53 protein-coding genes are annotated in these 57,224 nt (G+C 64.7%); 32 read left to right on the top strand and 21 right to left on the bottom strand.

What is annotated here, in order from left to right; all coding sequences use genetic code 11:
* The first annotated feature begins 327 nt into the window (after positions 1–327).
* A complete protein-coding gene (locus MTR66_RS14585) occupies positions 328–2,379 on the top strand; it encodes a S46 family peptidase (RefSeq protein ID WP_243922313.1) in 2,052 nt (683 codons plus the stop codon).
* Between the two features lie 256 nt (positions 2,380–2,635).
* Entirely contained in the window at positions 2,636–3,070 is a 435-nt protein-coding gene (locus MTR66_RS14590; RefSeq protein WP_243922315.1) for a hypothetical protein, read from the top strand.
* Positions 3,071–3,118: 48 nt separating this feature from the next.
* Here MTR66_RS14590 and metK read toward each other — a convergent pair whose 3' ends face one another.
* The 6 genes from metK to hisS form a co-directional block, all read right to left on the bottom strand.
* A complete protein-coding gene (metK, locus tag MTR66_RS14595) occupies positions 3,119–4,333 on the bottom strand; it encodes a methionine adenosyltransferase (RefSeq protein ID WP_243922316.1) in 1,215 nt (404 codons plus the stop codon).
* A gap of 45 nt (positions 4,334–4,378) precedes the next feature.
* Positions 4,379–6,016, bottom strand: coding sequence for an apolipoprotein N-acyltransferase (lnt, locus tag MTR66_RS14600; RefSeq protein ID WP_243922318.1), 1,638 nt, complete (start codon positions 6,014–6,016; stop codon positions 4,379–4,381).
* Between the two features lie 94 nt (positions 6,017–6,110).
* Entirely contained in the window at positions 6,111–6,953 is an 843-nt protein-coding gene (locus tag MTR66_RS14605) for a DUF4167 domain-containing protein (RefSeq protein ID WP_268740513.1), read from the bottom strand.
* 233 nt (positions 6,954–7,186) lie between these two features.
* A complete protein-coding gene (gene prmC / locus MTR66_RS14610) occupies positions 7,187–8,038 on the bottom strand; it encodes a peptide chain release factor N(5)-glutamine methyltransferase (RefSeq protein ID WP_243922321.1) in 852 nt (283 codons plus the stop codon).
* Between the two features lie 15 nt (positions 8,039–8,053).
* The gene (prfA, locus tag MTR66_RS14615) at positions 8,054–9,124 is read right to left on the bottom strand and encodes a peptide chain release factor 1 (protein ID WP_243922323.1); all 1,071 of its coding nucleotides are present in this window, start codon (positions 9,122–9,124) and stop codon (positions 8,054–8,056) included.
* Positions 9,125–9,262: 138 nt separating this feature from the next.
* Positions 9,263–10,519: a histidine--tRNA ligase gene (gene hisS, locus MTR66_RS14620; protein WP_243922325.1), complete on the bottom strand. Its 1,257-nt coding sequence runs from the start codon at positions 10,517–10,519 to the stop codon at positions 9,263–9,265.
* Between the two features lie 104 nt (positions 10,520–10,623).
* On the opposite strand from hisS, the gene MTR66_RS14625 reads away from it, so the two are divergent.
* Positions 10,624–12,564, top strand: coding sequence for a M61 family metallopeptidase (locus MTR66_RS14625; RefSeq protein WP_243922327.1), 1,941 nt, complete (start codon positions 10,624–10,626; stop codon positions 12,562–12,564).
* Positions 12,565–12,815: 251 nt separating this feature from the next.
* Positions 12,816–13,355, top strand: a complete 540-nt coding sequence (ppa, locus tag MTR66_RS14630) for an inorganic diphosphatase (protein WP_243922329.1) — start codon at positions 12,816–12,818, stop codon at positions 13,353–13,355.
* Between the two features lie 312 nt (positions 13,356–13,667).
* On the opposite strand, the gene add is transcribed toward ppa, so the two are convergent.
* Positions 13,668–14,798, bottom strand: coding sequence for an adenosine deaminase (add, locus tag MTR66_RS14635; RefSeq protein WP_243922331.1), 1,131 nt, complete (start codon positions 14,796–14,798; stop codon positions 13,668–13,670).
* Between the two features lie 190 nt (positions 14,799–14,988).
* Between add and MTR66_RS14640 the strand changes: the two genes are divergently transcribed.
* Positions 14,989–15,315: a WYL domain-containing protein gene (locus tag MTR66_RS14640; protein WP_243922332.1), complete on the top strand. Its 327-nt coding sequence runs from the start codon at positions 14,989–14,991 to the stop codon at positions 15,313–15,315.
* Positions 15,316–15,441: 126 nt separating this feature from the next.
* On the opposite strand, the gene MTR66_RS14645 is transcribed toward MTR66_RS14640, so the two are convergent.
* Positions 15,442–16,893: an NAD-dependent succinate-semialdehyde dehydrogenase gene (locus MTR66_RS14645; protein ID WP_243922334.1), complete on the bottom strand. Its 1,452-nt coding sequence runs from the start codon at positions 16,891–16,893 to the stop codon at positions 15,442–15,444.
* A gap of 174 nt (positions 16,894–17,067) precedes the next feature.
* Between MTR66_RS14645 and MTR66_RS14650 the strand changes: the two genes are divergently transcribed.
* The 6 genes from MTR66_RS14650 (at position 17,068) to MTR66_RS14675 (ending at position 26,597) form a co-directional block, all read left to right on the top strand.
* Positions 17,068–18,591 (top strand): aldehyde dehydrogenase family protein, encoded by a 1,524-nt coding sequence (locus MTR66_RS14650; protein WP_243922336.1) that lies wholly within the window; start codon positions 17,068–17,070, stop codon positions 18,589–18,591.
* Between the two features lie 22 nt (positions 18,592–18,613).
* Complete coding sequence (locus tag MTR66_RS14655) at positions 18,614–19,414, top strand: SDR family NAD(P)-dependent oxidoreductase (RefSeq protein ID WP_243922338.1); 801 nt, start codon at positions 18,614–18,616, stop codon at positions 19,412–19,414.
* A 4-nt stretch (positions 19,415–19,418) separates the two neighbouring features.
* The gene (locus MTR66_RS14660; protein ID WP_243922340.1) at positions 19,419–20,738 is read left to right on the top strand and encodes a cytochrome P450; all 1,320 of its coding nucleotides are present in this window, start codon (positions 19,419–19,421) and stop codon (positions 20,736–20,738) included.
* 52 nt (positions 20,739–20,790) lie between these two features.
* Positions 20,791–21,828 carry an NADP-dependent oxidoreductase gene (locus tag MTR66_RS14665; RefSeq protein WP_243922341.1) on the top strand — a complete coding sequence of 346 codons (1,038 nt, stop codon included), beginning with the start codon at positions 20,791–20,793 and terminating at the stop codon, positions 21,826–21,828.
* Positions 21,829–21,859: 31 nt separating this feature from the next.
* Entirely contained in the window at positions 21,860–22,879 is a 1,020-nt protein-coding gene (locus MTR66_RS14670) for a DUF2889 domain-containing protein (RefSeq protein WP_243922343.1), read from the top strand.
* Between the two features lie 241 nt (positions 22,880–23,120).
* Entirely contained in the window at positions 23,121–26,597 is a 3,477-nt protein-coding gene (locus tag MTR66_RS14675) for an indolepyruvate ferredoxin oxidoreductase family protein (protein ID WP_243922345.1), read from the top strand.
* Here MTR66_RS14675 and MTR66_RS14680 read toward each other — a convergent pair.
* The gene (locus tag MTR66_RS14680; RefSeq protein WP_243922347.1) at positions 26,516–27,025 is read right to left on the bottom strand and encodes a GbsR/MarR family transcriptional regulator; all 510 of its coding nucleotides are present in this window, start codon (positions 27,023–27,025) and stop codon (positions 26,516–26,518) included. The two genes, MTR66_RS14675 and MTR66_RS14680, sit on opposite strands and share 82 nt — an antisense overlap.
* Positions 27,026–27,116: 91 nt before the next feature.
* Here MTR66_RS14680 and MTR66_RS14685 point away from each other — a divergent pair, with 91 nt between their 5' ends.
* The 3 genes from MTR66_RS14685 to MTR66_RS14695 are packed head-to-tail and all read left to right on the top strand — an operon-like array spanning position 27,117 to position 29,435.
* Positions 27,117–27,929, top strand: coding sequence for an SDR family NAD(P)-dependent oxidoreductase (locus tag MTR66_RS14685; RefSeq protein WP_243922349.1), 813 nt, complete (start codon positions 27,117–27,119; stop codon positions 27,927–27,929).
* A gap of 4 nt (positions 27,930–27,933) precedes the next feature.
* Entirely contained in the window at positions 27,934–28,437 is a 504-nt protein-coding gene (locus MTR66_RS14690; protein WP_243922351.1) for a nuclear transport factor 2 family protein, read from the top strand.
* Positions 28,434–29,435 carry an LLM class flavin-dependent oxidoreductase gene (locus MTR66_RS14695; protein ID WP_243922353.1) on the top strand — a complete coding sequence of 334 codons (1,002 nt, stop codon included), beginning with the start codon at positions 28,434–28,436 and terminating at the stop codon, positions 29,433–29,435. Before MTR66_RS14690 ends, MTR66_RS14695 begins: the two co-directional genes overlap by 4 nt.
* A gap of 112 nt (positions 29,436–29,547) precedes the next feature.
* Here MTR66_RS14695 and MTR66_RS14700 read toward each other — a convergent pair whose 3' ends face one another.
* On the bottom strand, positions 29,548–30,309 hold the full coding sequence (locus MTR66_RS14700) for an SDR family NAD(P)-dependent oxidoreductase (RefSeq protein WP_243922356.1): 762 nt from the start codon (positions 30,307–30,309) through the stop codon (positions 29,548–29,550).
* 31 nt (positions 30,310–30,340) lie between these two features.
* Positions 30,341–31,228, bottom strand: coding sequence for a LysR family transcriptional regulator (locus tag MTR66_RS14705; RefSeq protein WP_243922358.1), 888 nt, complete (start codon positions 31,226–31,228; stop codon positions 30,341–30,343).
* A gap of 132 nt (positions 31,229–31,360) precedes the next feature.
* Here MTR66_RS14705 and MTR66_RS14710 point away from each other — a divergent pair, with 132 nt between their 5' ends.
* The 4 genes from MTR66_RS14710 to MTR66_RS14725 are packed head-to-tail and all read left to right on the top strand — an operon-like array spanning position 31,361 to position 35,569.
* Complete coding sequence (locus tag MTR66_RS14710; RefSeq protein WP_243922360.1) at positions 31,361–32,962, top strand: carboxyl transferase domain-containing protein; 1,602 nt, start codon at positions 31,361–31,363, stop codon at positions 32,960–32,962.
* Positions 32,963–32,964: 2 nt separating this feature from the next.
* A complete protein-coding gene (locus tag MTR66_RS14715; RefSeq protein ID WP_243922362.1) occupies positions 32,965–33,276 on the top strand; it encodes a DUF3088 family protein in 312 nt (103 codons plus the stop codon).
* The gene (locus MTR66_RS14720) at positions 33,273–35,114 is read left to right on the top strand and encodes an acetyl/propionyl/methylcrotonyl-CoA carboxylase subunit alpha (RefSeq protein ID WP_243922365.1); all 1,842 of its coding nucleotides are present in this window, start codon (positions 33,273–33,275) and stop codon (positions 35,112–35,114) included. The genes MTR66_RS14715 and MTR66_RS14720 overlap by 4 nt, the downstream gene beginning before the upstream one ends.
* Positions 35,114–35,569 (top strand): MaoC family dehydratase, encoded by a 456-nt coding sequence (locus MTR66_RS14725; protein WP_243922367.1) that lies wholly within the window; start codon positions 35,114–35,116, stop codon positions 35,567–35,569. Before MTR66_RS14720 ends, MTR66_RS14725 begins: the two co-directional genes overlap by 1 nt.
* 209 nt (positions 35,570–35,778) lie before the next feature.
* On the opposite strand, the gene MTR66_RS14730 is transcribed toward MTR66_RS14725, so the two are convergent.
* Complete coding sequence (locus MTR66_RS14730; protein WP_243922368.1) at positions 35,779–36,564, bottom strand: IclR family transcriptional regulator; 786 nt, start codon at positions 36,562–36,564, stop codon at positions 35,779–35,781.
* A gap of 122 nt (positions 36,565–36,686) precedes the next feature.
* On the opposite strand from MTR66_RS14730, the gene MTR66_RS14735 reads away from it, so the two are divergent.
* The 5 genes from MTR66_RS14735 to MTR66_RS14755 all read left to right on the top strand — a co-directional run bounded on the left by MTR66_RS14735 (position 36,687) and on the right by MTR66_RS14755 (position 42,941).
* Complete coding sequence (locus tag MTR66_RS14735) at positions 36,687–38,264, top strand: acyl-CoA synthetase (protein ID WP_243922483.1); 1,578 nt, start codon at positions 36,687–36,689, stop codon at positions 38,262–38,264.
* 149 nt (positions 38,265–38,413) lie between these two features.
* The gene (locus MTR66_RS14740) at positions 38,414–39,538 is read left to right on the top strand and encodes an FAS1-like dehydratase domain-containing protein (RefSeq protein ID WP_243922370.1); all 1,125 of its coding nucleotides are present in this window, start codon (positions 38,414–38,416) and stop codon (positions 39,536–39,538) included.
* A 121-nt stretch (positions 39,539–39,659) separates the two neighbouring features.
* The gene (locus tag MTR66_RS14745; RefSeq protein WP_243922372.1) at positions 39,660–40,682 is read left to right on the top strand and encodes an alpha/beta hydrolase; all 1,023 of its coding nucleotides are present in this window, start codon (positions 39,660–39,662) and stop codon (positions 40,680–40,682) included.
* A complete protein-coding gene (locus tag MTR66_RS14750; protein WP_243922374.1) occupies positions 40,675–41,889 on the top strand; it encodes a CaiB/BaiF CoA transferase family protein in 1,215 nt (404 codons plus the stop codon). The genes MTR66_RS14745 and MTR66_RS14750 overlap by 8 nt, the downstream gene beginning before the upstream one ends.
* A gap of 131 nt (positions 41,890–42,020) precedes the next feature.
* Complete coding sequence (locus MTR66_RS14755; protein ID WP_243922376.1) at positions 42,021–42,941, top strand: SDR family NAD(P)-dependent oxidoreductase; 921 nt, start codon at positions 42,021–42,023, stop codon at positions 42,939–42,941.
* Between the two features lie 33 nt (positions 42,942–42,974).
* On the opposite strand, the gene MTR66_RS14760 is transcribed toward MTR66_RS14755, so the two are convergent.
* Positions 42,975–45,410: an outer membrane protein assembly factor BamB family protein gene (locus MTR66_RS14760; RefSeq protein WP_243922378.1), complete on the bottom strand. Its 2,436-nt coding sequence runs from the start codon at positions 45,408–45,410 to the stop codon at positions 42,975–42,977.
* Positions 45,411–45,621: 211 nt separating this feature from the next.
* Complete coding sequence (locus MTR66_RS14765) at positions 45,622–45,849, bottom strand: DUF2171 domain-containing protein (protein ID WP_243922380.1); 228 nt, start codon at positions 45,847–45,849, stop codon at positions 45,622–45,624.
* Positions 45,850–46,052: 203 nt separating this feature from the next.
* On the opposite strand from MTR66_RS14765, the gene MTR66_RS14770 reads away from it, so the two are divergent.
* A complete protein-coding gene (locus MTR66_RS14770; protein WP_243922382.1) occupies positions 46,053–46,457 on the top strand; it encodes a PepSY domain-containing protein in 405 nt (134 codons plus the stop codon).
* 65 nt (positions 46,458–46,522) lie between these two features.
* On the opposite strand, the gene MTR66_RS14775 is transcribed toward MTR66_RS14770, so the two are convergent.
* Positions 46,523–46,765, bottom strand: coding sequence for a DUF2171 domain-containing protein (locus MTR66_RS14775; RefSeq protein WP_243922385.1), 243 nt, complete (start codon positions 46,763–46,765; stop codon positions 46,523–46,525).
* A gap of 301 nt (positions 46,766–47,066) precedes the next feature.
* On the opposite strand from MTR66_RS14775, the gene MTR66_RS14780 reads away from it, so the two are divergent.
* The 7 genes from MTR66_RS14780 to MTR66_RS14810 all read left to right on the top strand — a co-directional run bounded on the left by MTR66_RS14780 (position 47,067) and on the right by MTR66_RS14810 (position 51,830).
* Entirely contained in the window at positions 47,067–48,122 is a 1,056-nt protein-coding gene (locus tag MTR66_RS14780; protein ID WP_243922387.1) for a ribonucleotide-diphosphate reductase subunit beta, read from the top strand.
* A 51-nt stretch (positions 48,123–48,173) separates the two neighbouring features.
* A complete protein-coding gene (locus tag MTR66_RS14785; RefSeq protein WP_243922389.1) occupies positions 48,174–49,130 on the top strand; it encodes a DNA cytosine methyltransferase in 957 nt (318 codons plus the stop codon).
* A complete protein-coding gene (locus MTR66_RS14790; protein ID WP_243922391.1) occupies positions 49,127–50,020 on the top strand; it encodes a NaeI family type II restriction endonuclease in 894 nt (297 codons plus the stop codon). Before MTR66_RS14785 ends, MTR66_RS14790 begins: the two co-directional genes overlap by 4 nt.
* A 9-nt stretch (positions 50,021–50,029) precedes the next feature.
* A complete protein-coding gene (locus MTR66_RS14795; RefSeq protein WP_243922393.1) occupies positions 50,030–50,437 on the top strand; it encodes a very short patch repair endonuclease in 408 nt (135 codons plus the stop codon).
* Between the two features lie 98 nt (positions 50,438–50,535).
* A complete protein-coding gene (locus MTR66_RS14800) occupies positions 50,536–50,844 on the top strand; it encodes a hypothetical protein (protein ID WP_243922396.1) in 309 nt (102 codons plus the stop codon).
* 226 nt (positions 50,845–51,070) lie between these two features.
* Complete coding sequence (locus MTR66_RS14805) at positions 51,071–51,280, top strand: hypothetical protein (protein ID WP_243922398.1); 210 nt, start codon at positions 51,071–51,073, stop codon at positions 51,278–51,280.
* A gap of 118 nt (positions 51,281–51,398) precedes the next feature.
* Entirely contained in the window at positions 51,399–51,830 is a 432-nt protein-coding gene (locus MTR66_RS14810; RefSeq protein WP_243922400.1) for an MAPEG family protein, read from the top strand.
* 69 nt (positions 51,831–51,899) lie between these two features.
* Here the strand turns inward: MTR66_RS14810 and MTR66_RS14815 are convergent, their stop codons facing one another.
* The 5 genes from MTR66_RS14815 to MTR66_RS14835 all read right to left on the bottom strand — a co-directional run bounded on the left by MTR66_RS14815 (position 51,900) and on the right by MTR66_RS14835 (position 55,774).
* The gene (locus tag MTR66_RS14815; RefSeq protein ID WP_243922402.1) at positions 51,900–52,172 is read right to left on the bottom strand and encodes a hypothetical protein; all 273 of its coding nucleotides are present in this window, start codon (positions 52,170–52,172) and stop codon (positions 51,900–51,902) included.
* A complete protein-coding gene (locus tag MTR66_RS14820; RefSeq protein WP_243922405.1) occupies positions 52,169–52,489 on the bottom strand; it encodes a hypothetical protein in 321 nt (106 codons plus the stop codon). The genes MTR66_RS14815 and MTR66_RS14820 overlap by 4 nt, the downstream gene beginning before the upstream one ends.
* A 574-nt stretch (positions 52,490–53,063) precedes the next feature.
* Positions 53,064–53,441 carry a DUF4870 family protein gene (locus MTR66_RS14825; RefSeq protein ID WP_243922407.1) on the bottom strand — a complete coding sequence of 126 codons (378 nt, stop codon included), beginning with the start codon at positions 53,439–53,441 and terminating at the stop codon, positions 53,064–53,066.
* A gap of 106 nt (positions 53,442–53,547) precedes the next feature.
* Positions 53,548–54,327: an SDR family NAD(P)-dependent oxidoreductase gene (locus MTR66_RS14830; protein WP_243922409.1), complete on the bottom strand. Its 780-nt coding sequence runs from the start codon at positions 54,325–54,327 to the stop codon at positions 53,548–53,550.
* A gap of 121 nt (positions 54,328–54,448) precedes the next feature.
* Complete coding sequence (locus tag MTR66_RS14835) at positions 54,449–55,774, bottom strand: NupC/NupG family nucleoside CNT transporter (protein ID WP_243922411.1); 1,326 nt, start codon at positions 55,772–55,774, stop codon at positions 54,449–54,451.
* Positions 55,775–55,879: 105 nt separating this feature from the next.
* On the opposite strand from MTR66_RS14835, the gene MTR66_RS14840 reads away from it, so the two are divergent.
* Positions 55,880–56,560 (top strand): queuosine precursor transporter, encoded by a 681-nt coding sequence (locus tag MTR66_RS14840; protein WP_243922413.1) that lies wholly within the window; start codon positions 55,880–55,882, stop codon positions 56,558–56,560.
* A gap of 151 nt (positions 56,561–56,711) precedes the next feature.
* Here MTR66_RS14840 and MTR66_RS14845 read toward each other — a convergent pair whose 3' ends face one another.
* The gene (locus MTR66_RS14845) at positions 56,712–57,161 is read right to left on the bottom strand and encodes a hypothetical protein (RefSeq protein ID WP_243922415.1); all 450 of its coding nucleotides are present in this window, start codon (positions 57,159–57,161) and stop codon (positions 56,712–56,714) included.
* Positions 57,162–57,224: the final 63 nt, after the last annotated feature.

The following is a 57,224-nucleotide window of genomic DNA, read 5'->3' on the forward strand; positions in this document are numbered from 1 at the left end:
ACCGGTCGCGGCGAGTGCGGCCAGCGGGGAAGCCAGCGGCAGGGCGGCGGCCAGGCCCAGCGTGCCGCGGCGGTCGGTTTCGAGCATGTTTTCGTATCCCTTGGCTGTCCGCCGCAAGCGGGGCGGGCGTTGCGGCAAGGCTAATGCGCGATCGCGGCGAGGCAAGCTTAAGCTTGTTGCTCGCAGAAGGAGGAAGGGGGGTGATCGATAATGCCGGTGCGGCTGTTTCGGCAAGGTTCTGACGCACGCCGGGTTTGGGCTGGACAGATGGCATTTCCAGGGGAAGATTCCGCCATCAAGGACACGCATCAACCCCAAGGACACCCCATGACCCCCCGTTCGCTTTCGCTGCTTGCCGGCACCGCCGCATCGCTGGCACTCGTTTCCGCCCCCGCCCGTGCCGATGAGGGCATGTGGACCTTTGACGGGTTCCCTCGCGCCAAAATGGAGGCGGACTATGGCTGGGCGCCGGATCAGGCCTGGCTGGACAAAGTGCGCAATGCCGCGGTGCGCCTTACCGGCGGCTGCTCGGCCAGTTTCGTTTCGGGCAATGGCCTGATCCTCACCAACCACCACTGCGTCGCCTCGTGCCTTTATGACAATTCCACCGGGGACAACGATCTGCTCGGTCACGGTTTCACCGCCGCCGCGCTGACCGACGAGAAGAAGTGCCCCGGCCAGCAGGCCGAAGTGGTGACGAAGATCACCGACGTGACTGGCGATGTGAAGAAGGCCATCGGCTCGCTCACCGGAGAGGCGCTCACCAAGGCGCGCGATGCGAAGATCGCGGAAATCGAGGCGGCGGGCTGCACCGACCGCGAAAAGACCCGCTGCCAGGTCGTCACCCTGTTCGGCGGCGGGCAGTACAAGCTCTATACCTACCGCAAGTATTCGGACGTGCGGCTGGTCTGGGCGCCCGAAGACCGCGCCGCGACGTTCGGCGGCGATCCCGACAACTTCAATTTCCCGCGCTACGATCTCGATGGTTCGTTCCTGCGCGCTTACGAGAACGGCAAGCCGGTGAAGACGCCGAACCACCTCAAGTGGAACCCCCGTGCGCCGAAGGAAGGGGAGGCGACCTTCGTGGTGGGCAATCCCGGTTCGACCTCGCGCCTTTACACCCAGAGCCAGCTCGCCTTCGAACGCGAAGTGCGCGTGCCGGTGATCGTGACGACCTATTCCGAACTGCGCGGGCGCCTGATCCGCGCGATGGAGGAAAGCCCCGAGCATCAGCGCGAAGGTCTCGATCTGCTCAATGGCGTCGAGAACAGCCTGAAAGTCTATATCGGGCGCATGAAGGCGCTGAACGATCCCGCTTTCACCGCCAAGCTGGCCGCCGCCGAGGCGGACCTCAAGGCGAAGAGCGCGGGCAAGGCCGGGATCGGCGATCCCTGGGGAGCTATGGACAAGGCAGTGCAGGCCTACCGGCAGCTCTATATGGCGTACCGTTTCATCGAGCCTTCGGGCGAACTCTACGGCTATGCCCATACGCTGGTGATGGCTGCGGCCGAGCGCGCCAAGCCCAATGCCGAGCGCCTGCCCGGGTATACCGAAAGCGCCTTGCCGCTGACGGAAAAGCGGCTGCTCGATGCCGCGCCGGTCTATCCCTGGCTGGATGAGCTGCGGCTGGAATGGAGCCTGTCCAAGGCCCGCGAATACCTTGGCGTCGACGATCCCGATACGAAGCTGCTGCTGGGCAAGGAAAGCCCCGAGGCGCTGGCCGGGCGGCTGGTATCCGGCACGAAGCTGGCCGATCCGGAATTCCGCAAGCAGCTCTGGGAAGGCGGCAAGGCCGCGATCGAGGCGTCGGACGATCCGATGATCGTCTATGCCCGCAAGCTGGAAGCGCGCCAGCGCGAACTGGAAAAGCAGGTGGACGAGGCCTATTCGGGCCCGGCCACGGCAGCCGCGGCCAAGCTCACCGATGCGCGTTTCGATGCCTATGGCGATACGCTCTATCCCGACGCGACGTTCACCTTGCGCATCAGCTACGGCAAAGTCGAAGGCTGGCCCGAACGCGGGCGGCAGGTGCCTTACGAGACGACCATCGGCGGCACGTTCGAACGGGCCACGGGCGCCCCGCCGTTCGATCTCGCCCCGGCCTTCGCCGCAAAGGAAAAGCAGATCGACAAGTCGGTGGCGTTCAACTTCGTGACCACCAACGATATCATCGGCGGCAATTCCGGTTCGCCGGTGGTGGACAAGGCGGGCACGGTGATCGGAGCCGCTTTTGATGGCAACATCCACTCGCTGGGCGGCAACTACGGCTACGATCCGGTGCTGAACCGCACGGTCGTCGTTTCGGCGGCCTCGCTGGAGGAAGCGCTGGAGAAGATCTATCCCGCACCCCGGCTGGTGAAGGAACTGGCGGCGAAGTAAGGTTTCGCCAAGCCTGTCTGCAAAAGGCCGGGCCGTTTACGGCGGTCCGGCTTTTTTCGTTAGTAATATGCGGTTTTATAGAATTACTATTTTCCAATTTTATTTATATGTCAGGATGAGAATCTGTTTATTATCATCCTTATGAAGAATTTTTAATACCATGTTTCATGGATAGCATTTGCGTAATGGGCGCCGCGCAAGCATCTTTCAGCCGCACAAGTGGACTGTTCGCGGAACGCTAGTTGGAGGCTATCGCATGCCTGAAACGACCACACTCAAATTGACCGTATACAAGCCTGAAATCATGGCCGATCCCGGTGGCCAGACCGGTTTCGAATATGATCTGACGATTGTGGCGCCCGATGGAAGAGTGTCCCTGCAAGGGGATGCCGGGAATGCCACGGCCGCGCGGTGCGACGTGGTGCCCGTCGCCGGGACGCTGTCGTTTCCCAATCCGGCGGCACCGGTGGTTTCGCCCTATACCGGGCTGATGTTCATTTATGACAATTCGCCCGCGATCGCGTTCCCGCTGTCGCTGATCGCGAACAGCACGGGCGATGCCTTGCCGTTCAGCATGAATCTCGCCTTCCCGGCATCACCGCTCTACTGGTACAGCGGAGCGATCATGTTCGGGGCGTGGCCGGGACCGCTGAGCGAAACCACAGCGAGCTTCCTGTCTCCGCAGACCTGAGGCAGCGGCCCGCCCGGCCGTTTCCGGCCGGACGGCGCATGTTCAGGTTCAGGCCAGCGCGGCTTTCAGCGCGTCGGCAAGGTCGGTGCGTTCCCAGGGGAACAGATCGCCTTCGGGCTTGCGGCCGAAGTGGCCGTAAGCGGCGGTCGTTGCGTAGATCGGCTTGTTGAGGCCGAGGCCGACGCGGATGCCGCGCGGGGTCAGGCCGCCCAGCTTTTCGCCCGCAACCTTGGTGAGAGCGGCTTCCAAGGCCTCTTCGGAGACCGTGCCGGTGCCGTGCAGATCGACATAGAGCGAAAGCGGCTCGGACACGCCGATCGCGTAGGACACCTGGATCGTGCAACGCTTGGCAAGGCCCGCCGCGACCACGTTCTTGGCGAGGTAGCGCGTGACATAGGCAGCCGAACGGTCGACCTTGGTCGGGTCCTTGCCCGAGAACGCACCGCCGCCGTGCGGGGCCGCGCCGCCGTAAGTATCGACGATGATCTTGCGGCCGGTCAGGCCGGCGTCGCCGTCCGGGCCGCCGATCACGAACGAGCCGGTCGGGTTGATGTGGAACTTGGTGTCATCGGTGACGAAGCCCTCGGGCAGGATCTCGGTCACGGCCTGCTTCACATAGGCCTTGAGCTCAGCCTCCTTTTCGCCCGCATCGTAGCCTTCCTGATGCTGGGTGGAGACGACCACGGCGGTGGCGGCCACCGGCACGCCGTTCTCGAAGCGGAGCGTCACCTGGCTCTTGGCGTCGGGCTCCAGAAAAGGGGCCGCGCCCGAGTGGCGGTCAGTGGAGAGTTTTTGCAGGATCTTGTGGCTGTAATCGAGCGTGGCCGGCATCAGGTCGGGCGTCTCGTCGCAGGCGAAACCGAACATGATGCCCTGATCGCCTGCGCCTTCGTCCTTGTTGCCCGCAGCATCGACGCCCTGCGCGATATGGGCGGACTGGCCGTGAAGGCGGTTGATGAACTCGAAGGTCTCCCAGTGGAAGCCATCCTGCGCATAGCCGATCGTCTTCACCGTGTTGCGAACGGTCTGCTCGATCTCTTCCAGCGCGCCAGGGGCCCATGCGCCATTCTCATACACGCCCTTGCAGCGGATTTCACCGGCCAGAACCACGAGCTGGGTGGTCGTCAGCGTCTCGCAGGCGACGCGCGCTTCGGGGTCCTTGGCCAGGAAAAGATCGACGATCGCGTCGGAAATCTGGTCGGAAACCTTGTCGGGATGGCCTTCCGAAACGCTCTCGGACGTGAAGACATAATCACTGCGCATTGCGTCACACCTAACATATAAAGAAATCTTTATGTGAGGGTGTATCTACCTGCGGAGGCGGCGGAACGCAACCATGGAAACAGCGCAGAGGCACAGGAATGCGGCGAGTGCGAGCGGCAGGGCATTGCCATAGCGGGCGAACAGCGTGGGTGCGTGCGGCGGCGGGATGCGCCCGTCGATGCGCCCGGCGGTGTGGAGGGGTATGGAATGGCGCACGATCCCGTCGGCGTCGATCACCGCGCTGATGCCGGTGGTGGTGGAACGCAGGATGGGAAGTCCTTCCTCGATCGCGCGCAGCCGGGCCTGTGCCAGATGCTGCGGCGGGCCCCAGCGGCCGAACCAGCCGTCGGTCGAGGGGTTGAAGATATAGTCGGGCCGGTTCAGCGGATCGGTAACTTCGCCGCTGAAGATGACCTCGTAGCAGATCAGGATGCCCGCCTTGCCCAAGCTGCCGAAGTCGTAAGTGCGCGGCCCCGGGCCCGGCCAGAAGTCCAGTGAACCGGGGACGAAGCGCGCAGCACCGAGCGGTTCCAGCAGCCAGCGCAGGGGCAGGTACTCGCCGAAAGGCACAAGATGGGCCTTGGAATAGCCCGCCAGGATGCGTCCCCGGCCGTCGATGGCGGTGACCGAGTTGCGCGCGGCAATGCCCTCCCCGTCCTTCATCACGAGATCGACCGCGCCGGTAAGCAGCAGAGCGTAAGGGCCGATCACCCGGCCAATGCGGGCGCGGGCGATTTCCGGGTCGGCGCCGTATGTGTAGAGGCGGTAGAGGTAGGGTGGATAGCCATCGCGAAGGTAATCGCCCAAGCCCGATTCGGGCCAGAACACCACGCGTTTCTCCCCCGGGTCGCGCGGCAGCGACAGGCGGGCCAGCTTCTGGAAATTGGCCTCGTACCAGCGGGGATCGTCGATGAATTCCTGCGGGAGGTTCGGCTGGACCAGCGTGAAGTGGATCGCGCCCTGCGCGCGCGGCGCCCAGGGATCGGGCAGCGTCATCAAGGTTCCCAGCGCGGCGGCTGCGGCCAGCACGGGAAGAGCCCAGAGCCAGCGTTTCGCTCCCTGCGTTCCGGAGCCGATGCGTGCGAAGATACCCGGCAGCCCGGCCAGCAGTACCAGTACGCCGGACAGCCCGTAAGTGCCGGTCCAGGGGGTCACAAGCGCCAGCCCGCGCGTCTGGAACTGGCCCAGAAGTGCGATGCCGAGCGGATTCCAGGCGAAGCCGGTAAAGAGCCAGGCCCGCATCCATTCGGTCACGATCCAGGCTGCGGCGAACGCGAAGACGAGAGCCGGGAAGGGGGCGCGGGCCCGGTCCGGGCGTGTCAGCAGCCAGGCCGCGAGCGCGGCCAGTGCCGGAAAAAGCGCGAGGTAGAGCGAAAGCAGCACGACTGCGATGCCGCCCATCCAGGCAGGCATATTGGCCTGATAGGTAAAGGCCGTCGCGATCCAGTTGTTGCCGAGCGTGAAATGGCCCACGCCGAACCACCAGCCGGTGAGGAATACCGCGCGCCGCGTGCGGGCCCGCATGATCAGTTCCAGCAGCCATGCCACGGCCAGCAGAGTGAGCGGCCAGAGCGAGAGCGGCTGGAACCCGCACGCGGCCAGGCCCCCGCTGCAGAGGGCGGAAACGGCCCCTGCAAGGCGGGGATACCGCTTCAGAGGCTTGAGGATTTGGGAAAAGGACATGGGGCGCCGGGGAGACTGCATCGGCGCCGGGTTGTAAGCTTGCCCGGCAGCGACGCAAGCAAAGTTGCGCGCGCCGGGCAAAAGGGCTGGATTATCAGCCGGTCACAGTCTCAAGCGCGCCGCCCGCATCGTCTGCCGGAGGCGTGGTCTTGCGGGTGCGACGCCGCTTGGGCTTTTCTTCCGCCACGTCTTCCTTGACGGTATCTTCCTTGGCTGCGGCGGAAGGCTTTTCGGCCTTCTTTGCGGTTGCCTTGGCGGAAATCGAAGGCGGCAAAGCGGCGGGATCGAAATTGCCTGCGCCGGTATCCTGATCCGCGTCGTCTGCGGCTTCGCCGTCGTCGTCGCGCGTTTTGCGGCGCGGCTTGCGGGGCTTGGCCGTGCGGGCCGTGCCGCGATTGTCGCGCACGAAAGGATTGTCCGCAGGCTCGTAGATCGAGCGCGGATCGGCATCGGGCTCGTCCGGGCTGGCTTCGGCTGCTTCGGAGCTCTCGGGCTGGGGCTCGGCGGGAGCCTTGCCCCGAGGTTCCCGTGGCTCGCGCTCAGCACGCGGTTCACGCTCGCCGCGTGGTGCGCGATCCTGTTCGGAATGGCTGCCGGAGCCGCCCCTTTCGCCGCCGGTGTCGCCTTCGGCCGCGAAATCCTCGCCGCCGTCCTGCTGGTGCTGCTGGCGTTCGTCACGGCGGGGCTGGCGGGCCTCTTCCTGACGCTGCTTCTGGTCGGCAAGGACGCGGAAATAGTGATCCGCGAACTGGAGGTAGTATTCCTCCTGAACCCGGTCGCCATTGAGATGGGCGTCATGGGCCAGCTTCTTGTACTTCTCCAGCAGCTGCGGAGCGTTGCCCCGGGCCCTGCTGTCGATGCGATTCATCTGCTGACCGCCTTGCTGACGGTTATTGCCGCGGCCACGCCTGCGGTTGTTACCACGATTGTTATTCAAGGATTACTTTCCTCAAAACCCCTGGCGTGTGCCCGGCACAAGGCCCGAACCGCCGTATGTCTATGATCACGGCCAACCCCCCGGCCGCCGAGACTTCCACATCTGCCTTGCCGCGGCGCCCCACACCGCGACCGCTTGCAAATAATGGAGGTGGACCGGGAATGGGAAGTTTCGTCCATTAACCGGTACCAAATAGTTCTTAGGGTCTCCGGGTGGGAATTCCAAGTGAAAACTTATGCCACGCCGCCATTATCATCAGAAAAAGCGATGATTCGAGGGCGATCGCCGAGATCGCGGTGCACTGTGGCCGCCAGTCCGCAAGCCGTGCCGATGGCGCTGACCGCTTCGGCCTGCCGGTGCCCGATTTCGACCAGGGCGAGCCCGGAAGGGGCCAGCAGAGCGGGCAATTGCGGGATCAGGACGCGATAGGCGTCGAGCCCTTCGGGCCCGGCGAACAGCGCGCCGGACGGCTCGTGATCGCGCACGGCGGCCTCCAGCGGGGCATCGTCCTCCACATAGGGCGGGTTGGCCAGGATCAGGCCGAACGGACCGCCCAAATCCTGAGCCCAGCCGGGCTGTTCCCAGTCGCGCACGTGGAATTCGCTGCGCTGGTCCAGCCCGAGCCGGGCGGCATTGCGCGCGGCGACGGCAAGGGCCTCTGCGCTGCGGTCGATCCCCGCACCACGCGCGGAGGGGAAAAGGCTCAACGCGGCGAGCAGCAGGGCGCCGGACCCAGTCCCGCAGTCCAGAATCCGTTCCGGCGGGGCATGGTGAAGGGCTTCCCGCGCCGCCTCGATCGCGGTCTCGGAGTCGGCGCGCGGGATCAGCACTGCCGGGGTCACTTCCAGTTCGAGGCCGTAGAACTCCGCAGTGCCCAGAATATAGGCCACCGGCTCGTCCCGCAGCCGCCGCGCGAGCAGGCTTTCGAAAGCTGCGGGCGCCGGATCGCGCATGTGCCGCAGCAGCAGTTGCGAGCGGCTGGCACCCAGCGCGGCGGCCATCAGCAGTTCGGCATCGAGCCGCCCGGTGGAACTTTCCGGGCCAAGCTGCTGCGTCGCTTCGCGCAGCCGTTCGGCGACTGTCACGGTCAGGAATCCCCCTCAGGCATCCATGGCGGCCAGGCGCTTGGCTTCGTCCTCGGCGATCAGCGCGTCGATCAGTTCGCCAAGGCCGGGGCCTTCGAGCACTTCAGGCAGGCGGTGCAGGGTGAGATTGATGCGGTGATCGGTCACGCGGCCTTGCGGGAAATTGTAAGTGCGGATGCGCTCGGAGCGGTCGCCCGATCCGACCATGGCCTTGCGGGCCTCGGCCTCGGCGCCCTGCGCTTCGTCGCGCATTTTCTCGTAGAGGCGCGCGCGCAGAACCTGCATCGCTTTGGCCTTGTTTTTGTGCTGGCTGCGCTCGTCTTGGCAGATCACCACGAGACCGGAGGGCAAGTGGGTGATGCGCACCGCCGAATCGGTGGTGTTGACGTGCTGCCCGCCTGCCCCGGACGCGCGGTAGATGTCGATCTTGAGATCCTTGTCCTCGATCTGCACATCGACTTCGCTGGGTTCGGGCAGCACGGCGACGGTGGCCGCCGAAGTATGAATGCGGCCGCCCGATTCGGTGACGGGTACGCGCTGCACGCGGTGGACGCCGCTTTCGAATTTCAGCTTGGCGAAGACGCCCGTGCCCGAGACATGCGCGACCACTTCCTTGAAGCCGCCGATGTCGCTGGCATTGGCGGAGATCATCTCCACCTTCCAGCCCTGCTCGGCGGCGTAGCGTTCGTACATGCGGTAGAGATCGGCGGCGAACAGCGCGGCTTCGTCTCCGCCAGTGCCCGCGCGGATTTCCAGCATGGCCGGGCGCTGATCCGCCGAATCGCGCGGGAGCATGGCGACGGCGAGCTGGCGTTCGCGCTCGGGGAGTTCGTCCTTGAGCCGCGCGATTTCCTCGGCCGCGAGGGCGCGCATGTCGGGATCGGGATCGTCGAGCGTCTGCAGTGAGGCCAGTTCGCCGCGCATATCCGCGACTTCGCGTGCAACTTTCGCGACCGGTTCCAGCTCGGCATAGTCGCGGCTGGCGGCGACGAAAGCATCGCCTTCGAGCGTGCCCGAAGCCAGCCGCGCTTCCAGTTCGGCGAAGCGGTGCGCGATCTGGGAGAGGCGTTCGTCAGAGACGGACATCGCGTCGTTCCTTCCATGCCCCATCCCTGTTCGTCATCCCCGCGAAGGCGGGGATCCCGCTCGTTTGCGTCATGCGCAAAGGAAGCGGGGCCCCCGCCTTCGCGGGGGCGGCGAGGTTTTCTTGAGAGGGTACGCCGTTCACGATTGCAGCGACTGCACGACCTGCTCGACCGCGAGGTATTCGGCGGTGGGTTCCGCCGCGCGCAGGTTGGCGGTGGGCACGCCGTCGCGCATCACGAACGAGACGAGCACTTTCGCGCCCAGCTTCACCGCCTTGTCGAAGCGTTTGCGCGGGCTGCCGGTGGCGATCATGTCGGCATCGATGCCCTGATGGCGCAGCGCAGTGATGGTCTTCTGCGCATAGCCCAGCGCGGCATCGTCCTCGACCGCGAGGATGCAGGTGAGCGCGGGTTCGCTGGAGGCACCGGCATCGGCCACCAGCATCGCCAGCCGCTCGATCCCCGCCGCCCAGCCGACTGCGGGTGTGTGCGGCCCGCCCAGCGCTTCCAGCAAGCCGTCGTAGCGGCCGCCGCCAAGCACAGTGCCCTGTGCGCCGAGCCGGTCTGTCACAAATTCGAAAGCGGTATGCCGGTAATAGTCGAGCCCGCGCACAAGGGCCGGAGTCCGGACAAAGTCCACCGAGGCCGCTTCGAGCCCTTGTGTCACCGCGCCGAAGAAGTCCTGCGCCTCGGATGAAAGGTAATCGTCGATCTTCGGCGCATCGGCGGTGAAGGGCTTGTCGCGCGGGTCCTTGGAATCGAGGATGCGCAGCGGGTTGCGTTCCAGCCGGTCCTGCGAATCCTCGCTGAGCGCGGCCTTGTGATCGCGGAAATATTCGATCAGCGCGGCGCGCCAGGCCTCGCGGCTTTCGCCGTCGCCCAGCGTGTTGAGCTGCAGCGTCACGCCGTCCGCGATGCCCAGTTCCTTGAGAAGCTGATCGGCCATGACCAGCAGCTCGACATCGACCATCGGTTCGGCCGCGCCGATGATCTCGGCGTCGATCTGGTGGAACTGGCGATAGCGGCCCTTTTGCGGGCGCTCGTAGCGGAACAGCGGGCCGTGCGTCGCCAGTTTCAGCGGCGCGTACTGCTTCCAGCCGTTGGTGAGGAAGGCGCGGGCGATCCCGGCGGTGAATTCGGGGCGCAGCGTCAGCGAATCGCCGCCCCGGTCCTCGAACGAGTACATTTCCTTGGAGACGACATCGGTGGTTTCGCCCAGCGAGCGTGAGAACACGGCGGTCTTTTCAAACACCGGCATTTCCACGCGGCGGAAGCGGTAGAGCTTGCGGACGCGTTCGAACGTCTCGACGACATGCGCGAAAGCCTCGGCATCGGCGCCGAAAATGTCCTGGGTTCCGCGAATGGCCTGAGGCGTCTGGCTTGGTGTATTGCTCATAAGGCGCGCGCTTAGCCCGAATGGGCGCGGCGATAAAGTGGTCCTGCATCCCTGCATGGATTGGATGGTTGCCAAATCGGGCAATGGACGCAAAGATGGATGTAATGAAGTATCTTTCCGCGGTCACAACGCTCTCCGCCCTCCTGTTCCTTTCGGCTTCGGCAACGGCGCAGGATTCCACACGAACCACGCCGATGGCGCCGCCGCTGCCAGCGGCGATTCCGGCTGCTCAGGACGTGCCCTATCCCGGCACTCTCGCGCTGACGATCGATGCCAGCGATACCGAACACGGTATCTACCGCGTGACCGAGCAGATCCCGGTCGCGCCCGGCACGGGCAAGCTGACCCTGCTCCAGCCCGGCTGGCTGCCCGGCAATCATTCGGAGACCGGCCCTTATGCGCTGCTCGCCGATGTGCATTTCTATGCCGATGGCAAGGAAATCCCCTGGGTGCGCGATACCGTGGCGGTCAATGCGTTCCACCTCTCGCTGCCTGCGGGCACGAAGCAGGTGACGGCGAGGTTCCTGCACACGTCTCCGGTGCGTTCCAGCGAGGGCCGCATCACCATGACGCAGGAAATGCTCAACCTGCAGTGGGAAAAGATGAGCCTCTATCCCGCCGGGCACTATGTGCGCGACATTCAGGTGAAGCCCACGGTCACGTTCCCCAAGGACTGGACCGTCTACACCGCGCTTGACGGCATGGCGAAGCAGGGCAGCACGGTGACGTGGGACGCCACCGACTATGAACGGCTGGTTGATTCGCCGATCTTCGCGGGCATCCATGCCAAGCGCTGGGATCTGGGGCACGGGGTGCATCTGGATGTTGTGGCGGACGAGCCGGAGGACATGGCGATCTCGCCCGAGCATCTCCAGACGTATCGCAACCTCGTCGATCAGGCGCTCAAGACCTTCGGTGCGCGCCACTTCGATCATTACGATTTCCTGCTGGCGCTGACCGACCGTATGGGCGGCATCGGTCTGGAGCATCACCGCTCCAGCGAAAACCAGTACGAGCCCACCGCGTGGACCGACTGGGACGGGATGGACTGGGATCACAATGTCATCCCGCACGAATTCACGCATAGCTGGAACGGCAAGTACCGCCGCCCGGCGGACTTGTGGACGCCGGATTATCAGCAGCCCATGCAGAACACGCTGCTGTGGGTCTACGAAGGCCAGACGCAGTTCTGGGGCTATGTGCTGGCGGCGCGCTCGGGCGTGCAGAAGAAGGATACGGTGCTGGGCATGTTCGCCAATGCCGTGGCCAAGTACAAGGAAGGCGAGCCCGGACGCAGCTGGCGTTCGGTGGAAGACACCACCAATGCTCCGCAGCTCGCGCGGCGGCGCCCGCTCCCCTACTATTCGCTGACCCGCGGCGAGGATTACTATGTCGAAGGCGCGCTGACCTGGCTGGAAGCCGACCAGATCATCCGCAAGGGCACGGGCGGCCGCAAGGGGCTCGACGATTTCGCCAAGGCGTTTTTCGGCGTGCGGGACGGCGACTGGGGTGAGCTGACCTATGATTTCGACGAAGTCGTGCGCACGCTGAACGGCGTCTATGCCTATGACTGGGCCGATTTCCTGCGCACCCGCCTTTACAAGACGAACCAGCCCGCGCCGGTGAATGGCATGGGCATGGCCGGATACAAGCTGGTATGGAAGGAACAGCCGAACCCTTACGAAAAGGGCCTGTCCGATGCGCGCAAGACGCTGGACCTGACTTACTCGCTGGGCTTTTCGCTGAACAAGGATGGCAATGTCACGTCGGTGCTGTGGGACGGCCCCGGTTTCAACGCAGGCATCGTCAACGGCATGAAGATCGTGGCGGTGAACGGCCGCACCTATTCCAAAACACTGATCCAGAACGCCATTACGGCGGCCAAGACCTCGGACAAGCAGCCGGTCACGCTGCTGGTGAAGCGCGGCGACCGCTATGACACTGTTTCGATCGGGTACCACGGCGGATTGCGCTGGCCTTGGCTGGAGAGCACTACGCCGGGCAAGACGAACGGGCTGGACCGCCTGCTGGCGCCCCGCAAATAGGGCGCACCGGCTTTTGCCCTGACGGCCCGCGAAGGGTGATTTGCGTGCTTCCGGTGCTCAGGTGCCGGAAGCACGCTGTGCTTTGGGGCCGCGGCCAGTCTGCGCGCCCCGCCAAGCCTTGCTTTCGCAAAAGTCTGCCTGCTTTCGCGAAAGCGAGAAGTCTGTTGCGGCGCAAAAGAGTGAAGGCTAAGCCGCGCGCAACTTGATCCCATCGGCATCTATTCAAAGGCTGCCAGTAAAGAAGGACCATCATGCGTATCGACAAGATCCCCGTAGGCGATAATCCGCCGGAAAGCCTCAACGTTGTTATCGAGGTTCCGGTCGGCGGCGAGCCGGTCAAATACGAATTCGACAAGGAATCGGGTGCTCTGTTTGTCGACCGCATCCTGCACACGCCGATGCGCTACCCGGCGAACTACGGCTTCGTGCCGCACACGCTTTCGCCCGATGGCGACCCGCTCGATGCCCTGGTCGTCGCACGCTCGCCCTTCATTCCGGGCTGCGTGATTCGCGCCCGGCCGATCGCGGTGCTGAATCTCGAAGACGAACACGGCGGCGACGAAAAGCTTGTCTGTGTTCCGGTGGACAGTACTTTCCCGTACTACACGAACGTGAACGAGAAGGACGACCTGCCCGAAATCGTCTTCAAGCAGATCGAACACTTCTTCACCCACTACAAAGACCTTGAAAAGGAAAAGTGGGTGCGTATCGGCACATGGGGCGGCGCGGACGATGCCCGCCAGATCGTTCTGGAGGCGATCGAGCGGTACAACGGCGCCAAGGCCGCCTGATTCGAGTCTTGTGAAGACGAGGTCCACTCCCCCATGTGGATCGGGGGCCGGCGGTACAAGCTGCCGGCCCCTTGTCTTTTTAAGGCGGGCGGGTGCGCGGTCATATTACACTGACGTTTCTCTCGGCCTCGTCACCCTGAACTTGTTTCAGAGGCCATCAGGCGGTTTGCTTTGCCGATTAATTCCCACGCAACGCCGTCGGCCAGCCTCTCGGAACACAAGCGAAACACATCAATCCAAACTCGGATCGTGCTGCACGATGGATGCTGAAACAAGTTCAGCATGACGCGTGAAGAGATGCGCTTCCGCCGGCTATCCTGCCGTCACACCCCATGTCTGCGCATAGGCCTTGAGGCGGGCCAGATAGCCGTCGCGCTGCTGCGCCGGAATCCAGGCCGTTTCGAAGGCATTGCGCTCTATCCGGACGAGTTCGGCAGGCGTCAGTGTGCTGTCCTTCTGCGCGCGGATCAGCACTTCGGTGATATATTCGCTGCCCATGTAGGCCGGATCGTCCGAGTTCACCGAGACCTTGAGCCCGGCGTCGAGCATTTGCCGAAGCGCATTGATGGGGCGGCCATCCTCGATGACCTGGCCGGAAAAGGTGGGGCAGACCGTGAACGGGATACCGCGGCTTCTGGCCAGTGCCATCAGTTCGGGGGACTGGACGATATTCCCGCCGTGGTCGATGCGCTCCGTCTTCAGATCGAGCAGGGCCGTGCGGATGTGCTCCAGCGTGTTTTCCTGATTGACGTCACAGTGCATCGTCACATGGAGCCCCGCCGCGCGCGCCTTGGCGAAGTGTTCGGCGAACTTTTCGGGCGGATTGCCCTTCTCGTCGGAATCGAGGCCGACGCCGATCAGTTTGTCCTTGTAGGGCAGGGCGGCATCGAGCGCCTCCATGGCCGATCCGGCGCTGAGATCGCGCATGAAGCACAGGATCAGCTGCGATTCGATCCCGAGCGACTTCGCGGCATCGCCGCGCGCGCGGGTGATGCCGCCGATCACCGCCTCGATGGCCACGCCGCGTTTCAGGTGCTCCTGCGGATCGAAGAACATCTCGGCATAGAGCACGTTCTGCGAGGCGGCCTTGCGCAGATAGCCATAGGCGAGATCGTAGAAATCCTGCTCGGTCAGCAGCACCTGCATGCCGTCGTAGTAGATTTTCAGGAAGCTCGGCAGGTCGTGGTAGACATAGCTGCGCTTCATCGCTGCCACATCGGCATAGGGCAGGGACAGGCCGTTGCGTTTGGCCAGCGCGAACTTCATGTCCGCTTCCAGCGTGCCTTCCAGATGAACATGGAATTCGGCCTTGGGCAGTCCGGCGATGAACCGGCCCATGCTGGCGGCATTTGCAGGCGGTTTGGCGGCGCGAGCCCAGGCGGGAAGCGCGCAGGCGAAAGGTGCCGCAAGCGCGGCGTGGATAAGTTGTCTTCTGTCGAACATGTGCGTTTCCCCTGTGCCGGAACGCCTGCGTCCGGCCTGAACCCGGGCACTATCCGGCCTCGGCGGGCCAGATGTCCATGGGTGAAAAGGCCACGCGCCGTTCCAGAAATTGCAGCGCTCTGGCTGGATAGCTGTGTTCCCCGTCGATTTCCGGGTTGCAGGAGACGCAGCGGCCCGGCATTATGTTGCGATGCACAATACCCCTGATACCGAAGTTTCCCCGGAGCGCACGATTATTGAGGCCATTGCCCTCAAGCGTGCGATCTGTGCGCGGTACAACGGCGGCGAGATGCTGCTGGCGCCGCACCGCATGTTCTCCCGGCATGGCGAACTGTTCGTAAGCGCTTTGAATCTGCGCAAGAACTGGCGCAGCGAGGATGAGCGCCGCCTTGGCCATTTCAAGCTCGACGGCTTGTCCGGAACGGCCATAACGGAAGACGCCTTTGAGCCGCTTCCCGCCAATGAGCATGGCCTTCCGCGTGAGACAGACGAGGAAGTCTTCTCGATCTACGCCTGATTCGCAGGTGCGCCGGGCTCGGACCCGGCTCGCAGAAGCGGCCATCGCACAGAAACGGCTATCGTATTCGCCATTGCGGCGCCCCCGGCGGATCGGGGTGCGCCATGGCGGTCGTGTCCCTGAGGATCAGGCCGGATCGATACCCATGCAGAGGTACTTCACCTCCATGTAGTCATCGAGGCCGTAGTGCGAGCCTTCGCGGCCGAGCCCCGACTGCTTGACCCCGCCGAACGGCGCCACCGTGGTCGAGATGAGGCCGGTGTTGATGCCCACCATGCCCGCCTCGATGGCTTCGGCCACGCGCCACACGCGTGAGAGATCCTTCGAGTAGAAGTAGCTGGCAAGGCCGAACTCGGTGTCGTTGGCCATGCGGATCGCCTCGGCTTCCTCGGTAAAACGGATCACGCCTGCGAGCGGGCCGAACGTCTCCTCGCGCGCCAGCTTCATGTCCGGCGTTACGTTGGCGACCACCGTGGGGCAGAAATAGGTGCCGCCCAGCTCGCTGCGCTTGCCGCCCGCCAGCAGCGTGGCGCCGCCGCTCATCGCGTCCTGCAGGTGCTCTTCCACTTTCTCGACGGCCTTCTCGTCGATCATCGCGCCCACTTGCGTGCCCTCGTCCATCGAGTAGCCCACTTTCATCGCATCGACGCGCGCGGCGAGCTTGGTGACGAACTCGTCATAGACGCCGTCCTGCACGTAGAAGCGGTTGGTGCACACGCAGGTCTGGCCGCCGTTGCGGAACTTGGAGATCATCGCGCCTTCGATCGCGGCATCGACATCGGCATCGTCGAACACCAGGAACGGCGCGTTGCCGCCCAGTTCCATCGAGCACTTCTTGATCGTCTCGGCGCATTCGCGCAGCAGGTCGCGGCCGATTTCGGTGGAGCCGGTGAAGGTGACCTTGGCGACCTTCGGGCTCTGCGTCAGCGCCCCGCCGATCTGCCCGGCGCTGCCGGTCACGACATTGACGACGCCTGCCGGAATGCCCGCCATCTCGCAAAGCTGCGCGATGGCCAGAGCCGAATAGGGCGTGGCCGAGGCCGGCTTGATCACGATGGTGCAGCCTGCCGCCAATGCCGGGCCGAGCTTGCGGGTGATCATCGCATTGGGGAAGTTCCACGGCGTGATCGCGGCGACGACGCCGACCGGCTGCTTGATCACGACGATGCGCTTGTCGCCCTGGTGGCTGGGGATCACGTCGCCATAGGCGCGCTTGGCTTCCTCGGCGAACCACTCGATGAAGCTGGCGCCATAGACGATCTCGCCCTTGCCTTCGGCGAAAGGCTTGCCCTGTTCGCGGCTCAGCAGTTCGCCGAGATCGTCCTGGTGCGCCATCATCAGGTCGAACAGCTTGCGCATCAGCGTGGCGCGTTCGCCTGCGGTCTTGGCGCGCCAGGCGGGAAGGGCGGCTTCGGCCGCGTCGATCGCGCGCGCGGTTTCGTCCGCGCCCATCTTCGGAACCGTTCCCAGCACTTTGCCCGTGCCCGGATCGGTGACGTCGAACGCCGCCCCGGAATCGGCATCGCACCATTTGCCGCCGATGTAGCACTGCTGCCTGAGGAAGTCGGTATAGGCCATTTCTTGCGGGTCCTCTTCTGATTCCTGCCGGACCATCCCTGCCGGACGGCGGTTCCGGCGCTTGGCATAGGGATCACCCCTTGCCCTGACAACTGCCCAGCGCGGTTCGCACCGGACATGGCGGCTCTGCTTTCTCCCCTGGCCGGTGAGAGGCTTGCCGATTGACGCCTTGCCGTGCCTCGGTTAGTCTCTTTTGAGAAAAATAATTCGAAATATAGAATTACCTGCGGGAGAGGCGCTCTGGATTACGCGGCCTATATCGACGGCGCCTTCGTCAAGGGCGAAGGCACGCGCTTTGCGGTTGAGAACCCTTCGGACGAATCGGTGGTGGCCGAAGTGCAAGGGGTGTCGCCCGCGCAGGCGGATGCGGCCATCGCGGCGGCGCGGCGCGCTTTCGACGATGGCGGCTGGCCGGGCCTTTCGATGAAGGAACGCGCCGCGCATATCACGCGCTATGGCGCGGCGCTGCGCAAGCGCGCGGATTTCCTGAAAGACTGTGCCATCAGGGAAGCGGGATGCCCGGTATCCTCGACCGTGATGGGCGCGCAAGTTCATGCCCCGCTGCGCATGACGGACGAGATTGCCGATCTGTTCCTTCGCCTGCCCGGACAGGAGGACAATCCGCTGCCAGTGCATGAGCGGGCGAATCCCCACTTCACGGTCCAGAGCCTCAAGCGGTGGTCTCCGCTCGGCGTGGTCTCGGCGATCAGTGCCTACAACGTGCCGTTCTACACCGCCTTCTGGAAAGTCGTGCCCGCGCTGATGGCGGGCGACACAGTGATCCTGCGGCCCAACCCGCTGACGCCAATGTCGGCGATGGTCTTTGCCGAGGCGGCGGAGGAAGCGGGCCTTCCCCCGGGCGTCCTCAACGTGATTGTCGAGCAGGCACTCGATGGGGCGCGGGCGATGACCACTGATCCGCGCGTGGATATGGTCAGCTTCACCGGATCATGCTCGGTCGGCACCCAGGTGGCCGCGCAGGCTGCGCCAACGATGAAGCGGCTGGTGCTGGAGCTGGGCGGCAAGTCGGCGCAGATCTACCTGCCCGATGCGGTGGGCCGCGCGGCCTCGGCGGCCTTCACGGTGTGCACCGCGCATGCCGGGCAGGGCTGCGTGCTGGGCACGCGCGTTTTCGTGCCCGAGGATAACAAGGCCGAAGTGCTCGATGGTATGGCCAGGATGCTTTCCGCCGTGAAGATTGGCCCGGCCAGCGATCCGGAAACGCAACTGGGCCCGGTTATCAGCGCGGCGCAGCGCGAGCGCTGCGAACACTTCACCCGGGCTGCGGTGGAGGCCGGGGGCAAGGTCGTCTGCGGCGGCAAGCGGCCGGAAGGGCTCGCCAGGGGATTCTATTGGGAACCCACCGTGCTCGATCTGCCGGACAACCGGAACCCCGCCGCGCAGGAGGAGATCTTCGGTCCGGTGGTGGGCGTGATCGGCTATCGCGATCTCGATCACGCGGTGGAGATGGCGAACGATAGCAAGTTCGGCCTGTCCGGCTGGGTGCATGGCGCGGACAAGGTGAAGGCCCTCGAAACCGGCCTGAGAATCCGCAGCGGCACTGTCAATGTGAACGGCGCGCTGATGTCGAGCTATGCCAGCAGCGGCGGGATCAAGATGAGCGGTCTTGGCCGCGAACGCGGGATCGAGGGGCTGCGCGAATTCCAAATGATGACCACGCTGAACATCGGCGGGTAGCAGCGGAACAGGGGACGGGACGATGGAAGGACTGCTTCAGGGCAAGGTGGCGCTGATTACCGGGGCGGGTTCCGGCGTGGGGCGCGCGGCCTGCCTGCTGTTCAGCGAACATGGCGCGAAAGTCGCCGCGGCTGATATCAACGGCGCCGATGCGGAGGAAACCGCCGCGATGGTGCGCGCGGCTGGCGGGGCCTGCATCGCGATCCCTTGCGACGTGACCGATCCTGCCGCTGTCGATGCCGCCGTTGGCGCGGCGGCCGAAGCGTTCGGATGTCTGGATATCATGTACAACAACGCGGGCATCACCATCAGCCCGGTCGCGGGGAAGGGGTTGCGCAGTCTGGTCGAGTGCGATCCCGGGGAGATGAAGCGCGTTGAGGACGTCAATATCAACGGCGTCGTCTACGGCTGTCAGGCGGCGATCCGCCAGTTCGGGAAGCAGGGGACCGGCGGTGCCATTGTCAGCACGGCCTCGGTGGCCGGGCTCATGGGCTATGGCGGCGTGCTCTACGGGGCTACCAAGGGCGCGGTCGTGCAGCTTACGCGCGCACTGGCGATCGAAGCCGCGGACATGGGCATCCGCGTCAACGCGGTCTGCCCGGCGGGGATGCTCACCCATTATGCGGGCATGGACCCGGACAGCGCGCACCGCGAGCGCATTCTGGAAGGCATGGGCAAGGCCCACCCGCTGGGCAAGGCGATCGACCCGCGCGACACGGCGGCGGCGGCGCTGTTCCTGTGCTCGGATCTCGCATCGAACATCACCGGCGTGAACCTGCCGGTTGACGGCGGCCTTTCGGCTGGCCGCAAGACAGGAGGCTGAAATCATGGCAAGCTGTCCGGTAACGGGGAAGAATTCCAACGCGCTCGCCTCGCTGATGAGCGACAATCCGCGTTATGCGGAAATGTTCGCGGTCGAGAAGGAAGGCGCCAATTCCGGCGTCGATCCGGCGCGCGACTATACCGAGGATATGAACCGCCTGCGCGAGGCGGGGGCGGTCCACCGGGGCACCCTGCGCGCGCTGCTGGGCGTGCCGGAGATGTCCCACATGCTCGGGCCGGAGCGGGAGAACATCACCTTCTTTTCCTACCGGGCGTGCGAGATCGGGTTTCGCGAGAACCTGCTCTATTCCTCCGAAGGCTATAACGAGAGCGCGGGCGTGCGCACGATCGGCCCCACGATCCTGTCGATGGTGGGAAAGCCGCACAAGCGCCTGCGCTCGGCCGCGCAGCCGCTGTTCAAGCGGCCCACTGTGCTGGACTGGTGGAACAAGCGCTGGATCGAGGAGACTGTCGATGCCCTGCTCGACCGGCTGCTGGACGAACAGGCGGTGGACCTCAACACCGAGCTTTGCGCACGCCTGCCGATGGCCACTGTCACCCGCGCGATCGGGCTGGAGGGTGAGGATGTCATCGAGTTCCGCTACCAGCTTACCCGCGCAACCTTCGGGGCGGCCAGGCTGCCGCCGGAGGAAGCGGCGGCATCGCGCGCCATCGTCGACAAGACGCTGCGCGATCTTATCGCCGAGAACACCCGCAACCCCGGCGACAATCTGATTGCGGGCCTGATCGCGGCCGAAATCACCGATGAGGACAGCGGGGCAAAGCGCAGCCTGACCGAGGATGAAATCTTTGGCTACTGCAAGCTCGCGATTTTCGCGGGCGGCGGCACGACGTGGCGCCAGCTCGGCATCACGATCGATGCGCTGATGAACCACTACCATTTCTGGGAAGCCTGCCGCGAGGACCGCAAGCTGCTCGATCTCGCCGTCGAGGAATCGCTGCGCTGGCGCGCTACCGACCCGGTCTTCCCGCGCCTGTGCACGGCGGATACCGAAATGGACGGCGTGCCCATTGCCGCCGGAACGCGCGTGCATTTGTGCCTGGGTGCGGCGAACCACGATCCCGCCGTGTTTGAGCGCCCGGAGGAATACGACATCTTTCGCAAGAAGGAGCATCACATGGGTTTTGGTTTCGGCCCGCACCGGTGCCTGGGTATGGATGTGGCCCGGCAGGAGATGATCGTGGCGATCAACGGGCTGATGGACCGCTTTCCGGGCATGACGCGCGATCCGGACAAGCCGAAACCGGAATTTCGCGGGCTCGACCATCGCGGGATGTCGGCGGTGCCCGTGAGGCTGAAGTGATGGCAATCCAGTGCGCCCCCGTTCTCGTCATCGCTGCGAAGGAGGAGCAAACATGGGCGGCACGATGAAGCAGGTCGTCCTGGCCGCCTATGCCAGGGGCAACCCCAAGCCTTCCGATTTCCGCATCGAGGAAGCGCCCGTTCCGGCAGCCGGCGATGGGGAAATATTGCTCCGGACGCTCTACATCGCCGTCGATCCGCTGATCCGCTTCTCGCTCGACGAAACGCTGTTATCGGGAGCGAGCCGGATGGAACTGGGCGCGGTGATGGCCGGGCCATCGGTCTGCCAAGTCGTGGCATCCAACCATCCCGGCTACGCCCCCGGCGATTTCGTGGAGGGGCGCACGCCCTGGGCGGAATATTCCGCCGTGGCGCCGGACCAGCCGGACTATCGCGGCCCGCCGCGCAAGCTCGATCCGTCGCTGGCCCCGGTTTCGGCCGCGCTGGGGGCGCTCGGTGGACCGGGACAGACGGCCTATGAAGGCGTGGTCAACGCCGCGCGGCTCAAGGCGGGCGAGACGATCGTCATTTCCGCTGCTGCGGGGGCTGTCGGATCGATGGCCGGGCAGATCGCCAAGGCACTGGGCGCCCGTGCTGTCGGCATTGCCGGGGGCGCAGCCAAGTGCCGGGCGCTGCTCGATCTCGGTTTCGATGCCGTGGCCGATTACAAGGCCACCGGCTTCGCGGATCAGCTCAAGGCGGCGCTGCCCGAAGGCGCGGATGTCTATTTCGAGAATGTCGGCGGCGATGTGACCATGGCCGTGCTGCCGCTGCTCAAGCGCGGGGCGCGGATGCCGGTGTGCGGTTTCATTGCCTATTACGGCATGGGTATGGAAGGTCCGGGCCCGGACCGCCTGCCCGGCTTCTACCGCCACATCATGGCCAAGGGGCTGGAGATCAAGGGGTTCGCCGGTATCTTTGCCGGGCAGGCGGGGCTCAACGCCATCGCCGGGTGGATGAAAGAGGGCAGGATCCGCTTTCCCGAAGCGGTTGTTGAAGGGATCGAGGCCGCACCGCAGGCCTTCTCCAGCGTGTTCACCGGGCATGACCATGTCGGCAAGCTGCTTGTGCGTGTCGCACCGGAGGCTTGATTGACACGTGTCTAGAGGCCAGCTTGGCTTGATGGATATCGAGACTCTGCCCCCGCCGCCGCGTCTGACGGCCAATCCGGCGCCGAAGCGGCCTGCCAATTCGGTGCGGCGCACCACCAGCATCGACGTGTCCTGGCCCGACGGGATCGAGGGGCAGCGCTTGTTCGCCGGTGCCGCGCGCGACGTGTTTACACCCGCGGATGGCGGGGCACCGCGCGTAGTGGCGCAGGGCAGCTACCGGGCGCGGCTCAGGGAAGACAAGACGATCACGCAGATTTCGGCGGAGCCAGAGCCGGAAGGACTGCAGAAACTGGTGGGCGCGAGGGCCGGCGGACACTTGCGCATGCTGCTGGGCGAAGTGATGCCGGACCTGATCGCGCGGACTCACCCGCTCTATCTGGTGCTGGACGATCTGTCCGGATCGGCGCTGGTTTCGGCCTTTGCGTGGTCGCAGTGGTATCCCGACTGGGCGGAGAAACTGCGCGAACGCATGGGCGAAGAAGAGCACGCGCGGATGATGACCCAGCGCGTCAACGTCTGCTGGGGCCTGCAGGAGGGGAACAGCGGCGTGCGCGGAGAAGGGCCGCCGCAGAACGTCGCCGATGCCGAGGCAGGCGATGTGCGCAATCCGGCGGACCCGCACGGCTGGCACGCGCTGTCGGATCATGAAGGCCCCGGCTTCCGCCGGGCCCGCCGCATCGACGTGGTGCGCGATGAGGCCGAGGGCGTGCTGCGCATCGATTCCGCCTTTCAGGACAGCGCGGCCAAACCCGATGGCGGGCGGATCGCCATTCACGAATACCTGCTGCGTGCGACGGCGGATATCGAGACGCTGGAACTGCTCTCGATCGAACCGGAAGCGCGCATCCTGCCGTTTTCCGAATGTCCCGGCGCGATCGCCAATACCCAGCGGCTGGTGGGCCGCAAGCTCTCGGACATCCGCAACGAAGTGTTGACGCAGCTGCGCGGGCCAGAGGGATGCACCCACCTCAACGATGCCCTGCGCGCGCTGGCCGATGTGCCGGAGCTGGCGGGGGAATTGACGGGGTAAGGTCTTTCCCCCTTTCTCCCGTTCGTGTCGAGCGAAGTCGAGACACGCCAGCGCTGATTTGGCGTGTCTCGACTTCGCTCGACACGAACGGGACCTCATGCAGATGATGCTCTGAGGGCATATCCAACCCACCAGCGGCAACCCCAATTGACCGCTGCGGCGCAACGTGCGTCCGGCGCTTGCGCGGGCGCACGCCATCTGAAAGGCCCGGCAAAGAACCACGAGATGCCGGGGGAATGCGTTGACCAAGTCGGTCGTCACGCTCGATGACAAGTACACGCAGCCGTCAGGGCAAGTCATGCTCTCGGCGCTGCAGGGCGTGGTGCGCCTTCTGCTCGATCAGGCGCGGCAGGACAAGGCGGCGGGGCTGCATACGGCGGGTTACGTCACCGGCTATCGCGGTTCGCCGATCACCACGCTTGATGCGCAGCTCTGGGCCAATGGAAAGCTGCTGAAAGCGCACGATATCCGTTTCGAGCCCGGCCTTAACGAGGAGCTGGCGGCCACTTCGGTGCGCGGCACCCAGCAGCTCGGCTGGTACGGCACGCCGCGCGTCGATGGCGTTTTCGCGCTGTGGTACGCCAAGGGCGTGGGCGTTGAGCGTGCCGGAGAGGCGATCAAGGCGGCGAACTTCGAAGGCACGCACCGCAACGGCGGCGCCCTGCTGCTGTGCGGCGACGATCATGCCGCCAAGTCTTCGCTCACCGCGCACCAGTCGGAGCACGTGCTGGTGACGGCGATGACGCCGGTGCTCTATCCGGCGACGACCGACGAGATCCTCTCCTTCGGCCAGTACGGCTGGGCACTCTCGCGCGTGAGCGGGCTCTATGTCGGCATGAAGACGGTGACGGATACGCTGGACCTGACCACCACGGTCACGCTGCCGGGCCACACGTTCCCGATCGCCCTGCCCGAATTGCCCGAAGGTGTTTCGCCCAACCTGCGGATCGCGATGTCGGCATTGCAGCAGGAACAGGCGGTTATCGAGCAGCGCCTGCCCATCGTGCCGCTGTTCACCGCGCTCAATCTCATCGACCGCGTGAGCCACGATGCGCCGGACCGCAGGCTGACGGTGGTGAGCGCGGGCAAGGCCTGGCTCGATCTGTGCCAGGCGCTGGCCGATCTCGGGCTGGACGAAGCGAAGTGCCGCGCCATGGGGCTGCGCGTGGTGAAGCTGGGGCTGGTCTGGCCGCTCGATGCCGCCTTCGTGCGGCAGGCCTGCGGGGGCAGCGGCGAAGTTCTGGTCGTCGAGGAAAAGCGCGCTTTCATCGAGGAGCAGATCGCGCGCCTGTTCTACGGCACGGCCAATGCGCCCGCGCTATCGGGCAAGCATGCGCCGGACGGGGCGAAGCTGCTGTCCGAAGTGGGCGTGCTCGATCCCGGTTCGGTGCGCCGGGCACTGGCGGCGCGGCTGGCGGCACTGGGCATGCTCACCGAGGAGGCCGCCGCGCGCGATGCGGCGCTGCGCGAGCTGGAGGGCAGCGCCAAAGCGCTCGCGATCACCGCGATCCGCCCGGCCTATTTCTGCTCGGGCTGCCCGCACAACACCTCGACCGTGGTGCCCGAGGGCTCGGCGGCAATGGGGGCGACGGGGTGCCACGGCCTCGCGCACTACATGCCCGAGCGGCATACGATGCAGACGGTCTCGATGGGGCAGGAGGGGATGCCCTGGGTCGGCGCGCAGAGCTATGTCGATACGCCGCACATGTTCCAGAATCTGGGCGACGGGACTTACACCCATTCCGGCCTGCTGACGATCCGCGCGGCGGTGGCGGCGAAGAGCAGTGTCACGTTCAAGATCCTCTACAACGATGCCGTGGCCATGACCGGCGGCCAGCCTGCCGAAGGGGCGCTGACGGTGGAGCAGATCGTCAGCGAACTGGTGACGGAAGGTGTGCATCCGGTAGTCCTGCTGAGCGAGGAGCCGGACCGCTTTCGCGCTTCGGACTTACCGAAAGGCGTGCGCGTGCTGCACCGGGATGAACTCGATGCCGTGCAGCGCGAGTTACGCGAACGGAAAGGCACGAGCGGCATCGTCTATGATCAGACTTGCGCCAACGAAAAGCGCCGCCGCCGCAAGAAGGGGCTCTATCCCGATCCGGACCAGCGGCTGTGGATCAACCCAGCGGTCTGCGAGGGCTGCGGCGATTGCTCGGTGCAGTCGAACTGCCTTTCGGTTACGCCCATAGAGACCGAATTCGGCCGCAAGCGTGCTATCGACCAATCGACCTGCAACAAGGATTTCTCCTGCATCAAGGGGTTCTGCCCCAGCTTCGTCGAAGTTTCCGGCGCGGCGCTGGCGAGGCGCAGCATGGACGATGCGGCGCTGGCGGCGATGGTTGCGAAACTACCCGTACCGCCGGTGCTGGACGTGTCGCAGGCGCCGCGCGCGATGCTGGTGACGGGGATCGGCGGCACCGGCGTGCTTACGGTCGGCGCGATTCTGGCGATGGCCGCTCATCTGGAAGGCAAGGCGGCCAAAGTGCTGGACCAGACCGGCATGGCGCAGAAGGGGGGCGCCGTCACCAGCCATATCCGCATTGGCGCGGACATGGCGGCCATTCCCTCGGCGCGGCTGGGCACCGGGCAGGCCGATGTGATCGTGGCGTGCGATCTGGTGGTCGGTTCCGCGCCCGATGTGCTCGCGCTGGCCCGGCCCGATACGCGCGTGCTGGCGAACGAGGATGTCGTCCCCACCGGCGAATTCCAGCGCAACCGCAATCTGGACCTTACCGTCACGCGGTTCCTCTCGGCGATCGGCAAGCGCGTCGATCCCGCCCATATCGCATCGCTGCGGGCGGGCGCGCTGGCGGCGCGGCTGCTCGGGGATTCGATCTTCACCAACCTGATGATGGTGGGTTTCGCCGCGCAAAAGGGACTGCTGCCGGTCGGGCTGGATTCGATCGAGCAGGCGGTGCGGCTCAATGGCGTGGCGGTAAAGGCCAATCTCGCCGCTCTGGCGCTGGGCCGTCTTGCGGCGGCGGGGGCGGACGATCTCTTCGCGCTGGCCGATACTTCCGCCGAAGGTCTGGCGGTTCCGCGCAGTTACGCCGAAATAGCGGAGAGCCGCACGCGGCACCTGACGGCATGGCAGAACGCAGCCTGTGCTGCGCAATACCGCACATTCCTCGATGCCATCGCGTCAAAACTGCTCGCGCGCGGTCTTGGGGAATGCGGGGCGCTGATGGCGGAAGTGGCGCGGGGGCTGGGCAGGCTCATGGCCTACAAGGACGAGTACGAGGTGGCCCGGCTCTATAGCGATCCCGCCTTCCGCAAGGGGCTGGCCGATACGTTCGCAGGCAACCCGAAGCTGAAAGTCCACCTCGCGCCGCCGTTGCTGGCCTTTCGCAAGGACCGCAAGACCGGGCGCCCGCGCAAGATTGCATTCGGCTCGTGGATATTCCCGGTCTTCGGGCTGCTGGCAAAGCTCAAGGGGCTGCGCGGCACGCCGTTTGATCCGTTCGGCTATACGGCGGAGCGCCGCATGGAACGCGCGCTGATCGGCGAATACCGCGTGCTGGTGGAGGCCATCGCGGACAAGGTCACGCCGCAGACCATGCCGGTGGCGGTCGAACTGGCTGCCGCGGCGGACCTGATCGCGGGGTATGGCCCGGTCAAGCAGGCGGGTGTGGCGGCTTACCGCGCGCGACTGGCCGAACTCCTGCCCCGGCTGTCGGAGGTATCCGCCCCGGCGGAGCGGGTGGCGGAACCGGCCTGAGCGGCAATGGCGCTTTCGATCGCCTCGCGCATCCGGGTGTAGAAGGTGGAGAGGCGCTCGAAACGGTCGGCCACGGCTGGCGGGACGTCGCGGTCTATCTGGCCGTCGAACATTCGCACTTGCCGGTCGAGCAGTTCGGCCTTGGCGACAAAAGGCCCGCTGAATTCCTCGGGCACCGAGTAATAGATGCGGCGGCTGCCTGCTTCGCCCTGCCGCCGGGCGCTGCCGCAATGTTCCAGCGTGCGCGCGGCGACGCTGGCGTTGCTTTTGCTCATGCCGAGGTCGGCGGCGATCTCGTCCAGCGTCGCCGGTTCCTCGCGCAGCAGCAGGTAGGCGTAGATCCGCCCCACCGGGCGCGGCCAGCCCCAGGGGGCCATCAGCATCGCCATGGCGTCGAAAAAGGCCTCGTCTTCCACAGAGGGTTTCATATTTGACATATTCGGGATTTAGTGAATTTAATCGCAAGCCGCCAGAGAAAACCGCAGGCACCGGATTCGGAGCAGGCAGAGAGGAGAGGTCATGGACGCAGGACAGTTCGTCAGCCGTTATGGGCCATGGGCGCTGATCGCCGGGGCCTCGGAAGGGACGGGTGCCTCGTTCGCGCGGCAGCTCGCCGCAAAGGGCCTGAACCTCGTTCTCGTGGCGCGCCGCGAAGGGCCGCTGGAGCAGCTTGCAGCGGACCTGCGCGTAGCCCACGGCGTCGAATGCGTGACCGCCTCGATCGACCTGTCCGGCGAAAATGCTGCGCAGCAATTGCTGCAGGCAGCGGGGCAGCGCGAGGTGGGACTGTTGATCCTCAATGCCGGGGCCGATGCCAATGGCTCGATGTTCCTCGACAGTGACATCGCCAGTTGGGATGCGCTGGCCATGCGCAATGTCATGACGGCGATGCGCGCGCTTCACGCCTTTGCCGCGCCGATGCGCGAACGCGGGAGGGGTGGGCTGATGGTGGTGGGATCGGGGGCCTGTTATGGCGGGCTGCCCGGCATTGGCGTCTATGCCGCGAGCAAGGCTTTCGATCTGGTGCTGTGCGAAGCGCTCTGGGCCGAGCTGGAGCCGCATGGCGTGGACGTGCTCAGCTATGTCATTGGCCGCACCGATACACCCGCGCACCGAGACCTGATGGAAGCGCGCGGGATGCCGGTGCCGGAAGGGCTGGCCGATCCTGACGATGTCGCACGGCTGGGCCTCGCGCGTCTGCCGTTCGGCCCGGTGTGCAATTGGGGCGAGGCGGACGACGAGGCGAAGATGTCCGCGACCTCCGCCGCGCAAAGGCGCGAACGTATCCGGCAGATCGCGGCGATGTCCGCTGCTTATGCGGCAAAGGGCTGAGCGCGTGACGGACAGCCCGGACCGGATCGCCGACAAGTTCGCGATCACCGAACAGCTCTACCGCTATTGCCGCAGCGTGGACCGGCTCGACGTGCCGCTCGGCCATTCGGTGTTCCATGAGGATGCCACCGCCGACTACGGCCCCACCGGCTTTCGCGGCAGCGGGCGCGCGGCGATCGACTGGATCTGCAAGGCGCACGAGCACTTGCTGGCTCATTCGCATCAGGTCTCCAACATCCTTATCGCCCTCGATGGCGATCGCGCCGGAAGCGAGGCCTATGTCACCGCCACATTGCGCATGGCGCGTGAGGGCAAGGTGATGCAGATGGAGGTCTGGTGCCGCTACTGCGACCGCTGGTCCCGCCGCGGCGGCGTCTGGCGCATCGATCACCGCGACGCCGTGATCGATTACGATTCCATCCGCGAAGTCACGCCGATGCATGGCCATGAATGGGGCACGCGTGACACGCACGATCCTTCCTATACCGCCTTGGGAGCCAGCCGGTGAAAGACATCACGATTTCCGTTTCGTTCGATATGCGCTCGCCCGACTGGGCCGCGCCGACGCCCGGTCTCTACCGCGCAGCGATAGAGATGGCGGCGTTCGTGGACCGGATCGGCGCCGACCAGATCGGCCTGATGCAGCATCACGGATCGGACGATGGCTATCTGCCGCAGCCCTTCGTGCTGGCGGGCGGCATGGCAGCGGTGACCGAGCGCATCCGCTTCCTGCTGGGGGCGGTGATCCTGCCGCTGCACGATCCGGTGGAACTGGCCGAGCAGATCGCGGTGGCCGACAATATGTCGGGCGGGCGGATCAATGTGATCTTCGGCGCGGGCTATGTGCCCAGCGAATTCGCGATGTTCGGAAAGTCGCTGAAAGACCGTGCGAAGCTGATGGACGCCGGGCTGGAGATCGTCCTGCGTGCTATGAAGGGCGAACGTTTCGAGCATGAAGGCCGCCCGATCTTCACGCGCCCGCTGCCGGTGCAGGCGCCGGAGGATATCATTCTCGTCGGCGGCGGCGTGCCGGCGTCGGCCCGGCGCGCGGCGAAATTCGGCGTCGGGTTCGGGCCGATGAAAGGCGAACTGGTCGATCTCTACTTGTCCGAATGCGAGCGTCTCGGCCACCAGCCCCGCACGTATTTCCGCCCCGTGCCCGGCATGCCCATGGCCATCCACTTGTGCGAGGACCCGGACGCGGGCTGGGGAGCGCTGGCGCCGCATGCCGTCCACGTCATCACCGAATATGCCAAGTGGGCGGAGCAGGAAGGCGATGCCTCCAACTCGCCCTTCAAAGGGCTGACCGATCCTGCCGTGCTGCGCCACGCCGGAATGTTCGCGGCCTGGACGCCCGAAATGCTGCTGGAGAAAGTGCGCAGCATGGAAGGGGGCAATATCGGGTTTCAGCCGCTGCTCGGTGGCCTTGCGCCGGAGGAAGGGTGGAAGAGCCTCAAGCTGCTCGAACAGGTCATGCCCGATCTGCGTGAGGCGATTGCCGGGTAAGCGGCAGTCCCACCAAGACCGCTACCCACCCCCGTTCGTGTCGAGCGAAGTCGAGACACGCTTACGCTGTGCCAACGTGTTTCGCCTTCGCTCGACACGAACGGGAGACAGTTCAGTCCGCCGTTACGCCCGCATCGATATTGATGCAGGCACCGTGATAGGATCGCGCGGCGGGCGTGGCGAGGAAGGCGACGGTTTCGGCCACGTCCTCGATCTCGCACAGACCGCGCGGGGAGCCGATGCGACCGATCAGGTCGCGGTCGCATTCGGCGAGCGCCGCCATGCCGCCGACAAGGCCGGTCATCATCCCGCCCGGCGCCACTGCGTTGATGCGGATCGGGGCCTTCATGTATTCCATGGCCAGTGCTTTGGTCATGTTGGTGAGCGCGGCCTTGGTGGCGCAATAGGCGGCGAAATAGGCCTGCCCCTGAAACGCCGCGCAGGATGTGACGTTGACGATGGCGCCGTGGCTTTCGAGCAAGAGCGGCAGGCTGGCGCGGATCAGGAAGAAGGGCGCTTCCAGATTGACCTTCATGGTAAGATCCCACGCCTCGTCCGAAAATTCCGTCGTGGGCCCCGGTTTCATGACGCCCGCCACATTGCACAGCGCATCGAGCCGCCCGAATTCGGCAAGCGTAACGGCTATGGCCCGGTCGCAATTGGCCCGTTCCGCAAGATCGAGAATCAGTTCCAGCGCCGTCCCTCCGGCGGCGCGGATTTCCTGCGCTGTCCCGGCCAGTCCTTCCGCCGAGATGTCGGCAATGGCAACGGCGGCTCCCAGACCGGCGAGGCGCAGCGCCACCGCGCGTCCCAGTCCCGCCGCCGCGCCGGTGACCAGCGCCACCTTTCCGCTCATGTCCGCTGGTTGCAGCATCGTTATCTCCTCTCCGGTTACCGGAAGGAAATCATGCCTTGGCGTAGTGGCCGCGGACAAGGCCGATGAACGGGCTGGCCAGCGCCTGAGCGATATGCGGCTCGCCCGCGTGGAGCAGGCCGATCTCGCGCGTCAGTTCGAAGTCCTTCACCGGCACGAACCGCACAGCAGGCTCTTCGAAGCATTCGGGCATCATGCCCACGCCTGCACCGGCGCGCACCACCGCGAGCACGCGTTCGTCGCTGGTGGTCTTGAGCACGAAGCGCGGGCGCACCCCGCGCGCAATGAAGAAGCGGTTGATCTCCGGCAGCCCCTCGCAGTGGCGGCGCAGCGCCATGCGATCGCGCGCGAGCTGTTCGGCCATCACTTCGTCCTCGCCCGCCAGCGGGTGGTCGAGCGGTAGCACCATCATGTAGCGTTCGCGCGCCAGAACTTCGGGATGGAAGCGGGCATGCTGCGGGCGTACCACCGTCAGCGCGACATCGATGCGGCCGCGTTCGAGCCGTTCGGCGATGTCGCGTTCGTTGCCGTCGAGGATTTCCAGCGCTTCGCTGGAGCCGAGCGCGCGGTGTTGCAGCAGCAATTCCTCGATCATGGCGGTGGGGATCGTGCCGAGCACGCCTATGCGCAGCAGGGTGGGGTCGGACACTTCGGAGAGTTCCACCAGGGCATGCTCGTATTCCGCCGCGATCCGCCGGGCGCGCACGAGGAAGCGGCTTCCGGCGGGGGTGAGCGCTACGCCCCTCCCATTCGGTCCGCCCCGATCCCTGTCGAACAAACGGGCGCCCAGCTCGCGTTCCAGCTTGGCGATTCCGGCAGAGAGCGAGGGCTGGGTCACGCTCACCTGCTTGGCCGCCCGGCTGAAACTGCCGGTTTCCGCCACGGCGAGGAAATAGCGCAGCAAATATTGGTCTATCATAGAAACTGTCTATGACGTGCCGGTAAAACTTTCAATTTCCTCTGTTGCCCGGCCTTGGTTAGATAGGTCGCGTAAATCGAAATCCGTTGGGAAGAGGCTGGCGCCCAGCGCCGCCGGAAAGGAATGGATGGCATGAGCGCGCCGGTGCTCCAGACTAGTGTCAATCTCGACAGCCCCGAGGCGAAGGCGCGCGATGCGCACAACCGGGCTCTGGCGAAGGATCTGCACGACAAGGTCGCGCAGGCCGCGCTGGGCGGCAACGAGAAGTCGCGCGAGCGCCATGTCAGCCGCGGCAAGTTGCTCCCGCGCGACCGGGTGGAGCGGCTGCTCGATCCCGGCTCGCCGCTGCTGGAACTGGGCCAGTTGGCGGCGAACGGGCTCTATGGCGAGGACATTCCCGGTGCAGGCATGATCTCTGCGATCGGCCGCGTCTCGGGCCGCCAGTGCATGATCGTGTGCAACGATGCCACCGTGAAAGGCGGCACCTACTACCCGATGACGGTGAAGAAGCACATCCGCGCGCAGGAGATCGCGCAAGAGAACAACCTGCCGTGCATCTACCTTGTCGACAGCGGCGGCGCCAACCTGCCGCACCAGGCGGAAGTCTTTCCGGACAAGGACCACTTCGGCCGCATCTTCTTCAATCAGGCGAACATGAGCGCCAGGGGCATTCCGCAGATCGCCTGCGTCATGGGAAGCTGCACGGCGGGCGGCGCCTATGTCCCCGCGATGAGCGACGAGACCGTGATCGTGAAGGAGCAGGGCACGATCTTCCTCGCCGGCCCGCCGCTGGTGCAGGCCGCGACGGGCGAAGTGATCTCGGCCGAGGATCTGGGCGGCGGCGATCTGCACAGCCGCAAGTCGGGCGTGACCGATCACCTCGCCGACAACGACGAGCACGCGCTCACCATCGTCCGCGACATCGTCTCGCAGCTTGGCCCGGTGCACCGGCACGGGTTGCCGCTGCAGGAACCGCGCGCGCCCAAGTACGATCCGGAAGAGCTTTACAGCATCATTCCCGAGGACGTGCGGGCGCCTTACGATGTGCACGAAGTGATCGCGCGCGTGGTGGACGGCAGCGAGTTCCATGAGTTCAAGGCGCTCTACGGCACCACGCTGGTCTGCGGCTTTGCGCATATCCACGGGATGCCGGTGGCGATCCTCGCCAACAACGGCGTGCTGTTTTCCGAAAGCGCGCAGAAGGGCGCGCACTTCATCGAACTCGCCTGCCAGCGCAAGATCCCGCTGCTGTTCCTTCAGAACATCTCGGGCTTCATGGTCGGCGGCAAGTACGAGGCCGAGGGCATCGCCAAGCACGGCGCCAAGCTGGTGACGGCGGTGGCGACGGCAACGGTGCCCAAGATCACCGTGCTGATCGGCGGCAGCTTCGGCGCGGGCAACTACGGCATGTGCGGCCGTGCTTACGATCCGCGCTTCCTGTTCACCTGGCCCAATGCGCGCATCTCGGTGATGGGCGGCGAACAGGCGGCCTCTGTGCTCGCCACTGTCCACCGCGACGCAGCCAAGTGGGACGAGCGCGAGGCGGAGGCGTTCAAGGCGCCGATCCGCCAGAAGTACGAGGACGAAGGCAACCCCTACTACGCCACCGCGCGTTTGTGGGACGACGGCGTGATCGACCCGGCACAGACCCGCGATGTGCTGGGGCTCGCGCTGGCGGCGGCGCTTGAGGCGCCGATCCCGGACCGGCCGCAGTTCGGCGTGTTCAGGATGTGATGATGGCAGGCAAAGACATCCTGTTTGTGCTCGACACCGACTGGGCCGACCCCGCTTTCGAGGGGCGCCGGTTCTACTGCAAGGATTGCGTGACGGTGGAAGGCCTCATTGCGCTGTTCCCACAGCGTGCGTCCAATATCGAGGTTGTGCGGGTGCCATGGCCTCGCCCGCGCGGGCCTGTGATCGATGCGCTGGGCGAGGAGAACCAGAACCTGCCCGCGCTGGCTTTTGCCGAAGGTGGCTTCGTCAACGAGATCGAAGCCCTGCTCGCCGCCTTGCACACCCGCCACGGTTTTCCGGAGCGTCATCCATGATCAAATCCCTCCTCATCGCCAACCGCGGCGAAATCGCCTGCCGGGTTATCCGCACCGCACGCAGCCTCGGCATCCGCACGGTGGCCGTCTATTCCGATGCAGACGCGCAGGCGCTGCATGTGCGCGAGGCCGACGAGGCCGTGCACATCGGCCCGGCGCCGACGCGCGAGAGCTACCTTGTCGGCGAGAGGATCATCGCGGCCGCCAAGGCGAGCGGCGCGGAGGCGATCCATCCCGGCTACGGCTTCCTGTCTGAAAACGCCGAATTCGCGCAAGCTGTGATGGATGCAGGGATCGTCTGGGTTGGTCCAAATCCGTCCTCGATCACCGCGATGGGTCTCAAGGATGCGGCCAAGAAGCTGATGGCCGATGCAGGCGTGCCGGTGACGCCGGGCTACATGGGCGAGGATCAGTCGCCGGGCCTGCTCGCCGATGAGGCGGGCAAGATCGGCTATCCGGTGCTGATCAAGGCCGTCGCGGGCGGCGGCGGCAAGGGCATGCGCCTTGTTGAAAGCGAAGAGGACTTCGCCGACGCGCTCGCTTCGTGCAAGCGCGAGGCGGCGGCTTCGTTTGGCAACGATCACGTACTGATCGAGAAGTACATCGCCTCGCCCCGCCACATTGAAGTGCAGGTGTTCGGCGATAAGCACGGCAACGCCGTCCACTTGTTCGAGCGCGATTGCTCGCTGCAGCGCCGTCACCAGAAGGTGATCGAGGAAGCGCCTGCACCTGGCATGGATGCGGCGACGCGCGAGGCGCTTTGTGCTGCAGCCGTGCGTGCAGCAAAAGCCGTCGATTATGTCGGCGCAGGGACCATCGAGTTTATCGCCGATGGCTCGGGCAAGCTTGCGGCGGACAAGATCTGGTTCATGGAAATGAACACCCGCCTGCAGGTCGAGCACCCCGTCACCGAGGAGATCACCGGCGTCGATCTCGTCGAGTGGCAGCTTCGCGTTGCCTCGGGCGAACCGCTGCCGATGAGCCAGGAAGACCTCACGATCGACGGCTGGGCGATGGAAGCGCGCCTCTATGCCGAAGATCCGGCCAAGGGCTTCCTGCCGAGCATCGGCAAGCTGGAATTGCTGCAGTTCGGCGAGGCGGAAGGGGGCCGCATCGACACCGGCGTCTATGAAGGCGCGGAAGTCTCGCCGCACTACGACCCGATGATCGCCAAAGTCATTGCCTGGGGCGACGACCGCGACGAAGCGCGCGAGCGGCTGGGCGAAATGCTGCAGGACAGCGCGGTCTGGCCGGTGAAGACGAACGCCTCGTTCCTGGTGAAAGCGCTGCAGCATCCGGACTTCGCGGCAGGCAAAGTCGATACCGGCCTGATCGGCCGCGACGGCGAGGCCATGGGCGAACCGCCGGTGCCGTCCGACGATGTGTTGCAGGCGGCCGCCGATGCGCTGGTGCCGGTGACGGATATGGCTGGTTTCCGTCTCAATGCTGCGCCCCGGCGTGCAGCATGGTTCCTGCTCGATGGCGAGAAAGTGGAGATCGCACTGACCAGTGAAGGCTCCGAAGAGCCCGCCACCGGCGTGCTTGTCACCGAGCAGGGGCAGGCCTGGCTGCTGACGCCCTGGCGCCATGATGCGGCGCATGGCGCGGCGGACGGTTCGGGCGCGATCGTCGCGCCGATGCCGGGCAAGGTGATCGCGGTCGAGGTCGAGAAGGGCGATGTGGTCGCCAAGGGGCAGAAGCTGCTCACGCTCGAAGCGATGAAGATGGAGCACACGCTGACGGCGCCGTTCGACGGCACGGTGGCAGAACTGAACGCCAGCGCGGGCGCGCAGGTGCAGGTCGATGCGCTGCTGGTGAAGATCGAGGAGAGCGAATAATGGCGGGCCGGTTTTTCGACGAATGGGCCGTGGGTGACAGGATCGTCCACCAGCCGAGCCGCACCGTCACCGAAACCGACAACCTGATGTTCTCGGCGATGACGCATAACATGCAGCCGCTGCATCTCGATGCCGAGACCGCCAAGGCCAGCGAGTTCGGGCAGATCCTCGTCAATTCGACGTTTACGTTCAGTCTGGCGGTGGGCCTGTCGATCGCGGATACCACGGTGGGCACGCTGGTTGCCAATCTGGGGTTCGACAAGGTGGTGACGCCCAAGCCGACCTTCATTGGCGATACGCTCACGTGCTCCAGCGAAGTGGTGGAGATGCGCGAGAGCAAGTCCCGCCCCACGCAGGGCATCGTGGTGTTCAAGCACGAACTAACCAACCAGCGGGGCGAAACCGCGCTCTCTATGCTGCGCACGGTGCTGCTGAAGAAGAAGGCGGCTGAGTGAGTTTTCATCCCCTCCGCTCGTGCTGAGCTTGTCGAAGCACGCTGGCACCGCGCTATCCATCCTTCGACAAGCTCAGGATGAGCGGAGGGGGGGCGGATTTCACGCAGGAGGTCTTAAGCTTTGCTTTTCGTTCGTGTCGAGCGAAGTCGAGACACGTTAGTGCAGTGCCTGCATGTCTCGACTTTGCTCGACACGAACGGTGGCCAAGTTCATCCCATCTGGTCGCTCAGGCTGCGGGCCGCATTCAGCAGGGCGGTCTTGAGGCGGGGCAGGGCCTCGCCGCGTACCGCCGCGCCCAGGCCGATGGCGACGAGGGCGTGGCTGGGCCTGCTTCCGGCCTCGCGTCCGCCTTTCCACACCGGCGCGGCGATCACGGTGACGCCCGAGATATAATGCCCAGCATCCACGGCCACACCGGTCTCGCGCGCTTCGGCGACCTGGGCCTGCCATTCCTCCCACGTCGGCGCTTCGTCCCAGCGCAGCGCGTCGAAGCGGGGGCGCAGGTCCTTCTCGGCATAGTTCCCGAAGGCGGCGATGCAGCGGCCCGTGGCCGAGACCAGCGCGGGGAAGCGGCTGCCGACTTGCGCCGATAGCTGGAACGCCTCGCCCGATTGCGACATCGCGGTGACGATGATGCGGTCCAGCCCGAAGATCTGCACGCCCAGCGTCGTCAGTCCGAATTCGCGCGCGATGCGGTCCAGCGCGGGCTGGGCGAGATCGCTGAACCGGTCCCGCCCGAGCCATTGCCGGGCCAGCGTCAGCACGCCGGCGTCGAGGGTATAGCGCTTGGTGTCGGGATCGAAGGACACCAGCTCTTCCGCCACCAAGGCGCGCAATACGTAGAGGCAGGTGCTGGGAACCAGCCCCAGTTCGCGGGCGATCGCCTGCACGCCCATCGGCGCGCCGCGCTTTCCCAGCAGCCGCAGAATGGCCGCCGCGCGCGAGATGGCCGGGGCCTTGCTGGCCTTCACGGAAGAAGATGTATCGTCTTTCATTCAATATATAGAATAGAGTTCAATATTTACAACATCAAGCGGAATATGCCATGACCCGTCCGAACACGAGGACAGGGTGCGACTCGTTCACCGGGTGCACCTGAAAAATATTGGGAGAGCCTCTGGTGAAGCTGACCGAATACACGAGCTATGCCGATGCGCAGGCGCACGCCTCGTCGGCCGCTCTGTGGGAGCTGTTCGACGGGGACCGCGAGCATCTCAACATCGCGAACGAGTGCATCACGCGGCACGCCGACGGTTCGGGCCGTCCGGCGGTGCGGATTGCCCATGCGGATGGCCATGACGAGGTTCTGAGCTTCGATACGATTTCGGCGGGCGCGGCGCAGTTCGCGCACTGGCTCGATGCCGAGGGCGTGCAGCCGGGCGAGCGCATCGCCTTCATGCTGGAACCTTCGCTGCCCTTCTATGTCTGTTTGTTCGGGGCGATGCAGACGGGCGCGATCTCGGTGCCGTTGTTCACGCTGTTCGGCCCCGATGCGCTGCGCCTGCGCGTGGGGGACTGCAATCCCTCGATCCTGATCACCAATGCCGAGAAGGCGGAGCTCGCCCGCTCGGTCGCCAACGCGGACGGCACCCCGCGCGTCATCGTCGCGGACGAGGCGTTCCTCGCCTCGCTGAAGGATCTGCCGACCACCTACACGCCGAAGACCAAGGCCACCGACATGGCCGTGTTCCAGTACACCAGCGGTACCACGCGCGAACTGCCCGAGGCGGTGAAGCACAGCCACAAGACGCTGGTGACGCTGATGTTCGCGGCGCTTTACGGCACCGGCATCCGTCCGGGTGACGAGTTCTTCTGCCCGTCCTCGCCTGCCTGGGGGCACGGCCTGTGGCACGGCACGCTGGCGCCGCTGGCGATGGGCGTGACCACCGGGACTTTCGCGGGCCGCTTCGATCCGGTGCGGCTGATGAAGGCGCTGGACGATTTCAAGATCACCAATATGTCGGCCGCCGCCACCCATTACCGTATGATGAAGAACAGCGGGAAAGGCGGGGACTTCACCTTCCATTTCAACAAGCTGTCGTTCACTGGCGAGCCGATCGATCCGGCGACGCTCGAATGGATCGATGAATATTTCAAGGTCCCGGCCTGCTCGATGTACGGTACCACCGAGATTGGCGTGGTGTTGGTGAACTATCCGGGCGCGAACGATTTCGTGGTGAAGCCGGGTTCGCTGGGCAAGGCGGTGCCGGGGCAGAAGCTGGAGGTGCACCGCCCCGATGGCACTGTGTGCGATCCGGGCGAGATTGGAGAGTTGATGCTCTGGCGCGGCGGCGGGTGGATGACCACCAAGGACCGCGCGAAGACCGATGCGGACGGCTATCTCTATCACTGCGGCCGCGCCGACGATGTGATCATCTCGGCGGGTTGGACGATGTCCGCCGTCGAGATCGAGAACACCATGCTGCGCCATGACAATGTGATGGAATGCGGCGTGATCGGCGTGCCCGACGAGAAGCGCGGTCAGGTCGTGAAGGCCTTCGTGGTCGCCAATTGCGAAGGCAGCGATGCGCTGACCAAGGAATTGCAGGAATTCACCCGCGAGCGGCTTGCCCAGCACGAATTCCCGCGCATCGTCGAATATGTCGCCGAACTGCCGAAGAACCCGGCAGGCAAGGTCCACCGCAAGAAGCTGCGCGATCTGGAAGCCGAACGCGCGGCGGCGGCTGCCGGATAACCGCCCCTTCCTCGTCATTCCCGCGAAGGCGGGGATCCCGCTCTCCGGGCGGTGGAGGAAGGAAGAAAGCGGGGCCCCCGCCTTCGCGGGGGCGACGGAAAGTTTTGATCGAGTTTTGAATCACAAAAGTTTTTGAGGAGCCAAGAAAAATGTCAGCCAAATTCCCCAAGATCACCGAGGAAGGCCTCGACGATCTGCGCAGCCGTATCGGCGTGAAGATCGAGAACACGATCGAGCCGTGGAACTACGAAGCCACCCGCGACGCGATCCGCCACTACGCGCACGGCATCGGCGACGATAACCCGCTGTGGTGCGATCCCGAATATGCCGAGAAGACCAAGTACGGTTCGGTCGTGGCGCTGCCTTCGTTCCTGTTCACCACCAGCCGCATCGTCTCGGGCTACTGCGGCGGGCTCTCGGGCGTCCACGCGATGTGGGCCGGTGCCGACTGGACCTGGGAAAAGCCGGTCCTGCGCAACGACACCATCACCGCGCAGGCCTACCTCAAGGATCTCGTGGAGCACCAGACCAAGTTCGCCGGCCGCTCGTTCCAGCAGATCTACCACGTCGACTTCTTCAACCAGCACGGCGACCAGGTTGCCGGCGCCGATAGCTGGGTGTTCCGCACCGACCGCGACGAGGCTCGCGAGCGCGGTACCAAGTACACCGAAGCGCGCGGCCGCGTGGAGCCCTTCACCCAGGAACAGCTCGACGAATTCTACGACATCTACGACCAGGAAGAGATCCGCGGCGCCACCCCGCGTTACTTCGAGGACGTGAACGTCGGCGACAAGCTGCCGCCGATGATGAAGGGCCCGATGACCGTCACTGGCTTCATCTGCTATGCGCAGGGCTGGGGCGGCCTCTACATCCGCGCCAACAAGCTGGCCTACAAGATGCAGAAGGCGCATCCGGGCCTCGGCATCCGCAACCGCTTCAACGTGCCCGACTGCCCCGAGCGCGTGCACTGGGACGAAGCCTTCGCTCTCGAAGTCGGCGCCCCGGGTGCTTACGACTACGGTCCGGAGCGCTGCTCGTGGCTGACCCACCACATGACCAACTGGATCGGTGACGACGGCTTCCTGCACAAGTCGAACTGCCAGATCCGCCGCCACAACCCGGACGGTGACGCCATCGTCATCACCGGCGAAGTGACGAAGAAATTCGAAGAGAACGGCAAGAAGTACGTCGAAGTGGCCCAGAAGGCGACCACGCACCGCGGCGAAACCTCGGCGTTCGGCACGGCGGTCGCGGAGCTGCCCAGCAAGGGCTGATCGCGCCCCGGCGATCTTCGCTGGAACCGGCCCGATAGGGCCATGCGATTTCGGCCCGGGCCTTTACCCAAGGCCCGGGCCGTGTCGTAAAGGGCCTGCAAAACGTCCGGAGGGAGAGGACATGGAACAGACCGCGCCAGCCAAGCCGCACTTTGAGCCTAATGGAGACGTGCGCGTTCCGGCTTTCGTGCTGCCCCTGTCGGGGCTGGTCAGCGAGCAGGCCGCTGAGGCGCAACGCCGCCGCGCGGCCATGCCTGCTTTCGATACCGTAGGCGAGGATGTTGATGCCGCCACGCGGCGCGAGCAGATCAACGCCTTCATGGCTCCCCAGGTCGCGCGCCTGCGTGAGATGTTTCCAGTGACTATCGATCGCAGCGTGATCGGCGGCGTCGAAGTGCTGGACGTCCGGCCTGCCGATGGCAGCCACGATCCGGATCGCGTACTGATCAACCTGCACGGCGGCGCCTTCACGGTCGGCTGGGACGGCGTGGCGCTGGTGGAATCGATCCCGATGGCGGTTCTGGCCGGATACCGCATTGTCAGCGTCAATTACCGCATGGCGCCTGAGCACCGGCACCCGGCGGGCGTCGAGGACGTGGCGGCGGTCTATGCCGCACTGTTGGAAGACTATGCGCCCGGCCGGATCGGCATCTACGGCGGATCGGCGGGCGGCGCGCTGACGGCGCAGGCGGCGGCCTGGCTGCCCGCGCACGGGTTGCCGCAGGCGGGCGCGGTGGGCGTGTTCGGAGCAGGCGGCGTGCCGTTTCATGCGGGCGAGTCCGCATGGACCACTGGCTACATCGATGGTTCGTTCCCGCCGCCGCCCGCCGATGGCAGCGAGCTGGAAGATATCACCAAGGGCTATTTTGACGGCATCGACGAGCGCAACGATCCGAGCGCCTGGCCGGGCTATCACCTCGACGTGATGGCGACCTTCCCGCCCACGCTGATCATCACCGGCACGCGCGCGCTCGATCTCAGCCCGGCGATCTACACCAATTCGCAGCTGCTCAAGGCCGGGGTGCGTTCCACGCTGATCGTCGGCGAGAGCATGGGGCATTGCTATCACTATCAGGTCACGATGCCCGAAGGGCGCGATGCCGTGGACCAGATCATTGCCTTTTTCCGAGAGAACCTTGCCTGAAGCTGCAGAATCCAACTGGAATGGCCCGCTGGCGGGCGTGCGCGTGCTCGATTTCACGCGCGTGCTGGCCGGGCCCGCCGCCAGCCTTGCGCTGGCCGATCTGGGCGCGGAAGTGTTCAAGATCGAACCGCCCGGAACCGGCGACGAAACCCGTTCGTTCCCGCCGATGCGCGATGGCGAGAGCCACTATTACCTTGCCATCAATCGCGGCAAGAAATCGCTCGTCGTCGATCTCAAGAGCGAGGAGGGCGTTGCGCTGGTCAAGGATCTGGCCGTGCAGTGCGATGTGCTGGTGGAGAACTACCGGCCCGGCGTGATGGACCGGCTTGGGCTTGGCTACGAGACGCTGAAGGCGATCAACCCGCGTCTGATCTATTGCTCGATCTCGGGCTATGGACAGACCGGGCCGCTGAAGGACCGGCCCAGCTTCGATATCGTGCTGCAGGCGATGAGCGGCGCGCTCTCGATGAATGGGGAGCCCGATGGCCTGCCGACCAAGCTGGGCATTCCGCTGGGCGATCTGGTGGGCGGCATCAATGGCCCGATCGGCATCCTCTCCGCGCTCTATGAGCGGGAACGCACTGGCGTGGGACGGCATATCGACGTCAGCCTGATGGACGGGCTGATGGGGATGCTGGGCTATATCGCGCAGCTCGCCTTCTTCACCGGCAAGGACCCGCAGCGTGTGGGCTCGCAGCATCCGAACCTCGTGCCCTACGGCATCTTTCCCGCAAGCGATGGCTCGATCGTTATCGCCTGCCTCACGCCCGCTTTCTGGGGACGGGTGTGCCGTTCGATCGAGCGGCCGGAGCTGACGGGTGATCCCCGGTACGACACGCTGGAAAAACGCCGTGATGCGCGGGAAGAAGTGAACGCTCTGGTATCGGCCTTCACGCAGCGGCACACGGTCGACGAGCTGGTGGCGATCTTCACCGCGCAGGAAGTGCCGCACGCGCCGATCCTCGGCGTGACCGAGGCGCTGAGCCAGCCGCAGGCGGCGGCGCGCGGCATGGTGGTGGAGACCCAGCATGCCACGCTTGGCTCCATTCCCATCGTCAACCGCCCGATCCGCTTCACCGATGCGCCGCAGCCCGTGCCGGAAGCACCGCCGGTGCTGGGGCAGCACACCGATGCGATCCTGTCCGGCGTGCTCGATCTTTCGCCCGAGCGGATTGCAGCGCTGCGGGCGGCCGGGGTGATTGCATAATTGCTTCAACCGTCTCAATTTCCGTTCGTGTCGAGCGAAGTCGAGACACCTTGACCTCGCGCTGACGTGTCTCGACTTCGCTCGACACGAACGGTGGGGGTAGTGCTAAAATTTCACCGAGAGGACTCGCCATGCCCGACCTGCGTTTCGATAACCGCGTTGCCGTGATCACCGGCGGCGGGCGCGGGTTGGGCCGGGCTCATGCGCTGCTGTTGGCGGGGCGGGGGTGCAAGGTCGTGATCAACGATCCCGGCGTCTCGATGGCAGGCGATGCCACCGATGAAGGCCCCGCCGAAGCCCTTGCCGCCGAAATTCGCGGGCTGGGCGGAGAGGCCGTGGCCAACACCGATTCCGTCGCCACGCCCGAAGGCGGCAAGGCGATCGTTGGGGCTGCGCTCGATGCCTTTGGCCGCATCGACATCCTGATCCATTCGGCGGGGAATGTCCGGCGCGGCAGCTTGTGCGAACTGGCCTACGAGGATTTCACCGCCGTTCTCGATGTCCATCTGAAGGGCGCCTACCACGTCGTGCGCGAGGCGTTCCCGCACATGATGGCGCAAAACTACGGCCGCATCGTGCTCACCAGTTCGATCAACGGGCTCTACGGCAAGTCGGACAATGTCACGTACTCGCTGTGCAAGGCAGGTTTCATGGGCCTGTCCAACACCGCCGCGATCGAAGGGCAGCACAATAATGTGAAGTCCAACCTGATCGTGCCAGCGGCAGTGACGCGTATGTCCGACGGGATCGACACCAGCCAGTTCCCGCCAATGACGCCCGAACAGGTCGCGCCGATGGTGGGCTACTTGTGCCACGAGGACTGCGCCGCGAGCGGTGAGATGTACGTTGCCATGGGCGGCCGTCTCGCCCGCGCCTGGGTGGCGGAGAACGCAGGGGTGTACCGGCCCGAGTGGTCGCTGGAGGATGTGGCGGGCCAGATCGAGGCTATCCGCACGGGCGGAGAAGAACTGGCGTTCCCGCCTGTACCGGACGGCCAGCTCGCCCACTTGCTCCACGGCTTCGGGATGATCGGCAAGGCGCAGGAAGGCTGACGGGCACCTTGCCGGTATGAATTCCGGCCGGTATCAATGCGTGCCTGTCACCGGGAAGGTGCCGAACGGCCCGTTCGAGTTTTCGCCCTGCAGTTCACCGTCCTTCACTGTCAGGTCATAGGCGACGGTGATCGGCATGGGCATTGAGGCTTTGCCCTCGATCTTGATCCGCCCGTTCTTGAAAGCACCGGCGAGATCGACGCTGCCCTGCTCGGCCGTTGCCGTGCCAGTGACGACATGGCCGTTCACTTTCAGATCGAGCACGGCCTTCTGCGGTCCCATGGGGGACTGGATCACGATATTCCACTTGCCGGGAAAGTCTTGCGGTTTGGCGGTCGCGGCTTTTGCGGCCTTCAGCTTGTTCAGCATCGCTTTCTTCTCGGCCGGGGCCTGCTGCGCGCGGGTGCGCAGGTAGAAGCGCAGGTTCTCAAGATCGGTGCTGGATATCCCGGAGAAAGGCGGCATGCCGTTCATCTTGAGACCGCCTTCCTTCACGATCGCCCGGAAGGTTTGCGCGTCGGTGATGGCCGGCGAATAGCGCAAGTCCGGTGCCGCGCCGCCGCCCACCGCGTTCCAGCCGTGGCAGACGAGGCAGGCATTGCCGGCGAAGACCATGAACCCGGCCTGGCTGCGCTTGGCATCGGGCTGGTAATCCGGATCGGCAGGCGGTGTGGGCTCGGTGTAGGTGAAGGGGGGCAGGGTGTCCTTGCCGTCCAGCGTGAAGGTCAGCACCCGGCGCGGCAGGCGGTAATCGGTGTGATAGGGCACATTGGCGAGCGTCTGCATCCCCGCGCCCTGGCCGCCCGAGCCGGTAATCACGGTGACGTATTGCTTGCCGTTCATGCGATAGGTGATCGGCGCGCCGACAATCGGGCTGACGGCCTTGAACGACCAGAGTTCCTTGCCGGTCTTCGCATCGCGGGCGGCGAACTTGCCGTCGATCTGCCCTTCGAAGACGAGGCCGCCTGCCGTTGTCATGACCCCGCCGGGCCAGGAGCCGGGGAGTTTGACTCGCCACGCTTCGGTCTGCGTTACCGGGTCCCAGGCCTTGAGGAAGCTGCGGTGGCCGCCGGGCAGGTCCACTTCGGGGATCAGCGTCACGCCCATGCCGCGGGTGATCTCCCCGCCGCCTTCCATCCCGTCGCCGATCAGCGCGCCGTTCTCCAGCACCGGGATATAGACGAGGCCGGTATCCGGGCTGTAGGCTTGCGGCATCCACGAATGCGCGCCCGTCGGCCCGGGCCACAGCTCGAACATGCCGGGCTTGCCGTTGTAGCGGATGCCGGGGTTCTCGACGGGGCGGCCGGTCTTCATGCCGATGCGATCGGCCCAGGTCACTTTGGCGATCTTGCCCGGCGGATTCAGCAGTTCGCCGGTCTTGCGGTCGAGCACGTAGAAGAACCCGTTCTTCGGCGCCTGCATCAGCACCTTGCGTTCCTTGCCATCGATCTTGAGCGTGGCGAGCGTCATGTCGGTGGTAGCGGTGCAATCCCACTGCTCGCCGGGGCAGACCTGGTAGTGCCACTTGTATTCGCCGGTATCGGCATCGACGGCGACGATCGAGGCGAGGAACAGGTTATCGCCGCCGCCGGGGCTGCGCTTGTCCCGGTTGTAGGGAAAGCCGTTGCCCACGCCGATGTAGATCAGGCCCAGATCGGGATCGTAGCTGAAGGCGTTCCACGCCGTGCCGCCGCCGCCGCGCCGGGTGCCGTCTTCGTTCTTCCAGCCCGAAGGCCAGGTCTCGCGCATCACCGCTTCGGCCTGGCGGTTGGCGGGGGTCACTTCGTCGCCGGGTGTGGTGTAGAAGCGCCAGAGCCGCTTGCCGGTAGCCTCATCATAGGCAGTGACGAAGGCCCGCGCCGGGCTGATATCCGCGCCGCCGAAGCCGGTGATTACCTTGCCGCCGAACACGCGCGGCGCGCCGTTCGAGTTGCGCGGGGCATTGTCGGGATAGTCGTAGGTTTTCCAGTCTTCCTTGCCGGTTGCGGCGTCGAGCGAGATCACATAACCATCGGTGGTAACGAGGAAGACGTGGCCTTTGCCGTCCGGCGTCTTGTCGTAGGCGATGCCCTTGTTGCCCCAGGTCATCTGCAGCGAGGAGGTCGCGCGTTCGCGCGTGCCGCCGTCGTATTCCCACAGCAGCTTGCCGGTTTCGGCATAGAAGGCGCGGATGTGCGAATGGCCGCTGGTGATGAATACCTTGCCTTCAGCCATCAGCGGGGTGGAGGCGGTGTAGCCGGGTTCCAGATCGAAGTGCCAGGCGAGCTTGAGGCCGCTCACATTGTCCGCATCGATGGTGTCGAGCGGGGAGTAATGCGTTTCCGAACCGGTGCGGCCCCAGCTGGGCCATTCGTCGGGATCGGCGGTCATCAGCTTGGTGACGGGCTGGGCGGGACCGTGGCAGGCCGTGAGCGCCAGCGGCGCGATCAAGGCCAGGCTCCATGCGAACTTTGCCGGTCGTGCCGTCACGTAGTTTTCCTCCCGTCCGTTTCTTTGGCGCCGGACCTATCAGCCCGCCCGGCGGAAGGAAAGATGCTATCCATCATGGATCATATCGCCGCTGTGACGATCCCGTGCAGGGGCGTTCCCTTGCTCTCTTCGCCGATGCCGCACGCAAAAACCCCGGCCATCCGCTGGGGAGGCCGGGGCTTTGCTGCCGTCCGTGCGGCACAGCGGTGTGTTACAACGCCCCTGCGCCCATCGGGACCGGCGTGCCTTCCTTGAGATAGACACGGTTGTCGTCGATCTTCTCGACATTATCCAGGGCGACGTAATGGTGTGCGCCATCGGAGCTGTCGGAGCGGGTCAGTTTGATCTGATCATCCTTCACTTCATCGACAGTGCCGACGTGCTGTCCGCCGCTGGTGGCCACTTCCATGTGTTCGTGGATGCGGAGTTTCTCGAACATAAGTCGTTCTCCTTTCTACGTTCGCGTGGTGTGTACTGATTCAACGGGAGAGCCCGCCTGCCGTTCCGTCATTGGTCCCGGCTGAGCCACGGTTCGTGGAATTGAGCGCGATCATTGCATTTGCGACAATTTGCGGCTTGAGCGGGCAGCGGATATGCATTTGCATAACTTGCAATTACCCTCTTTCAGGAACAGGAACTCCCATGCGCAAATGGCATCGCTGGCTTTCGGTTTTCTTCGGTGTTTTCATGCTCTGGATCGCAGTGACCGGCGTTCTCAGCCAGGTCGCCGTGCTCTGGCCTGCGAGCGAGCCTGCGGGGGCTGCGCGCGCTGCCGCCCAGGCCGCGGCCACGCCGCCGCCCGGTTTCGAATGCCCCGAGGGCTGGCGCTGCATGCCGCCGCGCGGGAACAGGACCGGCATCCGTTCGATGGTGGGCCTGTTCCACCACTTGCATTCGGGGGAGACGTTCGGACCCATTGGTACGGTGATCTCCGTGCTCTCGGGCCTGGCGCTGATCTTCTTTTCGATCTCGGGGATCTGGCTCTACGTGCAGATGTGGCGCTTCCGCAAGAACCGCAAGCTGGCTCCGAGCTGGTTCTGGAAATAACTTCGGGCCGGGCCCCGTTCCCTCTCTTGCGGGAACGGGGCAATGGCTGAACGGGCGGCGCGGGCTTATGGCTGCGCGCCCAGCCCGAATGTCTCATCGCCGCGCCGCTGCAGCAGGACGCCTTCCTCGCCCACGCCATCCACCAGCGTGAGCGGGATCGAGTCTCCGCCTTCGAACAGCACTTCGCCGCCGTGCACACCGGCGACGAGGCCAATGCTGGATCCGTCCGGCGCGATCACGTTCATGCCCTTGCGGATGGTCCCGACCACTGTCGTCCAGACTTCCTCGCCCGGCTGCATCTGACTCATTGTCCGTCCTCCATGTGCCGGGGCCACGTGCCGCCGTCCTGCCGGAAAAACCCGGCACCGGCGGCGCGGTTCCCGGCGATTCGCGCATCATATTGCCTACCAGCCATTGCGTCCCCATATTCGGGGATACGCAAGATATATGTAATCATGGCTGTGGATTGGTTGCGCCAGATCACTCCTCTTGCGGTAAAATTTGGCTATCGTAGGCATTCCACGCCCCGGCAGGGACGTGCCGGAATTTCCGCCCGAGCGGCCAGAAACGCCGGGTTCCCAGACCGAATCGCACACCGGAGCCAGTCGCATGCCTCTTCTCGAAGCCCGCAATACCTACAAGCCCTTCGAATATCCCTGGGCCTACGACTTCTGGAAACGCCAGCAGCAGGTCCACTGGCTGCCCGAGGAAGTGCCGCTGGGCGAGGATTGCCGCGACTGGGCGCAGAAGATCTCCGAGCACGAACGCAACCTGCTCACCCAGATCTTCCGCTTCTTCACGCAGGCCGACGTGGAAGTGCAGGACTGCTACCACGAGAAATACGGCCGCGTGTTCAAGCCGACCGAGATCAAGATGATGCTCACGGCTTTCTCCAACATGGAGACGGTGCACATCGCGGCCTATTCGCACCTGCTCGACACCATCGGCATGCCCGAAAGCGAATATGGCGCCTTCCTCGAATACGAGGAACTGAAGGCCAAGCATGACTACATGCACACCTTCGGCGTCGATTCGGACGAGGACATTGCCCGCACGCTCGCCATGTTCGGCGGCTTCACCGAAGGCGTGCAGCTTTTCGCCAGCTTCGCGATGCTGATGAACTTCCCGCGCTTCAACAAGATGAAGGGCATGGGCCAGATCGTCACCTGGTCGATCCGCGACGAATCGCTGCACTGCGAAGGCATCATCAAGCTGTTCCACACCTTCGTGAAGGAACGCGGCTGCCTGACCAAGGCGGTGACGGAAGACATCATCGACTGCTGCCAGAAGACGGTGCGGCTTGAGGATAACTTCATCGATCTGGCCTTCGAGATGGGCCCGGTGCCGGGCATGAACGCCAAGGACATCAAGAAGTACATCCGCTACATTGCGGACTGGCGCCTCAGCCAGCTCGGCCTGCCCGCGATCTACATGGTAGAGGATCACCCGCTGCCTTGGCTGACCCCGCTGCTCAACGGCGTAGAGCACGCCAACTTCTTCGAGACCCGCGCGACCGAATATTCGAAGGGCGCCACCCGCGGCGACTGGAACACGGTGTGGGCCAACTTCGACCAGCGCCGCAAGGCTCAGGCCAACGACGTGGCCGAAACCGAAGACGATGGCACCGAGCCCGACATGTTCGGCGGAACGCAGGCGGCGGAGTGAGGTTGACCGGAACAATATAAGAACATACTGTGCTCCGAACAGGAGTGGTTCATGCAGTCTATTGAATTTTGTGCTGGCGCCGGCGGTCAGGCTCTGGGGCTTGAGCGGGCGGGGTTCGAGCACACGGCGCTTGTCGAAATCGAAAGCGATTTCTGCAAGACGCTGCGGCTCAACCGGCCGCAGTGGGATGTCCGCTGCGAAGATATGAACCACTTCGACGGCCGCCCTTTCCAAGGGGCTGATCTGTTTGCCGGCGGGCTGCCGTGCCCGCCTTTTTCCGTGGCGGGAAAGCAGCTTGGCGATCTGGACGAGCGCAATCTGTTCCCGGCGGCGATCCGTCTGATCGATGAGATCAAACCGCGGGCCGTGATGATCGAAAATGTGCGGGGCTTTTTGTCTCCGGTTTTCGAGGACTATCGCCTGCATCTCAAATCGGAGTTCAAAAAGCTCGGTTACACGGTGGACTGGCGTCTTTTGAATGCGTCGGATTTCGGCGTTCCGCAGCTTCGCCCCAGGGTGGTGATCGTGGCGCTGCAGAACGGTTTCGCGGATGGCTTCGATTGGCCCGAAGTCCATGCGCACAACCCGCCATCGGTGGGCCAGGTGCTCAAGGACATGATGGCCGCCAACGGATGGCTTGGCGCGGAGCGGTGGGCGGAGCAGGCGAACGACATCGCGCCGACAATTGTTGGCGGATCAAAGAAGCATGGCGGTCCCGACCTGGGGCCGACCCGGGCGAGAAAGGCCTGGGCGGCCATGGGCGTGGAGGGGCGCACAATTGCAGAAGAAGCGCCCGGCCCCGATTTTTGCGGCATGCCCCGGCTGACTGTGAACATGGTTGCCAGGCTGCAGGGATTTCCCGGCGACTGGCAGTTCCATGGCCGCAAGACGACGGCATACAGACAAGTGGGCAATGCTTTCCCGCCGCCTGTGGCCGGGGCCGTCGCCGAGAATTTGAAAGCGGCACTGGCGGCCCGGAAAGTGTTTCCCGTCAAGGCCGTTGCGTGAACCTGTTTCCGCATACGGGCTATCGCCCGTTGCCGGAGAGTCATCCGGACTTTGATGATCTGTCCAGCCTGGAGGCGGACCTTTTCGAAGCTGTAGGCGGGGCCGGGCAATTTCAGGAGAGATTGCGGTCCTTTTTCCGGTCGGCGATCGATGAAGTTATCGATACGGCCCGGACGGGGCGCTATTTTCTTTCCGATCTTGAGAAGACGGAAAAGACTTACCTGGGAACCAAGTTTGAAATTCTGCTGCGCGATTGGCTGCAGGTTCCTCACGGTCTCGTTCTCGACTTGCTGATCGGCGCGCGCGAAGTCGATGTGAAATCCACGACTGGCGGGCGGTCCGGCTGGATGATCCCTCCCGAGGCCGTGGATCAGCTGTGCATCCTCCTGCGCATGGATGAGGAGCAATCGGTCTGCGCGGTGGGATTGGTTCGTGCCCGGGAAGCCTATCTCAATGCCGGCCGGAATCGCGATGCCAAGGCGACCTTGTCCAGCGAGGGCCGGCATAACATCTGGTGGCTCGTTCAGGGTTTTGCCTACACTCCGAATTTCTGGACACTGATCGATGCCGGTCTCCGGGAGCGGATCATGCGCCATAACGGGGGAAGCAGAAGGCTGGCGGAACTCTTCGAACACTGCCTGGAAACGCCGGTATCCAGAGTGCTGATCGCAAGCATTGCGGCGCAGGACGATTTCATGAAACGTATCCGCCGGAACGGCGGAGCCCGGGATGTGCTGGCGCCCAAAGGGATTGCCCTTTTGTATTCTGGAACAGACCGCGAGCTGATGTTGCGGCTCGGGCTTACGTTCGGGTATCGTGAATTCCTCTCATACCGTCCGAAGAATGCGGAAGAGGCATCCTGGCTTCGGGAGGCAGGGCACATCGATTGACGGGCAAGGATGGACAAGCTTACGCCAGAGCGCCGAAGCGCGAATATGCGGGCTATCCGCAGCAAGAGCACCAAACCGGAAATGCTGGTGCGCCGGCTGGTCCATTCACTGGGGTATCGCTACAGGCTCCACCGCAAGGATTTGCCAGGCAAACCCGATCTCGTTTTCGCCGGAAAGCGTAAGGTTCTGTTCGTGCATGGCTGCTTTTGGCATCAGCACCCCGATTGCCGCGAAGGCCGGATACCCCGCACCCGGCAGGACTATTGGGTGCCCAAACTCGCAGCGAATGTCCGGCGGGACCGTCAGCATCAAGAGGCGTTGACGACTGCGGGCTGGGAGGTGCTGACTGTCTGGGAATGTGAGACACGGGACATCGCCACTCTTACGCAGCGCCTGCAGGACTTTCTCGCATCTTGAGCAGTGGCAGGCGGACGCGGCTGGCCTCTTTTCGGAACCTCTCCCGCAACGTGGGCGTTGTGCTGGCGTAGCCGAACCCGCTTTCGGGAGAACCGAATATGACCGCAAAGATCCTGCTTCCCGTTTTCGCTGCCGCCCTTTCCGCGGCCGCGCCCGCAATGGCCGGTCCCGATGTCGTGACTGTCCGCAACATCTCGCATGTCGAACTGTCTGCAGGCGTGCCGATCGTCGATGAGCGGGGGATGCCGATCGGCACGGTCAAGAAAGTGGCAGGTAACACGATCGTTCTGACCGATGGTACCACCGACTACGACGTGCCGGTTACCGAGCTTTACGCCTATACGCAGGATGGCGCTGACCGCTTTGCCAGCCGCCTGCCAAAGTCCGCGCTGCGCCAGGCGGGGTGAGGCATACCGGCGGCAGTCTGGAAACTTTCCGGTATTGTTCAGGCAGGCAACGCTGCACGCATAGTAACTTTTCCGCTACAAAGCACCGGATTATAGTCATGCCCTGAAAATATAGGGCGCGCATCTTGTGAAATGCAGAATTTTCGGGACTCGGCTCCCGTTTGTTACTTGTTTCCTCTCGTGAATGTGCCGAATTCTGCAACAACGTCTCGAAGGAGAGTGCGCTATGGCCGATTCCGCTCCGACAGGCCGGGCCAAGTGGTTCTGGATCATCATCATTTTGCTGCTGCTCGTGGTTCTCGTGGTCTGGCTGTGGAAGCCGTCGGGCTCCACCGACGGCGTCGTGGCGGCGCCGGAACCGACAGGGCAATCGACGGACTGGGCGGTAGAGCCGGATGGGCCTAGCGTGCCGGTCACGGTGCCGACGGCCCTTTAAAACCTGGGCAGGATCGCTCCGCCGCTAGAAGCTTCTCAGCTTTCGGTGGCGGGCTTGCTGCCTTGCGCGGTCTTGGGCATTCTCCGGGCCAGAGAGTCAAACGGGGGAGACCAAGACCGTGCCTGCCACCAACCAGACGCTAGTCCTGTTGCCGATGCTGGCCGTTGCCGCGCTAACATTCGTGGCCTTCTTCAAGATGGCCATGGCGCGCGCCGCAGCCGTGAAGGCGGGGCACGATCCGGCGTTCTACCGCGCCCACCTCGGCACGCCGGAGCCGGAGGCGGCCACGGCGGCCGCGCGCCACTGGGACAATCTGTTCGAACTGCCGACGCTGTTCTACGCCGGCTGCATTACCGCGTTCGTGCTTGGCGCGGTGGGTATATGGACGCTGGTTTTCGCTTGGGGTTTTGCCCTGTGCCGCCTGGTCCAGAGCGCCATCCACATGACTTCCAACGCGCCGAGCCCGCGCGCATTGGCCTTTTCGCTGGGGGTGATGTTCATGCTGGCGCTGTGGATCAACGTGGCGATTGCGATCTTCACGGCGCTCTAGGGCTGACTGCCGCTCCGCTCTAGTGTGGTGGAAACGAAGTTCACATCACAAGGGCTGCGAAGATCCGTGCTAGATCCGTTCCATCGCTTCGACGGCGTCCTTTGATGCCTTGAGGCCCATGCCGGTCGCGGCGTGCAGCAGTTTGATCGCCTCGATCTTGCGTCCGGCCGCAACCGCGCATTCGATTTCGCTGCGCAGGGCGGGGCCGACATCGGCGAAAGAGCGCCCGGCGGGCGAGCCGGACAGGCTGCGGGCCGCAACCGTGCTGCGCCCGGCGATCCAGCCCAGAACGAACACGGCGGCGGTGGCGAGCAGGATCAGCGGCCAGCTTACGCTTATCACTTGCCCGTCTCCCGTGCCTTGATGCCTCTGATCTGCGCAAGGTCTCCCTTGAGAACGTCAAGCGCGTCCTGTTCCTTCTGGCTGAGATCTTTGAGGTCGAGATGGCGGATCAGCACTTCCAGCGCATCGGCAATGTGACCGATCTGTTTACCGTAGCTGCCGACTTCGTCGAGAATGGCGCGCTCGGTTTCAGGGTGCTTGGTTTCACCGATGTTGACATTGATCAGGCCGACCTGGCCGGTGTCCAGATTCCACGTCCAGGGATTGATCGCCTGCCACAGCCTGTCCGGTGCCAGCTGGAACTGAAAGGGCCGCATGCGCGCTGGGGGAGTTGCCGTGTCAGATGACATTGCAGTCCTCCCGCTGCGGGGCTGGAGCGGTGGTGCGATACCGGACGCGAGAGGGAACGAACGAACGCTTGCGCCCCATCTTCGTTCTGCCTTTCCGGTTCGGGGCTGACTTTGCCCGTCGAACCGCCGTCCCTGGGGGGGGTGGAGGGACGGCGGCCGGCACAGCGCGGGGCTGTACCTACGACGGAGCAAATGCCGAGCCTGACAGCAGGACCCGAAGTGCTTTCGGCGATCCGTCTGTCTGACTCTGTGAAACTGGTGAGCAAACGCGGCTGCGTTGAACTCTTGCTGTAAAATCAAGTAAAACGTAAATCGCGTCAATACTAATAACGATTGCCGTGATGCTTTTAAAATACACAATCGCTGTTAGGTTTATTGTAAAATAGCGACATAGAAAACACAGTATCTATACTCAGTTAGTATAGTTAACTACCTGTATGGCCTGTGTTTTCATTTTTGCGTAAAACGGCAAGCGCACGCGCAGCAGGCCCGTGCGGCCTTGCTGACCGTCAGGTAAGTGCTGTTCGCCGCGGGATAGGTGTCAGATGGTCCAGGACCCGGGATTGGGCATCGGCTGGTGCTTTTGCGCATTGAGCAGGGCGAGCACGCTGCGCACGATCACCAGTATCGCCACGGCCGCCATCAGCAGGAAGCCGACCAGCACGATCATCAGTAGCATCCCGGCAATCGTGCCCACAAGCGCGATCCAGAAGCTGTTGATATGGTACTGGTAATGCGAGATTTCCCAGTCCGCCTTGGGCTCGCCGCGCCAGATGAAGGCGAGCACGGCGCCGATGATCCCGGTTAGTCCGCCGGTTATCCAGGATGCCAGGTAGAGCAGGCTGATCACGGTCGGGTTGTTGAATTCGAACCCCGATGCGGGAGCCGGGGTCGAGGGCTTGCGGTCGGGATCGTCCATGGCGTGCCTCCTTGCCGGCCGGTGAGCGGCCACGGCCAATGCTGCCTGCTTTGCCGTCCGGGTGCAAGCGTCCTTGCGGACAGGCAGGGGAGTGTTGCAGGGCGGGTTAGGCGAGGGCTTTCATGCTTTGCGCCATTCCCGCCAGAGCATCGCGGCGGGGCATGGCGCGCAGGCGCTCGAACATTTCAAGATAGTGGGCGTGGGGAAAACAGGCCGGCCCCTCGCGCATGTTTTCCAGGGCCAGGCGCACGACGTCCGCAGCCGGTTGCAGATGGGCGATGCCTTCCATCTTGGCGGTAGCCTCGCTTTCGGTGGCACCGGGGCAAAGGGTCAGCACATCGACGCCCGTGCCCTGCATTTCCCCCCAGAGCGCTTCGCCCAGCGAGATGACGAGCGCCTTGGTGGCCGAATAGGCTGCCGAATAGGGGCAGCCGATCAGCCCCTCGATTGAGGCGGTGAAGACGATGCCGCCTTTCCCGCGCGCTTTCAGGCGGGGAAGGAAGCCGTGGGCGAGCTGCATCGGCGCATGGCAATTGACAGTCAGCATCCTGCCCATGGCGGCCGCGTCCGTGGTTTCGTAAGCGCCTTTGACATTGAAACCGGCATTGCTGACGACAAGGCCGATATCGTCCCCGGCAGTGGCGGCCAGAAGGCGTCCCGGCGCGGCGGGATCGGACAAGTCGGCGCCGATCACGCGGGTGCGCACGCCGCAGGAACTCAGCAGCCGCTGCGCCAGCGCGTCGAGATGATCGGTGCGCCGCGCGGTCAGCACCAGATCGAACCCGCGCGCCGCCAGTTCCTCGGCGAATGCCAGGCCGATCCCGGAGGAAGCGCCTGTCACCAGGGCGGTGGGGCCGTAGGTCTGGCGGAATTCCTCTGGCTTCATGGTGCTCTCCCTTGTTCTGGCCCTTGTTCTGGGGAGCAGATGACTATGCCGCAGGCGGATTGTCCAGCGCCATGCTGGCACGATCGCGGGGGCGAGAGCGCCCTGACGCCCCCGCTCCGCCTCAGCCGAGGCCCAGGAACAGGCCTGCCAGCGCCGCGCTCATCAGGTTGGACAGGCTGCCCGCGGCCAGTGCGCGGATGCCCAGTTTCGCGATCACCGGGCGCTGGTTGGGGGCAAGGCCGCCCGTCACCGCCATCTGGATCGCGATCGAGGAGAAATTGGCAAAACCGCACAGCGCGAACGTCACCACCGCCACGGTACGCGGGGACAGGCCGGTGTCCTTGCCCAGCTGGATGAACGAGACGAATTCGTTGAGCACGATCTTGGTGCCGAACAGACCGCCTGCCTGCATCGCCTCGTGCCAGTCGGGCGTCGCCAGCAGGTAGAACACCGGGGCGAAGACATAGCCCAGCAGCGACTGGAACGTCACGTCCTGAAACCCGAACAGGCCCGCCGCCCAGCCGACGATGCCATTGGCCAGCGCGATCAGCGCCACGAAAGCCAGCACCATCGCGCCCACCGCTACGGCCAGCTTCACGCCGGTCTGCGCGCCTTGCGAGGCGGCCATGATGATATTGGCGGGCTTTTCCTCGTCATGATCGACAGGTTCGGGCTCGTCGATGTGAACGCCGGGCTGGTGGGTCACGTCTTCGCGGTTGAGTGCGGCGGCAGCCATGCCCGCGGGCGGGGATGCGCCCTCGTGTACACCGGCTTCGTCCGGATGGGGGCCGCGCGGATCGGGCATGATCATCTTGGCCATGAAGATGCCGCCCGGGGCCGACATGAAGGCGGCAGCGACCAGATAGTCGATGCGGATACCCATCGAGGCATAGGCGGCGAGGATGGTGCCGGCCACGCCTGCAAGGCCCACCGTCATTACGCAGAACAGTTGCGAGGGATTGAGGCTGGCGAGGTAGGGGCGGATCACCAGCGGGCTCTCGCTCTGCCCAACGAAGATGTTGGAAGCCGCGCAGAGGCTTTCCACCTTGCTGATGCCCGTCACTTTCTCCAGCGCGCCGCCGATCCAGTGGATCACCAGCGGCATGATCCTGAGGTAATAGAGGATCGAGATCAGCGAGGCGAAGAAGATGATCACCGGCAGCGCGGAGATCGCGAAGCTGGTGCCGCCGATGGCAGGCGCGGCGATCGGGCCGAACAGGAAATCGATCCCCGCATGGGCATAGCCGAGCAGGTTTTCCACGCCCGAGGCGGCGCCGCGCAAGATGCGGTTGCCGAAAGGCACATAGAGCACGAGAGCGGCCAGCCCGGCCTGCAGGGCGAAGGCGGCACCGACCACGCGCAGGCGGATCGCCTTGCGGTCGCTGGAAAGCAGGAAGGCAGTGGCCATGATAAGGGCAATGCCGGTCAGGCTGTATGCGACATGCATTTAGGCGATGATCTTTCGTGAAGGGCAGGAGAAGAATCGGTGGACCCTATCGGGCCGGGTGCAAGACGGCTAGTGTAATTGTCCCGGTGCCGTTAGAGCACGGTCATGGACCAGACTGCAACTGCCGCACCCGCACCGGTGATCTCCCGCTCTCTCTTCGTCTTCTCGCTGCTCTATGGCGGCCTTGTCGTGCTTGCCGGGGTGCTGGGCACCAAGCTGGCTTCACTGGGACACTGGCCGGTGCTGGGCGATCTCGCCGTGGAATCGGGGATCTTCGCCTTCCTGCTGCTGGTGGTGCTGTCGAGCGCGGTGGCGGAGCTGCACGGGCGCGACACGGCGAACCGGCTGGTGCGCTTCGGCTTCATTCCGCTGATCGTCTCGATGACGCTGCTGACCTTCGTGATCCATGTCGTGCCGCCCGCCCCGTTCTGGAACGATCAGGAAGCCTATGCCCGCCTGCTCGGGCAGGGCGCGCGGATGCAGTTTGCCGGGCTGGTGTCCTACGGCGTATCGCAGACGCTCAACGTCTATCTCTTCGCGAAGCTGGCGGGCGGCAAGCTGGGGCACGAACGCAGCGGCCTGCTTCTGCTGCGGGCATGGATCGCCAGCCTGCTTTCGCAAGTGGTCGATACGGTGCTGTTCATCACCATTTCCTTTGCCGGGCAGGATCTGCCGATCGTCTCGATCATGGAAGGGCAGATCATTTCCAAGCTCGTGCTCTCCACGATCATGGTGCCGCCGTTCATCTGGTTCTTCGTGAAGCTGGGCCGCAAGCTGGACGCCTAGTATGGTGGAAACGAAGCCCCTATTCCCATTCTCCGTCATCCCCGCGAAGGCGGGGATCCCGCTTTTCGCGGCGTAGCGTAAAGAAAAGGGAGCGGGGCCCCCGCCTTCGCGGGGGCGACGCCATTATGCTGCGAACTTCACTCCCACCACGCTAGGCGCTGCTTTCTTCACTTTCGGCAACGCGAAATGTCTCCACCGCGTCCGGGGCATGGGGCCCGGCGCCGGTGCCGCCGGTCATTTGGCCGATCGCGCAAGTCGCCGGATCGAAGGGGCCTGCCGCATACATCATCCGCGCTTGCCCATCGGCGCTGCTGGAACGGAAGCGCAGCACGGCTTCCATGCCCTGGCCTTCGGGGGCGGTATGGGCGTCGAAATCGACGAAATCGAAGCCCCGTGTGCCCGGCGGCAGCGCGGCGGTTACGCGCAAGGTCAAGCGCTGCAGGAAGGCTGTGTCCTTGAAGCGGCAGATGTCGTCCGGTTCCGCACGGTAGAGGCTGGCCTTGTCTATATGAAAGCTGGCCGGTGGCGAGGCGGGCTCAGTGTCCTGTCCTGCGCTGCACCCGGCCAGCATCAGCGCCGCGATGGCGGGCAGACCTCTCATTTCGTTCCTCCGTTGCGGCCGAACCGGCCCCAAGGGGTATCCGCTTCGGCGCGAAGTTGAAAT

The organism is Novosphingobium beihaiense (assembly GCF_022832375.1).
Classification (GTDB): Bacteria; Pseudomonadota; Alphaproteobacteria; order Sphingomonadales; family Sphingomonadaceae; genus Novosphingobium; species Novosphingobium beihaiensis.

Coding starts and splice junctions, on each gene's coding strand:
- MTR66_RS14585 (WP_243922313.1), top strand. CDS start 328: ATGACCCCCCGTTCGCTTTCGCTGCTTGCCGGCACCGCCGCATCGCTG.
- MTR66_RS14590 (WP_243922315.1), top strand. CDS start 2,636: ATGCCTGAAACGACCACACTCAAATTGACCGTATACAAGCCTGAAATC.
- metK (WP_243922316.1), bottom strand. CDS start 4,333: ATGCGCAGTGATTATGTCTTCACGTCCGAGAGCGTTTCGGAAGGCCAT.
- lnt (WP_243922318.1), bottom strand. CDS start 6,016: ATGTCCTTTTCCCAAATCCTCAAGCCTCTGAAGCGGTATCCCCGCCTT.
- prfA (WP_243922323.1), bottom strand. CDS start 9,124: ATGTCCGTCTCTGACGAACGCCTCTCCCAGATCGCGCACCGCTTCGCC.
- hisS (WP_243922325.1), bottom strand. CDS start 10,519: ATGAGCAATACACCAAGCCAGACGCCTCAGGCCATTCGCGGAACCCAG.
- MTR66_RS14625 (WP_243922327.1), top strand. CDS start 10,624: ATGAAGTATCTTTCCGCGGTCACAACGCTCTCCGCCCTCCTGTTCCTT.
- ppa (WP_243922329.1), top strand. CDS start 12,816: ATGCGTATCGACAAGATCCCCGTAGGCGATAATCCGCCGGAAAGCCTC.
- add (WP_243922331.1), bottom strand. CDS start 14,798: ATGTTCGACAGAAGACAACTTATCCACGCCGCGCTTGCGGCACCTTTC.
- MTR66_RS14640 (WP_243922332.1), top strand. CDS start 14,989: ATGCACAATACCCCTGATACCGAAGTTTCCCCGGAGCGCACGATTATT.
- MTR66_RS14645 (WP_243922334.1), bottom strand. CDS start 16,893: ATGGCCTATACCGACTTCCTCAGGCAGCAGTGCTACATCGGCGGCAAA.
- MTR66_RS14655 (WP_243922338.1), top strand. CDS start 18,614: ATGGAAGGACTGCTTCAGGGCAAGGTGGCGCTGATTACCGGGGCGGGT.
- MTR66_RS14660 (WP_243922340.1), top strand. CDS start 19,419: ATGGCAAGCTGTCCGGTAACGGGGAAGAATTCCAACGCGCTCGCCTCG.
- MTR66_RS14665 (WP_243922341.1), top strand. CDS start 20,791: ATGGGCGGCACGATGAAGCAGGTCGTCCTGGCCGCCTATGCCAGGGGC.
- MTR66_RS14670 (WP_243922343.1), top strand. CDS start 21,860: ATGGATATCGAGACTCTGCCCCCGCCGCCGCGTCTGACGGCCAATCCG.
- MTR66_RS14680 (WP_243922347.1), bottom strand. CDS start 27,025: ATGAAACCCTCTGTGGAAGACGAGGCCTTTTTCGACGCCATGGCGATG.
- MTR66_RS14685 (WP_243922349.1), top strand. CDS start 27,117: ATGGACGCAGGACAGTTCGTCAGCCGTTATGGGCCATGGGCGCTGATC.
- MTR66_RS14700 (WP_243922356.1), bottom strand. CDS start 30,309: ATGCTGCAACCAGCGGACATGAGCGGAAAGGTGGCGCTGGTCACCGGC.
- MTR66_RS14705 (WP_243922358.1), bottom strand. CDS start 31,228: ATGATAGACCAATATTTGCTGCGCTATTTCCTCGCCGTGGCGGAAACC.
- MTR66_RS14710 (WP_243922360.1), top strand. CDS start 31,361: ATGAGCGCGCCGGTGCTCCAGACTAGTGTCAATCTCGACAGCCCCGAG.
- MTR66_RS14715 (WP_243922362.1), top strand. CDS start 32,965: ATGGCAGGCAAAGACATCCTGTTTGTGCTCGACACCGACTGGGCCGAC.
- MTR66_RS14720 (WP_243922365.1), top strand. CDS start 33,273: ATGATCAAATCCCTCCTCATCGCCAACCGCGGCGAAATCGCCTGCCGG.
- MTR66_RS14725 (WP_243922367.1), top strand. CDS start 35,114: ATGGCGGGCCGGTTTTTCGACGAATGGGCCGTGGGTGACAGGATCGTC.
- MTR66_RS14730 (WP_243922368.1), bottom strand. CDS start 36,564: ATGAAAGACGATACATCTTCTTCCGTGAAGGCCAGCAAGGCCCCGGCC.
- MTR66_RS14740 (WP_243922370.1), top strand. CDS start 38,414: ATGTCAGCCAAATTCCCCAAGATCACCGAGGAAGGCCTCGACGATCTG.
- MTR66_RS14745 (WP_243922372.1), top strand. CDS start 39,660: ATGGAACAGACCGCGCCAGCCAAGCCGCACTTTGAGCCTAATGGAGAC.
- MTR66_RS14755 (WP_243922376.1), top strand. CDS start 42,021: ATGCCCGACCTGCGTTTCGATAACCGCGTTGCCGTGATCACCGGCGGC.
- MTR66_RS14765 (WP_243922380.1), bottom strand. CDS start 45,849: ATGTTCGAGAAACTCCGCATCCACGAACACATGGAAGTGGCCACCAGC.
- MTR66_RS14770 (WP_243922382.1), top strand. CDS start 46,053: ATGCGCAAATGGCATCGCTGGCTTTCGGTTTTCTTCGGTGTTTTCATG.
- MTR66_RS14775 (WP_243922385.1), bottom strand. CDS start 46,765: ATGAGTCAGATGCAGCCGGGCGAGGAAGTCTGGACGACAGTGGTCGGG.
- MTR66_RS14780 (WP_243922387.1), top strand. CDS start 47,067: ATGCCTCTTCTCGAAGCCCGCAATACCTACAAGCCCTTCGAATATCCC.
- MTR66_RS14785 (WP_243922389.1), top strand. CDS start 48,174: ATGCAGTCTATTGAATTTTGTGCTGGCGCCGGCGGTCAGGCTCTGGGG.
- MTR66_RS14795 (WP_243922393.1), top strand. CDS start 50,030: ATGGACAAGCTTACGCCAGAGCGCCGAAGCGCGAATATGCGGGCTATC.
- MTR66_RS14800 (WP_243922396.1), top strand. CDS start 50,536: ATGACCGCAAAGATCCTGCTTCCCGTTTTCGCTGCCGCCCTTTCCGCG.
- MTR66_RS14805 (WP_243922398.1), top strand. CDS start 51,071: ATGGCCGATTCCGCTCCGACAGGCCGGGCCAAGTGGTTCTGGATCATC.
- MTR66_RS14820 (WP_243922405.1), bottom strand. CDS start 52,489: ATGCGGCCCTTTCAGTTCCAGCTGGCACCGGACAGGCTGTGGCAGGCG.
- MTR66_RS14825 (WP_243922407.1), bottom strand. CDS start 53,441: ATGGACGATCCCGACCGCAAGCCCTCGACCCCGGCTCCCGCATCGGGG.
- MTR66_RS14830 (WP_243922409.1), bottom strand. CDS start 54,327: ATGAAGCCAGAGGAATTCCGCCAGACCTACGGCCCCACCGCCCTGGTG.
- MTR66_RS14835 (WP_243922411.1), bottom strand. CDS start 55,774: ATGCATGTCGCATACAGCCTGACCGGCATTGCCCTTATCATGGCCACT.
- MTR66_RS14840 (WP_243922413.1), top strand. CDS start 55,880: ATGGACCAGACTGCAACTGCCGCACCCGCACCGGTGATCTCCCGCTCT.
- MTR66_RS14845 (WP_243922415.1), bottom strand. CDS start 57,161: ATGAGAGGTCTGCCCGCCATCGCGGCGCTGATGCTGGCCGGGTGCAGC.